The 57,671-nt window shown below is 59.0% G+C and carries 42 protein-coding genes and 10 pseudogenes (2 of these 52 cut by a window edge); 21 read left to right on the forward strand and 31 right to left on the reverse strand.

Annotated features, from left to right (window positions below):
* Positions 1 to 66, forward strand: the end of a protein-coding gene (locus tag QA648_RS35740; protein WP_283055050.1) for a hypothetical protein. 150 nt of this gene lie to the left of the window's left edge; the window shows 66 of its 216 coding nt (coding positions 151-216); its start codon lies beyond the left edge, outside the window; the stop codon is at positions 64 to 66.
* Between the two features lie 3 nt (positions 67 to 69).
* On the opposite strand, the gene xopAD is transcribed toward QA648_RS35740, so the two are convergent.
* Positions 70 to 7,788 (reverse strand): XopAD/skwp family type III secretion system effector, encoded by a 7,719-nt coding sequence (gene xopAD, locus QA648_RS35745; RefSeq protein WP_283055051.1) that lies wholly within the window; start codon positions 7,786 to 7,788, stop codon positions 70 to 72.
* 186 nt (positions 7,789 to 7,974) lie between these two features.
* Positions 7,975 to 8,139: pseudogene (locus QA648_RS35750) on the reverse strand (IS5/IS1182 family transposase); the annotation flags it as partial.
* A gap of 171 nt (positions 8,140 to 8,310) precedes the next feature.
* Between QA648_RS35750 and QA648_RS35755 the strand changes: the two are divergent.
* The 4 genes and pseudogenes from QA648_RS35755 to QA648_RS35770 all read left to right on the forward strand — a co-directional run.
* A pseudogene (locus QA648_RS35755) lies at positions 8,311 to 8,504 on the forward strand (IS66 family transposase); the annotation flags it as partial.
* Positions 8,505 to 8,853: 349 nt separating this feature from the next.
* Complete coding sequence (locus QA648_RS35760) at positions 8,854 to 9,189, forward strand: hypothetical protein (RefSeq protein WP_283055052.1); 336 nt, start codon at positions 8,854 to 8,856, stop codon at positions 9,187 to 9,189.
* 261 nt (positions 9,190 to 9,450) lie between these two features.
* Complete coding sequence (locus QA648_RS35765; protein ID WP_283055075.1) at positions 9,451 to 10,467, forward strand: IS110 family transposase; 1,017 nt, start codon at positions 9,451 to 9,453, stop codon at positions 10,465 to 10,467.
* 611 nt (positions 10,468 to 11,078) lie between these two features.
* Positions 11,079 to 11,525 carry a transposase gene (locus QA648_RS35770; protein WP_283055053.1) on the forward strand — a complete coding sequence of 149 codons (447 nt, stop codon included), beginning with the start codon at positions 11,079 to 11,081 and terminating at the stop codon, positions 11,523 to 11,525.
* A gap of 110 nt (positions 11,526 to 11,635) precedes the next feature.
* Here QA648_RS35770 and istB (QA648_RS35775) read toward each other — a convergent pair whose 3' ends face one another.
* Together istB (QA648_RS35775) and istA (QA648_RS35780) are read right to left on the reverse strand one after the other, a co-directional pair.
* A complete protein-coding gene (gene istB / locus QA648_RS35775; protein WP_104825865.1) occupies positions 11,636 to 12,373 on the reverse strand; it encodes an IS21-like element helper ATPase IstB in 738 nt (245 codons plus the stop codon).
* Between the two features lie 12 nt (positions 12,374 to 12,385).
* Complete coding sequence (gene istA / locus QA648_RS35780) at positions 12,386 to 13,915, reverse strand: IS21 family transposase (protein WP_283047244.1); 1,530 nt, start codon at positions 13,913 to 13,915, stop codon at positions 12,386 to 12,388.
* Between the two features lie 187 nt (positions 13,916 to 14,102).
* Between istA (QA648_RS35780) and QA648_RS35785 the strand changes: the two genes are divergently transcribed.
* Positions 14,103 to 14,312, forward strand: coding sequence for a transposase (locus QA648_RS35785; protein WP_283055076.1), 210 nt, complete (start codon positions 14,103 to 14,105; stop codon positions 14,310 to 14,312).
* A 133-nt stretch (positions 14,313 to 14,445) separates the two neighbouring features.
* On the opposite strand, the gene QA648_RS35790 is transcribed toward QA648_RS35785, so the two are convergent.
* The 8 genes and pseudogenes from QA648_RS35790 to QA648_RS35830 form a co-directional block, all read right to left on the reverse strand.
* Positions 14,446 to 15,828 carry a shikimate kinase gene (locus QA648_RS35790; protein ID WP_283055054.1) on the reverse strand — a complete coding sequence of 461 codons (1,383 nt, stop codon included), beginning with the start codon at positions 15,826 to 15,828 and terminating at the stop codon, positions 14,446 to 14,448.
* Complete coding sequence (locus QA648_RS35795; RefSeq protein ID WP_283055055.1) at positions 15,783 to 16,175, reverse strand: hypothetical protein; 393 nt, start codon at positions 16,173 to 16,175, stop codon at positions 15,783 to 15,785. Before QA648_RS35795 ends, QA648_RS35790 begins: the two co-directional genes overlap by 46 nt.
* On the reverse strand, positions 16,129 to 16,845 hold the full coding sequence (locus QA648_RS35800) for a hypothetical protein (RefSeq protein ID WP_283055056.1): 717 nt from the start codon (positions 16,843 to 16,845) through the stop codon (positions 16,129 to 16,131). The genes QA648_RS35795 and QA648_RS35800 overlap by 47 nt, the downstream gene beginning before the upstream one ends.
* Entirely contained in the window at positions 16,811 to 17,170 is a 360-nt protein-coding gene (locus QA648_RS35805) for a hypothetical protein (protein WP_283055057.1), read from the reverse strand. Before QA648_RS35805 ends, QA648_RS35800 begins: the two co-directional genes overlap by 35 nt.
* A gap of 198 nt (positions 17,171 to 17,368) precedes the next feature.
* Positions 17,369 to 19,417 (reverse strand): hypothetical protein, encoded by a 2,049-nt coding sequence (locus QA648_RS35810; protein WP_283055058.1) that lies wholly within the window; start codon positions 19,415 to 19,417, stop codon positions 17,369 to 17,371.
* 373 nt (positions 19,418 to 19,790) lie between these two features.
* On the reverse strand, positions 19,791 to 20,132 hold the full coding sequence (gene trxA / locus QA648_RS35815) for a thioredoxin (protein ID WP_283054965.1): 342 nt from the start codon (positions 20,130 to 20,132) through the stop codon (positions 19,791 to 19,793).
* Between the two features lie 456 nt (positions 20,133 to 20,588).
* Positions 20,589 to 21,628, reverse strand: a pseudogene (locus QA648_RS37135) (IS110 family transposase); the annotation flags it as partial.
* A gap of 258 nt (positions 21,629 to 21,886) precedes the next feature.
* A complete protein-coding gene (locus QA648_RS35830; protein WP_283055061.1) occupies positions 21,887 to 23,104 on the reverse strand; it encodes an IS3 family transposase in 1,218 nt (405 codons plus the stop codon).
* Between the two features lie 141 nt (positions 23,105 to 23,245).
* Between QA648_RS35830 and QA648_RS35835 the strand changes: the two genes are divergently transcribed.
* The gene (locus QA648_RS35835) at positions 23,246 to 24,037 is read left to right on the forward strand and encodes an ATP-binding protein (RefSeq protein ID WP_283055062.1); all 792 of its coding nucleotides are present in this window, start codon (positions 23,246 to 23,248) and stop codon (positions 24,035 to 24,037) included.
* 241 nt (positions 24,038 to 24,278) lie between these two features.
* The gene (locus QA648_RS35840; RefSeq protein WP_283055063.1) at positions 24,279 to 25,001 is read left to right on the forward strand and encodes a response regulator; all 723 of its coding nucleotides are present in this window, start codon (positions 24,279 to 24,281) and stop codon (positions 24,999 to 25,001) included.
* A gap of 67 nt (positions 25,002 to 25,068) precedes the next feature.
* Here the strand turns inward: QA648_RS35840 and QA648_RS35845 are convergent.
* The 3 genes and pseudogenes from QA648_RS35845 to QA648_RS35855 form a co-directional block, all read right to left on the reverse strand.
* Positions 25,069 to 25,374, reverse strand: a pseudogene (locus QA648_RS35845) (DDE-type integrase/transposase/recombinase); the annotation flags it as partial.
* Between the two features lie 428 nt (positions 25,375 to 25,802).
* Positions 25,803 to 26,843, reverse strand: coding sequence for an IS110 family transposase (locus QA648_RS35850; RefSeq protein WP_283055064.1), 1,041 nt, complete (start codon positions 26,841 to 26,843; stop codon positions 25,803 to 25,805).
* Between the two features lie 475 nt (positions 26,844 to 27,318).
* The gene (locus QA648_RS35855) at positions 27,319 to 28,353 is read right to left on the reverse strand and encodes an IS110 family transposase (RefSeq protein ID WP_283054969.1); all 1,035 of its coding nucleotides are present in this window, start codon (positions 28,351 to 28,353) and stop codon (positions 27,319 to 27,321) included.
* A gap of 203 nt (positions 28,354 to 28,556) precedes the next feature.
* Here QA648_RS35855 and QA648_RS35860 point away from each other — a divergent pair.
* Positions 28,557 to 29,574: pseudogene (locus QA648_RS35860) on the forward strand (IS110 family transposase).
* 375 nt (positions 29,575 to 29,949) lie between these two features.
* On the opposite strand, the gene istB (QA648_RS35865) reads toward QA648_RS35860, so the two are convergent.
* The 5 genes and pseudogenes from istB (QA648_RS35865) to QA648_RS35885 form a co-directional block, all read right to left on the reverse strand.
* Positions 29,950 to 30,846 carry an IS21-like element helper ATPase IstB gene (istB, locus tag QA648_RS35865; protein ID WP_283055065.1) on the reverse strand — a complete coding sequence of 299 codons (897 nt, stop codon included), beginning with the start codon at positions 30,844 to 30,846 and terminating at the stop codon, positions 29,950 to 29,952.
* On the reverse strand, positions 30,843 to 32,315 hold the full coding sequence (istA, locus tag QA648_RS35870) for an IS21 family transposase (RefSeq protein ID WP_283055067.1): 1,473 nt from the start codon (positions 32,313 to 32,315) through the stop codon (positions 30,843 to 30,845). The genes istB (QA648_RS35865) and istA (QA648_RS35870) overlap by 4 nt, the downstream gene beginning before the upstream one ends.
* A gap of 444 nt (positions 32,316 to 32,759) precedes the next feature.
* A pseudogene (locus QA648_RS35875) lies at positions 32,760 to 33,813 on the reverse strand (IS630 family transposase).
* A gap of 366 nt (positions 33,814 to 34,179) precedes the next feature.
* Positions 34,180 to 34,419: pseudogene (locus QA648_RS35880) on the reverse strand (IS110 family transposase); the annotation flags it as partial.
* A gap of 2 nt (positions 34,420 to 34,421) precedes the next feature.
* Positions 34,422 to 34,619 carry a hypothetical protein gene (locus tag QA648_RS35885; protein ID WP_283055068.1) on the reverse strand — a complete coding sequence of 66 codons (198 nt, stop codon included), beginning with the start codon at positions 34,617 to 34,619 and terminating at the stop codon, positions 34,422 to 34,424.
* 523 nt (positions 34,620 to 35,142) lie between these two features.
* On the opposite strand from QA648_RS35885, the gene QA648_RS35890 reads away from it, so the two are divergent.
* From QA648_RS35890 to virB11, 10 genes are all read left to right on the forward strand, one after another.
* The gene (locus QA648_RS35890) at positions 35,143 to 36,129 is read left to right on the forward strand and encodes a lytic transglycosylase domain-containing protein (protein WP_283055070.1); all 987 of its coding nucleotides are present in this window, start codon (positions 35,143 to 35,145) and stop codon (positions 36,127 to 36,129) included.
* 9 nt (positions 36,130 to 36,138) lie between these two features.
* Entirely contained in the window at positions 36,139 to 36,450 is a 312-nt protein-coding gene (locus QA648_RS35895; protein WP_283054941.1) for a TrbC/VirB2 family protein, read from the forward strand.
* A gap of 84 nt (positions 36,451 to 36,534) precedes the next feature.
* Positions 36,535 to 36,813 carry a VirB3 family type IV secretion system protein gene (locus tag QA648_RS35900; RefSeq protein WP_283054942.1) on the forward strand — a complete coding sequence of 93 codons (279 nt, stop codon included), beginning with the start codon at positions 36,535 to 36,537 and terminating at the stop codon, positions 36,811 to 36,813.
* Positions 36,806 to 39,166, forward strand: coding sequence for a DUF87 domain-containing protein (locus QA648_RS35905; RefSeq protein ID WP_283054943.1), 2,361 nt, complete (start codon positions 36,806 to 36,808; stop codon positions 39,164 to 39,166). Before QA648_RS35900 ends, QA648_RS35905 begins: the two co-directional genes overlap by 8 nt.
* Positions 39,167 to 39,296: 130 nt before the next feature.
* Positions 39,297 to 40,100: a type IV secretion system protein gene (locus QA648_RS35910; RefSeq protein WP_283054944.1), complete on the forward strand. Its 804-nt coding sequence runs from the start codon at positions 39,297 to 39,299 to the stop codon at positions 40,098 to 40,100.
* A 4-nt stretch (positions 40,101 to 40,104) separates the two neighbouring features.
* A complete protein-coding gene (locus QA648_RS35915) occupies positions 40,105 to 41,241 on the forward strand; it encodes a type IV secretion system protein (protein ID WP_283054945.1) in 1,137 nt (378 codons plus the stop codon).
* Positions 41,242 to 41,452: 211 nt separating this feature from the next.
* Positions 41,453 to 42,127, forward strand: a complete 675-nt coding sequence (locus tag QA648_RS35920) for a type IV secretion system protein (protein ID WP_283054947.1) — start codon at positions 41,453 to 41,455, stop codon at positions 42,125 to 42,127.
* 138 nt (positions 42,128 to 42,265) lie between these two features.
* Positions 42,266 to 42,937 carry a TrbG/VirB9 family P-type conjugative transfer protein gene (locus QA648_RS35925; protein ID WP_283054948.1) on the forward strand — a complete coding sequence of 224 codons (672 nt, stop codon included), beginning with the start codon at positions 42,266 to 42,268 and terminating at the stop codon, positions 42,935 to 42,937.
* Between the two features lie 193 nt (positions 42,938 to 43,130).
* Complete coding sequence (locus QA648_RS35930) at positions 43,131 to 44,327, forward strand: TrbI/VirB10 family protein (protein WP_283054949.1); 1,197 nt, start codon at positions 43,131 to 43,133, stop codon at positions 44,325 to 44,327.
* Positions 44,324 to 45,325, forward strand: a complete 1,002-nt coding sequence (gene virB11 / locus QA648_RS35935; protein WP_283054950.1) for a P-type DNA transfer ATPase VirB11 — start codon at positions 44,324 to 44,326, stop codon at positions 45,323 to 45,325. The genes QA648_RS35930 and virB11 overlap by 4 nt, the downstream gene beginning before the upstream one ends.
* Before the next feature lie 306 nt (positions 45,326 to 45,631).
* Here virB11 and QA648_RS35940 read toward each other — a convergent pair whose 3' ends face one another.
* The 4 genes and pseudogenes from QA648_RS35940 to QA648_RS35955 form a co-directional block, all read right to left on the reverse strand.
* Positions 45,632 to 45,838 (reverse strand): hypothetical protein, encoded by a 207-nt coding sequence (locus tag QA648_RS35940; protein ID WP_283054951.1) that lies wholly within the window; start codon positions 45,836 to 45,838, stop codon positions 45,632 to 45,634.
* A complete protein-coding gene (locus QA648_RS35945; RefSeq protein WP_283055077.1) occupies positions 45,808 to 46,863 on the reverse strand; it encodes a recombinase family protein in 1,056 nt (351 codons plus the stop codon). The genes QA648_RS35940 and QA648_RS35945 overlap by 31 nt, the downstream gene beginning before the upstream one ends.
* Positions 46,846 to 47,238, reverse strand: a pseudogene (locus QA648_RS35950) (recombinase family protein); the annotation flags it as partial. The pseudogene QA648_RS35950 and the gene QA648_RS35945, both read right to left, overlap by 18 nt.
* Before the next feature lie 143 nt (positions 47,239 to 47,381).
* Positions 47,382 to 47,711 (reverse strand): ribbon-helix-helix protein, CopG family, encoded by a 330-nt coding sequence (locus QA648_RS35955; protein WP_283054952.1) that lies wholly within the window; start codon positions 47,709 to 47,711, stop codon positions 47,382 to 47,384.
* A 104-nt stretch (positions 47,712 to 47,815) separates the two neighbouring features.
* Between QA648_RS35955 and QA648_RS35960 the strand changes: the two genes are divergently transcribed.
* Complete coding sequence (locus QA648_RS35960) at positions 47,816 to 48,484, forward strand: group II intron maturase-specific domain-containing protein (protein WP_349254345.1); 669 nt, start codon at positions 47,816 to 47,818, stop codon at positions 48,482 to 48,484.
* Between the two features lie 95 nt (positions 48,485 to 48,579).
* On the opposite strand, the gene virD4 is transcribed toward QA648_RS35960, so the two are convergent.
* Together virD4 and QA648_RS35970 are read right to left on the reverse strand one after the other, a co-directional pair.
* Positions 48,580 to 50,283: a type IV secretion system ATPase VirD4 gene (gene virD4, locus QA648_RS35965; protein ID WP_283054953.1), complete on the reverse strand. Its 1,704-nt coding sequence runs from the start codon at positions 50,281 to 50,283 to the stop codon at positions 48,580 to 48,582.
* A gap of 164 nt (positions 50,284 to 50,447) precedes the next feature.
* Positions 50,448 to 51,164 (reverse strand): hypothetical protein, encoded by a 717-nt coding sequence (locus QA648_RS35970; protein ID WP_283054954.1) that lies wholly within the window; start codon positions 51,162 to 51,164, stop codon positions 50,448 to 50,450.
* A gap of 322 nt (positions 51,165 to 51,486) precedes the next feature.
* Here QA648_RS35970 and QA648_RS35975 point away from each other — a divergent pair, with 322 nt between their 5' ends.
* Positions 51,487 to 52,185: a zinc ribbon domain-containing protein gene (locus QA648_RS35975; protein ID WP_283054955.1), complete on the forward strand. Its 699-nt coding sequence runs from the start codon at positions 51,487 to 51,489 to the stop codon at positions 52,183 to 52,185.
* On the opposite strand, the pseudogene QA648_RS35980 reads toward QA648_RS35975, so the two are convergent.
* The 5 genes and pseudogenes from QA648_RS35980 to istA (QA648_RS36000) all read right to left on the reverse strand — a co-directional run.
* Positions 52,112 to 52,561 (reverse strand): annotated as a pseudogene (locus QA648_RS35980) (transposase); the annotation flags it as partial. The gene QA648_RS35975 and the pseudogene QA648_RS35980 overlap by 74 nt on opposite strands.
* A pseudogene (locus QA648_RS35985) lies at positions 52,541 to 53,394 on the reverse strand (IS110 family transposase); the annotation flags it as partial. The pseudogenes QA648_RS35980 and QA648_RS35985, both read right to left, overlap by 21 nt.
* Before the next feature lie 282 nt (positions 53,395 to 53,676).
* Positions 53,677 to 54,693 (reverse strand): IS110 family transposase, encoded by a 1,017-nt coding sequence (locus QA648_RS35990; protein ID WP_283055075.1) that lies wholly within the window; start codon positions 54,691 to 54,693, stop codon positions 53,677 to 53,679.
* 1,054 nt (positions 54,694 to 55,747) lie between these two features.
* Positions 55,748 to 56,503: an IS21-like element helper ATPase IstB gene (gene istB, locus QA648_RS35995; RefSeq protein ID WP_283054956.1), complete on the reverse strand. Its 756-nt coding sequence runs from the start codon at positions 56,501 to 56,503 to the stop codon at positions 55,748 to 55,750.
* 12 nt (positions 56,504 to 56,515) lie between these two features.
* A protein-coding gene (gene istA, locus QA648_RS36000; protein WP_283054957.1) for an IS21 family transposase crosses the window boundary here: on the reverse strand, positions 56,516 to 57,671 show its 3' portion. The gene runs 380 nt beyond the window's last position; 1,156 of the gene's 1,536 nt are visible here — the last part of the coding sequence; its start codon lies beyond the right edge, outside the window; its stop codon occupies positions 56,516 to 56,518.

Raw genomic sequence — 57,671 nt, forward strand, 5'->3', positions numbered from 1 at the left:
TATGCAGCCCAGAAACCTGCTCCCGATGAGGTGGCCACATTTAAACAACGGGACAACGCCGCCTAGAGTTTATCGACCTCGACTTGAGCGTTCTCTGCTTCTCGTGGAAGACGCTAAATCCGCTCGTGCGTTACTGCCGGCTAGCAAAGGCTGCGGGGCGGCGGTGAGGGAGTCGGGGGGCGGCGGCCGTTCCGCTTCACTCAATGGTGCCGCCGGCGCCTGGATGGTTTCAACGACGCCGCCCCCGCAATCGTAGCCGTTGTGATGATCATTGTGCATGCGGCGCGCGGTGGGTGGCATGCTGATGGCGGTGCCGGAAGCACCGGAGACATCCGATATCTCGGCAGCGGGCAGGGCGGCTTCTCTGTCGCGGCACAGGAAAGCGTAGAGTTTCTCCACGCAAGCGCGAGCTTTTTTCTTGTCTTTTTGAAAGGGCGGGGCCAAGGCCAACCTGATATCGGCTTTTTGGTAGAGCGGACTGCGCTCTTCGTACAGCTGTTCAACCTTCTGCTCGACGTCGGGGCCTTGCAGCAGCGGCCGGGTGGTGTCGCTCTTGAGGCGCCTGCAGAGCTCTTTCAGGTCGGTGTCGAGCCAGATCGACGTCGCCTTATTAAGGATCAGGGCTCGATTGGACTCCTTGCCAAAGCCGCCGCCGCCGGTTGCGATGACGATGGGCCCTCTCTCCAGCTGCTTGGCGAGCTCTTTGGTCTCCAGGTCCCTGAAGTAGGCCTCGCCGCGGCCAGGGTCGGCGAACATCTCCATCAGATTGCCGTGCTCGGCGACGATACGCTCATCGGTGTCGACAAACTCCACCCCTAACTCCTTGGCAAGCTGGGTGCCGATGGTCGACTTGCCGCTCGCCGGCATGCCGACGAGCACGACCGGCCGCGTGCCCAGGGCCGCGAGGATTTCGCCGGCTTGCGGCGAGCGAGCGACCGCAGCCTGTTTTCTTGCGACGGTGCGCGACCTGGAGGTCCCTGCCACCCTCGAACCGCTTTCTCCTGACGAGCTAAAGTGTAATATCTCGAGGGCCCAATCGTCGATCTCCTCACACGCCGGCGGCAAAGCCACGCGACTGAAGGCCTCCTGCGCCGCCTGCAGTTCCCACTGATCAGCCAGTGGAGCGCCTTTCATCTGCAGCGCATGGTTGCGCTTGTATAGATCATGGAATTGCTCCTTAAGCGCGAAGGTCTGCGGTGTATGGAACTGGATTTCCCAGAGCGCGCCTTTGGGACTGCGCAACGTGACGTTGACTGCCTTGAATGCCTGCCTCTGCTTCGTAAACGTGTTGGTCAACTTGACGCGCACATGCCCCTGATCGTCCAGCGAGGCCAGCACGCCACGCAGGCCGACGGTGAAGTCCTGCGGATTCAGTGCCACGCTGTAGCGCAGCGCGTCGTTTACGCCGGCCGTCGCTTCTTCCAGGGTCTGCTTTTTCAAAGCCATCTGCTGCTTGAGCTTTTCCATCAGCGAGCCGTGCGACTTCAGTTGATGCTGTGTTCCCACCAGTCGCCCACCATAGGGCTCCGCCGCACGATTCAGCATGTCGGTGACCACGGGCTCCATATCGCGGGCGCGTGTCAGCAGGGATTTGGCGTTAAGCGTGATGTCCTCGGTCCTTACGTCGCGCAGGCGCTCGGCCGGTGGCGGTGGCGGATCGATCAGGCGCGCCTGCTGCAGCGCGTGCAGCGCATCCTGCATCACACCCGCGGCCATTGTGGGCATGTGCTGCAGGAACCCCTTGGTCTGCTCAGCATCAAATCTCCCATCGTGCATGGCCCGGGCTGTCGCCTTGCTGTACGGCACCACGCGCACCCGCTCGGCGAACCCCCGCTCGGATCGTTCGCACGCCTCCACGATCTTGGCAAACAGCGCCGTGCCGGTGTCGGATTTCAGCGCATCGGTGCCTACCTTGATCGCAATGGTGAAAAGGTTGCGCATGGTCAGTTCCGGCTCGTCGGGGATGAACCCCGGTTGTCCGGCAGGGAATTGCGCATGTGAGAGCCTGCACACAGGGTAGTTGTCGAGGATGGCGTGGATACGTGCCTCAGCAGAAGGCGCAGCAACGTACGCCTTGGCGAGGTTCGGGAAGGCCTCCGCCAGCGCATCGGGCAGCTGCGGCACGTCAGCGGAGGACACCTGGTGGTCAAGGTGAAGCAGTTGCGCGTGCAGGAGTTGGGCGGCTTCACGTGCCTCAGGCATGTGGGCGCGTTCAATCGCATCGCGCGCATCGGCGCGTAGTTTCGCCAACACTTGTGGATCGCGGGCGTCACCTTCGAGTACCTCACGCAAGCCGGTGCGCAGATCGCGCTCAATGCCATCGTAGGTGCCGAACATCATGTTGCGCGCCATCGCCTCGCGTAATTGGTCGGGTTGCGCCATGAAGCGCGCCGCCAGGGTGCTGGCAGCGCCCATGATCTGACCGCCAAGCTGCAGCGACATGATCTCGGACAGCCGCCCGGCCTTGTAATGACCGGTCTCACGATCAATGGCCGGCGTGGCCGTCTTCGGTGGCTTGAAGGACTGCGGCTGGCCGCGCCTGTCCTCGCGATCGGCCATCTCGCGCGCGATCAGCGCCGCCAGCCTGGGGTAGCCCGCGTACACGAACGCGTCGTCGCCGTCGGTATCCATGTTGCGCTTGCGCAGCTCCGCAATCGGCAGTGCGCTCATGCGCCCGGGCTCCACAATGTCCTTTAGCCGCAAGCTGCCGGTGCTGAGCATGTCACGCGGCACGGCGCTGCGGTCGCGCCCGGCCGTCCAGCACGACAGCGTCTTGAGGTCCTCCTTGGAGCAGACCAGGTCCGTGTTCACAAAATCGGCCGGCCAGTTCTTCTCCGGCACCACGATAAGCATGCCCTTGCTGTGCAGCATCTGGGCATCGTCGCCCGATCGGTCGTCGAATCCGGTGTAGCTGTACTGAATGCCGAAGGATTGCGAGAGGAACTCGGCGGTGGCGTCGCCCTTCGCCACGGTCGCCACGCGTTCCTCTGGCACCGGTAGCAGATTCTCTTTGTCGTAGGGTGGCTTGCCAATCAGCAAGGGGCCGCCTGCGGCGTCGAAGGCCTGGCTGCGCTCGCGCGGCAGATGCACCTTGTCGTCGGCGGAGGGCACCGCCCGGACTCGCTGGCCCTGGTAGCCGCCACTGGTGGCCAGCTCGAATAGCGTGAGTTGGCTGAGCTCTGGCGGCAGCGCCTCAAGCCGGTGCCGCATCGCCTCATGCGCCTCCTGCAGCGCCGCCTCGTCGCGCGAGAAGTGCTGTAGCGCCTGCGGTGCCAGCCGTGTGGGACCCTTGTCGTTTGCCAGAAGGTCACGCTGCTCTTGGCTGGCCTGGCCAGCCTGCACTGCTTGCCAAGCATCATAGTGCTTGCGGAAGGCGGGGATGCACAAGGCTACCTCTAATTTCAAAAAGCCGCAGCCATCGTTGGGGCACAGCGCCAGGGGGCGTCCGTCCACTGCCAAGGGTTTGAACGGGTGTGCAGGACCGCTGACGTCTTCAAAGAATCCCAGACGCAGTGTGCCCTCAATAACGTGATCGCTCGGCACCATCTCCAGTAGTGAACGCTGCATGCGCGACCAGTCTTCGCGCTGCGGGGCAAGCTTGGCGACGAGCGTCATCAAGCTACTGCCCGGCGCGGTGTCGGCATAGCGGATTGCCGGCAGCAGCGACGGCGCCGCGGATGTGCCGGACAACAGCTGGGCGGGGCGGCTCATGTTGCCGCGCGTGGCGCGGCTGCCGCCGAACAAGTCGAAGCGCCAGGGCTCACCCTGATAGTTGAACGTACGCGCGAGCATGAACGTCGAAATCGCCCCGGGCAGCTGGACCTCCACCAGCGGCAGACCCGTCAGCCGTGCAAACAGCGAGTACTGCTGGTTTGTCTCAGTCGCATTGTTCGATACCTCCTTGCCCCGCAAGTCGACCACAACATGGGTCGTGCTGCCGTTGGCCGGCACACCAGGCTGGCCGGGAGCCGAGCGCATGCTCAAGCGCCCAACGTCCAGGTCGAAGCTGGTCGGTGGGTGGGCCTGCGTAATCGTCGGCGCCTCCTTCGCCATGCGCAGATCCAGGGCGTCAAACGTCTGGTCATCGGCCTCGATCTGCGCGATCAGGTTCCAGCTCATCTCGCCGAGGTCCGCCTCGATGGCCTCGCGCGTACGCTCCAGCGTCCGGTCCACCCATGTCGCCAGTTGGTCGCGGCGCTGGCGCAGTTCCTGGCGAGTGCCTTCGACGTGGCGCGGCTTCCATTGCCGGGACACCATGCTGTAGGCCTTGAGTACCTGGAAAAAGGTCAGTGCCGGGCATCGCGTTGCGTGCTGATCAATGTCGGTCGAAGACTGCGAATCGCCGCCGGTCAGGTACAAGTCGATCTTGCGCTCGACGATAGGCTGCAACGTGTTGAACACCCGTAATGCGTGGCCCCGATGGCGAGAGTTCAGCTCCGGACTGCGAATTAACGGCAACAGTCCCATGCATAGGCTGCCGATACCCTCGAGGTTGGTCTCACGTAATCTGTCGTCCCCCATAAGCACCGAAACCCGCTCCAGCGCGGGCCGTGCCAGCGGACGCATCTGGCGATGAAGCCGCGCCGCTGCAAGGGCCTTGAAGAGCATCCCAATCTCCAGGACCGAGGCGGACTCAAAACGCTCGCGGTGCAACTCCAGGTGCCCGGCTATCGCCTGCAGCTTGGCGCCACCCAAGGTCTGGAGCTGTTCCTCGTCAAGGTGCAGCAGGCGGGACATCGCGTTGGCCACCATGGCGATCCCACGCATCTCGAACTGCTGCCATGGAAGTTCGGCCAAGCCTGCGCGCTCTGCGAGCAACAGCCCTGCTGTTTGGCACGCCGGCCTTCCGAGACATCTGCTAAGCGCATTGAGCGACATGCCCACGTGTTGCGCATCCATGGCTTGTCGCAGATCGTGATCTTTAGCCAGCCGCCCGGCCAGCGCATCGACGGCCTCCGCACAGACCGCCGTGTCGGGCCATTTGCTCAGGGCGTTGAGCGCGTTGGCGACGCCTTGCGGGTCCAGGGCCTTGCGCAACCCGGGCTCGTCGGCCAGCCGCCCGGCCAGCGCACCGGCGGCCTCCGCACAGACCGCCGTGTCGGGCCATTTGCTCAGGGCGTTGAGCGCGTTGGCGACGCCTTGCGGGTTGAGGGCCTTGCGCAACCCGGGCTCGTCGGCCAGCCGCCCGGCCAGCGCACCGGCGGCCTCCGCACAGACCGCCGTGTCGGGCCATTTGCTCAGGGCGTTGAGCGCGTTGGCGACGCCTTGCGGGTTGAGGGCCTTGCGCAACCCGGGCTCGTCGGCCAGCCGCCCGGCCAGCGCACCGGCGGCCTCCGCACAGACCGCCGTGTCGGGCCATTTGCTCAGGGCGTTGAGCGCGTTGGTGACTTGTTGCGGGTCCAGGGCCTTGCGCAACCCGGGCTCGTCGGCCAGCCGCCCGGCCAGCGCACCGGCGGCCTCCGCACAGACCGCCGTGTCGGGCCATTTGCTCAGGGCGTTGAGCGCGTTGGCCACGCCTTGCGGGTCCAGGGCCTTGCGCAACCCGGGCTCGTCGGCCAGCCGCCCGGCCAGCGCATCGACGGCCTCCGTACAGACCGCCGTGTCGGGCCATTTGCTCAGGGCGTTGAGCGCGGTGGCGACTTGTTGCGGGTCCAGGGCCTTGCGCAACCCGGGCTCGTCGGCCAGCCGCCCGGCCAGCGCACCGGCGGCCTCCGCACAGACCGCCGTGTCGGGCCATTTGCTCAGGGCGTTGAGCGCGTTGGCGACGCCTTGCGGGTCCAGGGCCTTGCGCAACCCGGGCTCGTCGGCCAGCCGCCCGGCCAGCGCACCGGCGGCCTCCGCACAGACCGCCGTGTCGGGCCATTTGCTCAGGGCGTTGAGCGCGTTGGCGACGCCTTGCGGGTCCAGGGCCTTGCGCAACCCGGGCTCGTCGGCCAGCCGCCCGGCCAGCGCACCGGCGGCCTCCGCACAGACCGCCGTGTCGGGCCATTTGCTCAGGGCGTTGAGCGCGTTGGCGACTTGTTGCGGGTCCAGGGCCTTGCGCAACCCGGGCTCGTCGGCCAGCCGCCCGGCCAGCGCACCGGCGGCCTCCGCACAGACCGCCGTGTCGGGCCATTTGCTCAGGGCGTTGAGCGCGTTGGTGACTTGTTGCGGGTCCAGGGCCTTGCGCAACCCGGGCTCGTCGGCCAGCCGCCCGGCCAGCGCACCGGCGGCCTTCTCGCAGTTCGCACGTCCGGGCCATTTGCTCAGGGCGTTGAGCGCATTGGCCACGCCTTGCGCGTTGAGGGCGTTGCGCAACCCGGGCTCGTCGGCCAGCCGCCCGGCCAGCGCACCGGCGGCCTCCGCACAGACCGCCGTGTCGGGCCATTTGCTCAGGGCGTTGAGCGCATTGGCCACGCCTTGCGCGTTGAGGGTGTTGCGCAACCCGGGCTCGTCGGCCAGCCGCCCGGCCAGCGCACCGGCGGCCTCCGCACAGACCGCCGTGTCGGGCCATTTGCTCAGGGCGTTGAGCGCCGTGGCGACGCTCTGCGCATCCATCGCATGACGCAGGCGGCTGTCGCTGGCGAGAAACGCGGCGAGCGAGTGCGCCATGGACTGGCAGTCCGGGTTATCGAACCACTTGCTGAAGGCATTGAGTGCCAGGCCGATGTCCCGCGCGTTCAGAGACTGCCGGGCCTGGTCGTCACGTTGCAGGTAACGTGCCAAACGAGCCACCGCGCGTTTACACCTACCACTGTTGATGTTCTTGGCGAAGGCGTTCAGGAGTAGGGCTGACGGGGTGCCACTCAGCCCCGATAGATCATCGGCCTGCTCGAGCTGTCTGGCGATCCACGCGATTGCATCCATGCACGCTTGCTGGTTCGGGTGCTTGCTCAGCTTGTTGCCCACATGAGCCAGCTGCTTCAGCGATGCACCTTCGAACCACCCGGTCTCGCAGAGATACTGCGCCGCGAGCTCGGTGCAACGATCGAGATCGCGGTGCGTTATGCCTGCCCCCTTGGCCCGCCTTGCATTGGCAATCATCTGAAGGTACTTGTCGAGCCGCTGTGCGTTGGTTTGCGCGTTGACGCTCCCTTCCAGGAAGGGCAACGCCAGCCCGCCAGTGATGCGACGCGCCAGCTCGTTGTCCCGTGCCATGGACACGCACAGGCCGGCGTTATGGTTCTGAGCTATTTGGCTGGACGCACTCAATTGTTGCTGATACAGTTCTCGCTCTGCCTGCAGCCGCTTTTTTGCCGCCGAGTCGAGCTGATGTTCGGTCGGGCGCAGATCCGCCACCGTCAACTCCAAGCGATGCATCGGCCGCTTTCGCTGCCTGTACGGCTCTTCCCGCGGTCGTTTTCCTGCGGTCCGGTCGGACTGTTGTTCGGTCAGGCGACCTGCCGTCGCCTCCAGACCATGCGTTGGTCGTTGTGGCCCACGATGCGACGACGATACGCTGCCGTCAGCGGGCATTCTGTCCGGGCGCCGCTCGGGCGCGGTACCGCGTCGTTCGGTGGGATCATCGCGCCGGTGCGAGTGGGTGACCGCGTGTTGCCGAACGTGACTGTCCCATGCGCCTTCGCTGGCTACGGTTCGCGCATTCACAGACAAGGGTTGGCCGCGTCGTGTCGACGTCCCAGGTTCATCCGGCTCTATCCGCCGCCGTTTGGCCGGCGGCCGTCCAAGTGATTGATGGTTGCCCCTGGTGCTGGCTGCTGCCTGATCCTCTGTTGGCCTGGGCTGTTCCTCTTGAGAGTGAGGCAAGTTTGTAAGCAACGAGTTTGGATTGTCGTTAGAGGTTTTCATGCCTGAACTTTAGTCAATCCGCCTGCCAGCGGCCGGCTCGATACGAAGCCTTGAATCGCCCAGCTTTTGGCCCGTGCGCACCAAATTCACGATCTCCTGCTCTTGGGCGCCTTGAGCTTGGGGCGGCGCCCACCAATGCGGCCATCCTTTCGTGCGGCGCCCAGACCATATTTTGTGCGTTCACGCAAGGGCATTCACCACCTCTCGCAAATCCGTGGTCCGCGGGCGGCCCAAGCGGCGCGGCATTGGCAGGAAAGGCTGAACCAGACCCCATTCCCGATCCGTCATATCGCTTGCGTAGCGTGCCGTTCGCCGGGCATATTGCCGACGGGTGATTTTGGTCCAGGCCATCGTGTTCTCCATCGAATCTCGCAAATCCGAAGGAATCATAACCTGTTGAAATCACCCACCTCTTTTTGAGGCAGCCTCTTAGATGTTCACACAGAAGGCTTGCATTGTGAAAATACTATTTGGCGTACGGTACCAGGTAAACCGATATTGCGTTTCGTTTGTCATGGCCGTATGCGCGATTTGGCGCTTCTGACGGCGAATGCTGCCGAGAACGCCGCGCTGCGGGCTGAGAGAGCCCCCTTGAGCAGCGTGTCTTCAAGCTCGAAAAAGAACTGGCGCCTGCACAACTGCATCGTTTTGCGCCACGCAGCGAAAAGCATATGGATCGTGTCTTCAATGAAGCCGAGAACGCCGCTCTCGAGGCAGTTTTAACTTCGCCAAATCCACTTCCGCATAAGCCGCTGCGGGCGCCACAATCCACACTGCGTCAAGGCGCAGCGAAATGAGCGCTTAGTGCGGCTGCAAAGCCGATGAAAGATAGTTGATGAAAGTTCAATACGGAGAAGAAGTGGCGAATCACTCTGACCCGAGTCATGCGGGGCACATCGCGAGGTGTGCGTCGAAGCGTTGACAGCGGAAACCGGCAGGCCGGCCATTGAGCCGCGAAATGATCAATTCGGGATGCCGACGCTGTTAAGCGAAGCGGAAGGCAACACGGTGCATGGCGTCAATCGCAAGCCATGCCCCGATCCCGCGCGGTCGAAGACCCTGTGCATGCCGGGAAGTCTTTCATACGGAAGCAACGAGATCTCATCAGTGTCCAGTACAAATGGACTGGACGGGACTGGGAAGGTCGTTGACCACAATCCAGTCATCGACGCTGATGAGAGGTCGGATACGCCCATAGTACCGGGGAAGTTGCCGAACAAGGGAGATGATCCTGCGGAGGCAATGGAGGGAAGGGGTGTAATCGGAGGGAACGTCGTCGAAACTCCAGCGTGCCGGACGCAGAGCCGGGTCAAACACGCTTCGATGGGTATCGAAGGCGTACGGGAAGCCGCCAAGCGGAACCCGAAGATGCGTTTCACGGCGCTGATGCACATGGGGTAATCGCGGCGCGATCGTCCCAGCTCAATTTATAAGATCATGGCTGGCGTGGGTGGTTGCCCCCGATAAGATGGAAATACGGGCTCTCGATTGGCACCGGGCCCAAACACCAAATGGAGGCAACCATGGACCAATATATAGGGCTCGACGTTTCGTTGAAAGATGGAGTGGTTGCCGCCCTCCCCAGACGGCATCGCAATGTGCCAGGATAGTGGTGTTTACAGCCACTGAGCGGAAAGGACGGCAACCGTGACGAAAGATACAATGATCGGGGTGGATTTGGCAAAGACGGCTTTTCAGCTTCATGGTGCGTCGATGACTGGGGAGCTGAAGTTCCGGAAGAAATTGTCACGGGGGAGTTTTGCCAAATTTATGGCCGAGCAGCCTCCAGCGGTGGTCGTGATGGAAGCCTGTGGCAGCGCGCATTACTGGGCCCGCGAGATGAGCAGGTATGGCCACGAGGTGAAGTTGATCGCCCCGCATTACGTCAAGCCTTTTGTAAAGCGTCAGAAGAACGATGCGGCAGATGCCGAAGCGATCGTAATCGCGGCTCAGAGACCTGAAATGCGCTTCGTAGATCCAAAGTCTGCCGAGCAACAAAGCAGGGCAATTTTGTTTCGCGCTCGAGAGCGCCTTGTGCATCAGCGCACAGAACTGGCCAACGCACTCAGGGGCTGCCTCTATGAATATGGCTATGTTATTGCGCAGGGAATGCATCAGTTGAAACGCGTTGATGAGATCCTCAATGACCCAAATAGCGACTTGCCAAATTTGATGCGCGAGGAGTGTCGCGACCTGATGGACCAGATTGCCGAGAAGACGGTCCGCATCGATGCACGAACAGTGAAGATCAAGGCGCTGGCGGCTGAAGCCGACACAGCGCGGCGACTACAAACAATTCCAGGTGTCGGCCCGTTGACCTCCCTGGCTGTTGAGGCCTTTGCCCCGCCCATGGAGAGCTTTCGGTGCGGGCGCGACTTTGCCGCATGGCTAGGTCTTGTTCCGCGCCAATTCTCCTCCGGTGGAAAAGAGCGGCTCGGACGCATTTCTAAGGCGGGCCAAGCTGATATCCGCCGACTCCTAATCATTGGCGCGATGTCGCGCCTAACCTGGCTGACCCGCAAAGCGATCATTGAAGGCTCATGGCTCGCGCGCATTGCCGCGCGAAAGCCACGAATGCTTGTTGCGATAGCATTGGCCAACAAAATGGCGCGTACGATTTGGGCCGTGCTCACGAAAAATGAGGATTATCGAGTTCCGACACAGGCAGCCGTTGCATGATCGATATGCCACTGCTGCTTGGTTTCGGATAAAGAGGGAGTAAGAAGGCGACGACCCGAATGGGCAAAATGATCGAACAGATCTGGATCAGGAAAACCAGTGTAGTATCTTGAGCATCTGAGCTCGTTTGAAAGAGTTGGGCCTTATCCGCAGATCACCATACCGGCCAGCGGCTTTTGACATGCCGCATTTAAAGGCCTGACAGAAGACCGCACTCGATCACTCGCATATTTGGGTTAGAAACTTCTTGCCCCACGGGCGGCAACCACAGAAGATACTACGGGCGGTCCGCAAGGCGTGATCTCGTCCGGCGTGGTCGTCTACGTTGAACCCCGCACCCTGCCTGCACCAAAATTGCGAAAGAACCCTTGATTGTTGCCGCCTAGATGCCGTAATGGGCCGGCGCTTCGGAGAATGTAGCCAGGATGGTGGCTGTCCCTCAGAATGACGATGTTGAAACGGGGTCCGAACAAGTCGGCCCCAAACATCAAGCGAGGAACAGCCATGGACTACTATGCCGGAATTGATGTTTCTTTGGAAGCAAGCAGCGTGTGTTTGGTGGATTCTGCGGGTTCTCTCGGTCGGAGCTGACGCCGGAGCGGACAGCATTTGTGCGGTTTCGAAAAGCTCTTGTCGCCCATGGCCTGGACAAGACCTTGTTTGACAAGATCACCGATCAGCTCAAGGCCAAGGCGATCCAGGTGAAGACGGGCACGCTGGTCGATGCGACGATCATCGCGTCGGCCAGCGAGGATGATGACGAGGGCCATTGGGTCAAGCACAAGGGCCGCCCGGCGGTTCATGGCTTCAAGGCCCATGTCGGTGCGGATGCCGACACCGCTCTTGTCGAGGAGATCGCCGTGACGCCCGCCAACATCAACGACGGCAAGGCTGGTCCTGATGCGCTGCCGGATAATCCCGGCGATGTCTATGCCGACAGCGCTTATCGCGGCGACCATTTTGGCAAGGCAGTGCTGGCCAAGGGCGGCACGCCCAAGATTGTCGCCACCGGCATGTGGGGACGCGACGAAGCCGAAACACAGTGCCGATTCCGATGAAGCCGCCCCTTTGTTCCGAGATGATTGCGCCCCTTGATTCCGGGATGATCTCGCCCCTTTTTAGTGGGGTCTGCAGGCGATGATTGTTGTCAGTTCATTTAGGCAGGGTGTCAAGCTTTTCGGGGCAGGTTTCGGCGTAGGCTATCGCCGCTCAATTCGATGCGATGAGCGTTGTGAACGAGGCGATCCAGTATGGCATCGGCGTAAGTCGGGTCTCCTATGACGCCATGCCATGCCGATACGGGAAGTTGGCTGGTGATGATGGTTGATCGGCGGCCGTAGCGATCTTCGAGGATTTCGAGGAGGTCGTGCCGGGCTTGTTCGTTGAGCGGTTCGAGGCCCCAGTCATCTAGGATCAGGACTTGAACATGGCCCAAAGTCCGCTGCAGCCGGGCATACCTGCCATCGCCCCGAGCGAGCGCAAGCTGGGCAAATAGCCTTGGGACACGCTGATAGAGAACGGAGCGATCGTCTCGGCAAGCCTTGTGGCCGAGAGCGCAGGCTAACCAGCTTTTTCCGACACCCGAGGGTCCGCAAATGGCCAGATTGTCATGAGCGTTGATCCAGTCGCCGCCGAGCAGCTTCATGAAGAGCGCGCGATCAAGGCCGCGCTCGCTGCGATAGTCGACATCTTCCGGGGTGGCCTGGTGGCGAAGCTTGGCAAACCTGAGGCGTGCGGCAAGCTTACGATCGTAGCGGGAACTCCACTCCCGTTCGAGCAGCAGTCCTAGCCACTCGGCGTGCGAGAGATGTTCGGCTTCGCCGTTGGTGACGAGCTCCCCGAAGGCCTTTGCCATGCCGGCCAGGCCCATGGAATTGAGTTTATCGAGTGTTGGATGCGCAAGCATTCTTCGTTCTCCTTAGTGGTAATAGCGAGGTCCGCGGATGTTTTCGTGATGGATCGGTTCATGCGAAGCCGGTCCATTGGTGGAAGCCGTTCGATCAAGATGATTGTCGAGGATGGAGCGCACCGAACCGTAGGTCCGGGCCCCGATCTCCAGTGCACGGCTGCAAGCAGCGTTCACTCTGTCGCGGCCAAAGCTTTTGTTCAGGCGGATAATTCCCATGCAGGCTCGAAAGCCCTGCTCCGGGTGCGGCCTGTCGGCGAGGATCTTCTCGCACAGCAACGCCACCTCCGGCCCGATGGAAGAGGCCTCGCGTTGAATGCGTTCGATCGTCCAGTCGGCAAAGCGGCGATGGGCTGAGGGCATGTGATCGGGAATCGTCGTGTGTTTGCCATTGCCGCTGGAGCGGCGATGGGCGGCTATTCGCTCGCCTTTGTGGAAGATCTCGATCGTATTGGCGGTGATGCGCGCCTCGACCTGCTCGCGAGCGAAGCGATAGGGAACGGAGTAATAGTGCCGCTCGATCTCGACGTGGTAATCCAGCCCGGCACGCCGGATACGCCATTCCGCAAAGACATAGCGTTCCACAGGCAATGGCCTTAAAGCGGGCCGGTCGAGCTCTTCGAACAATTGGCGGCGCGTGACGCCAACCCGGCGCAGGACACGCCTGTCGTTCAAATCATATAGCAAGTCGGCAATCGCCGCATTGACCTCGGCCAGGCTGTGGAAGGTGCGGTGGCGAAGGCGGCCCAGCAGCCAGCGCTCGACGATACGAACCGCAGCCTCTACTTTCGCCTTGTCGCGAGGACGGCGTGGCCGCGTCGGCAGGACGGCGCTGCCATAGTGGGTTGCCATCGCACAATAGGTCCGATTGACTTGGGGATCGAAGTGGCACGCCTTGATGATCGCCACCTTGGCATTGTCGGGAACCAGCAAGGCTGGCGCACCGCCGAAGAACTCCAGCGCCTGGATATGGCATTCGATCCAGTCGGGAAGCGTCTCGCTCCACCGGGCATGTGCATATGAAAGGCTCGACGCGCCCAGAACCGCCACGAACAGATGGGCTTGTCGGGTCTTGCCGGACAACCGATCGACAATCACCGTGACCGTGTCGCCGGCATAATCGACGAACAGCTTGTCGCCGGCCATATGATCCTGCCGCATCGTCACCGGCAGCTTCAGAGCCCAGCCCCGGTAGAGGTCGCAGTAGCGACTATAGCGATAACCATCCGGATGACGGCTGATGTATTCGTCCCAGAGGATCTGCAGCGTCATATGCTTGCGCTTCAGCTCGCGATGGACCTGTGCCCACTCCGGCTCAGGAGCGCGACGGTGCCCAATCTTCGTCCCGGCCGCCTTGTAAAGCGTTGCCTCCAGGACTGTATCGTTGACGTCGTCGCCGAGAGGCCACGACAGCCCGGCTACCGCCGCACGCCGTAGCGTCTCGCGCACCGTCGAGGGCGCAGTTCCAACCCGCACCGCAATCGACTTGTGCCCAAGTCCTTGCTCAAAACGATATCTCAGTATCTCGCGGACACGCCGCATCTCCAATCTCTCCGCTGGCATCCCGTTCCTTCCTCGTCAACGTCGAAGGAAGAAACTTCACACCTGCAGACCCACCCTTGCCAGACGCCTCCAAGGGGGCGGCATCATCTCGGAACAAGGGGGCGACTATTTCTCGGAATTGGGGGGCGACATCATTTCGGAATCAGGGGGCGGATTGCCTCGGAATTTGCAAACACAGGCGCGCCTTGAGGCCTGGAACCAACCAATCCACCGCATTCGTGGCCGCATCGAAAAGATCTTCGGCACCTGGAAACGAAGCTATGGTCTACGACGAATGCGATGGCGAGGGCTTGCAAAGGCAGGTGCTCAAATTCGCCTGACCGCCATCGCCTATAATATGAAACGCAGTTTGAAGATCATTACCGCAGCCGGATAGACGACAAACAGCACGCTTTGCCAGTGATCGCCGTTCCAAGCCGCGTATGCCAACGCCCGCGATACGCTTCCAATCCGAAGAAAATACAGCAAATTCAACTAGAAAGCCTACCCGCGCACAGGTCTCCTAGAGTTTATCGACCTCGACTTGAGCGTTCTCTGCTTCTCGTGGAAGACGCTAAATCCGCTCGTGCGTTACTGCCGGCTAGCAAAGGCTGCGGGGCGGCGGTGAGGGAGTCGAGGGGCGGCGGCCGTTCCGCTTCACTCAATGGTGCCGCCGGCGCCTGGATGGTTTCAACGACGCCGCCCCCGCAATCGTAGCCGTTGTGATGATCATTGTGCATGCGGCGCGCGGTGGGTGGCATGCTGATGGCGGTGCCGGAAGCACCGGAGACATCCGATATCTCGGCAGCGGGCAGGGCGGCTTCTCTGTCGCGGCACAGGAAAGCGTAGAGTTTCTCCACGCAAGCGCGAGCTTTTTTCTTGTCTTTTTGAAAGGGCGGGGCCAAGGCCAACCTGATATCGGCTTTTTGGTAGAGCGGACTGCGCTCTTCGTACAGCTGTTCAACCTTCTGCTCGACGTCGGGGCCTTGCAGCAGCGGCCGGGTGGTGTCGCTCTTGAGGCGCCTGCAGAGCTCTTTCAGGTCGGTGTCGAGCCAGATCGACGTCGCCTTATCAAGGATCAGGGCTCGATCGGACTCCTTGCCAAAGCCGCCGCCGCCGGTTGCGATGACGATGGGCCCTCTCTCCAGCTGCTTGGCGAGCTCTTTGGTCTCCAGGTCCCTGAAGTAGGCCTCGCCGCGGCCAGGGTCGGCGAACATCTCCATCAGATTGCCGTGCTCGGCGACGATACGCTCATCGGTGTCGACAAACTCCACCCCTAACTCCTTGGCAAGCTGGGTGCCGATGGTCGACTTGCCGCTCGCCGGCATGCCGACGAGCACGACCGGCCGCGTGCCCAGGGCCGCGAGGATTTCGCCGGCTTGCGGCGAGCGAGCGACCGCAATCTGTTTTCTTGCGACGGTGCGCGACCTGGAGGTCCCTGCCACCCTCGACCTGCTATCTCCTGACGAGCCCCAGTTTAATATGTCCCAGGCGCCACAGGGAATGGGGACCGGCTCGCATTCGCTCTGCTCGCGTTGCGCGCGCTCGGCCCGGTAGCTGGCCGGCGTATGGAACTCGACCTCGAAGCGATAGTTCTGCGCGGTTCTGAATGCCGTGTGAACGCCGCGTAACCGCGGCATGCCCATCCTGATGAACCAGTTGGTGGTCTCGACCTCGCTGCAGTCCCGCTCCTCGAAGGCCAGTGCCGCCTTCCTGAAGGCGCGCGTAAAAGCCTCGTCCGGGATCTCGAAAACATGGCGCACGGCGTTGGTGGCCAGTTGAGCCTTTGGAGCCGCGCTCACGCTCTGGCCAGTCAACTCGTCGGCTATCCAGAGCCCGCGCGACCGTTGGTCAAGATGAGACACCTTCACCTCGATGCCGTCCCACAGCAAAAGCTCGGCAACCTCGCGCACAGTTTCGGTAATCGCGCTTTCTTGCGCTTCGGCGGGGCGGCTTCGAGCCTGGCGCGCTCCAGGGCCTGTTCGCTGCTCAGCGCTATCATGCTGGCGTGGTCGTCGTCTGCCGAGATCGCTGAGGCGCTGGGCAGGATGCGCTGTTCGATGGCGAGTCCGATCGAGGCCTCCATGACGGAGGCCGCCAGGGTAGGATTGTCCTTCAGATCCGCCAGACTGCCATCGACGTCGAACCGGCCCTGGTGTAGCTTTGCCGCCTGCGCCTTGACATAGGACGCCGCCTTGAAGCCCGGCCTCCGCTCAAAAGCCGCTGCAATTCGGTGGCTTTTGCTTGAACGTCCGCGCACCGGTATCGGACTTGTAGGCGTCCGTGCCGACCTTGATGCCGACGATTAGCAGATTCATGGCGCTTTCATGCAGATCGTCCGGGTTGTACCCCTCGGGCCGCGGATCGATGCGCGGCCTGTAGTGGGTGAGCAGGAACTCGATGCGCTTCCTGGCGTCAGCGGTTGCCGGATAGGAATCGCGGAGTTCCGGAAAGAGCACACCGGCGTCGGCGCTGACGGCAAGCTTCGCGCCGGTTGAGGCCACGGATCCCGCCAACTGCTGCTTGACGTCCGGCTGCTCATGAGCCGGCTCGCTATTGAGCTGCAGGTTCCAGTCCTGGAGCTCGGCCACCAACAAGGCGGCCAGTTCGCAGGCTACTGGATGCCTTGCGGCCTTGCTGTCTTGCTCCGCCCTGGCGATAAGCTCGTGGAGGGTATGGCCATCCGGCCGATCTTCATGCAACAGGGCGCGGACGTCGGTCATGAGCTGATGATGGATGCCCTCGTAAGTGCCGAAGACGGCACGCTCGGCAAACCGGCGTTGCGCCTCCAACGGCTGCGCCAGCGCGTTGCGCTGCAGGCAGCTGTAGGTCTCGAGCACCAGCCCGGTGGCCGACAGGATCTGCTTGGACCGGCTGAACTGGTAGCCGCCTTTCTCAATGGCCGGCGTGTGCGACTTCGGCGGCTTCATCGAGGCGACGCCGCGCGCCTGCAACCCCCGCGTCGAACTGGCGTACGTGCTCGTAAAGGCGAGGCCGGTCGCCGATAATGACGACGCTGTCGCCGTCAAAATCGCCGTCGAGCTTTTTTTGTTCGGCGGTCGGAACCGCAACCAAAGAGCCGGGCGCGAACACCTCCGTCGCCTGCAAGATGCCGACGCACTCGAGCGCGGTGTCGGCCTTGACCCGGTCCTTTTCCTCCAGCCAGCTCGAATGGCACTTGACGTCCTCGGCAGACATCACCACCCCGCGCTCGGCGAAGTCCGCAGGCCACATTTCGTCGGGCACAACGATCAAGATTCCTTTGGCAAAAGGGTCGGATCGTCGGCGGCAAGCTCAGCCCCCGATCTGTGTGCGACGTTGAAGCTGTATTGGAAGGCCACGCACCGATCCAGGAATGCCGCAGTCGGGTGGCGCCCCGACCTGACCCGGTCGGCGGAAAACGGGCGCAGGTTGGGCTTGTCATAGGGGGAGCGCCCAACAAGCACGCCAGCGTCACGGGTCAAGGTCTTGCTCTTGCCCGCCGGCACGGCAGGCATTCGTCGCTGGACGGCACGGCGATAGCGCTCGAACCCTCGATATGCCCGCCGTGACCGTCCGGAACAGCTCCTCGGCGGTGAGGCTTTGTTGGGTTTCGAGCCAAGCCAGAGCCTTCTCGCGGGTCTCCTGTGCCACCTCGACGCTACGCGGATAATGTTGCGCGCCGTGTACCGCCGATTGCCTTTTATCGGCATAGGCAGGTATCCGCTCGGGAGCGTCGTGGCGAGCCCGGGCAATGGCGGGCATGCGCTCGGCCAGTGAGGCCCTGATGAAGCCGCAGCCGTCATGCGGCCGCAAGGCGATCTCGCCGTCTCGCCCTTCGAACCGGAAGGGATGCACTGCGCCTGCGGGGCGGTCGGGCAGAAGGGACAGTTTGAAGCACCCTTCCAGCGCATAATCATGCGGGCCAACGTCGGGGATGCCCGGCGGCGCGGCAAATCCGCGGCGCTGGGTATAGTAATAAGCTTCCTTGAACGGCGCCCAGGCCCGCGACAGCTGCTCAAAGGCAGTACCCGGAGCCGTCTCGGCATAGGGGATCGCCAACAGCTTGCTGCTTGGGGCCTCTTCGGCCGCGAAGGGCAGCTGAGAGGCAAGCTTGGTCAGGCTCTGTTGCGGCGGCTTCAATTTGCTGCCGCCGAACAGGTCCATGCGGTAGGGCACGCCCTCGACCGCGAACGTGCGTGCCAGCATGGCGGCAGTCGGAGTTCCCTTTAGCTGCACCGCCACCACCTTCACCGCGCCCGAGGTCAAGCGGTTGAAAATGGAATAGCGGAACTCGGCTTCGTTTGCCAGCGGCCGGCCTTGCATGTCGACCACCGGCAGCCGCATCAGTCCGGCATCGCCTTGCGGCGGTCTCGGCTCGTCGTCCATGGCCTGAAGGACCCGATGGACATCGAAGCTGGCGGGTTCATGCTGGGCCTGGATGATCGATGCGTTCTGCGCCATGAAGGTGTCGAGCGCTTCGAGCGGCTCCTTCGCCTCGATCTCGGCGATCACGTTCCAGGCCATATAGGAAAGGTCGGCGTCGATGAGGGGACGGGCACCGTCCAGGATCTGCCTGGTCTTGCCATGCAGCTCTTCCCGCCTGGCCTGCAAGGCGAGCTGGTCGCCGTCGACATAAGGCCGCCGGTAGAGCGTCTTCAGCACCGCCCGGGTCTTGAGCACCTGATAGATCGAAAGCGCCGGGGAGCGGCTTGCATTGGCGCCGCTGGTGCGCTCGGCCTGGCCTGCCTTGAGATGCGCCTCGATCTTATGTTCCACCACCGGCTGGATGGCGTTGAGCAGGTTCAGCGCCGACTTGCGATACCAGCGCAATACCGGCTTCGGACTGCGCGCCAATGGCAGCAGGGAGGCGCAAAGATTGCCCATCGCCTCGAGGTTGTTGTCGAGCTTAAACCTGGGAGCGGGACACAACACCTCGAGCCTGTCCAGCCCCGGCTGTGCCAGCGCACCGAAATCGTCCAACAACTGCGCCTTGCCCAACGCCTTGAATATACTCGCGACGGCATGGACATCGGCCTGTTGCAGCCGATCTTCGGCATATTGGAGGTAGTGCGCCAGCTTATGCAGCCGGTCCTTCAGCAAGGCGGGTTCGTCGACCTCGCCGGCGGTCTCTCCCTCGATACCCCGCGAGAGACCATTGGCGATCCTGACTAGCGCAGGCGTGCTGAAAGTGCTGAAGCGACGGCCCTTGGAACCGAGCTCGCGCGCGATGGCAACCATCGCCTTGCGTGCTTTTTCTTCTTCCGGCCACTTGCCGAAACCGTTCACCAGATTGGCCAATTCTTCATCCGAGAATCCGTCGAGATTGCCGGCGCGAGCAACCACCGCGCCGGCGATGGCAACCGTCGCTTCACGCGTCTTCTGCTGGTCCGGCCATCTGCTGAAGCCGTTCACCAGATCGGCCAACTCTGGATCCGAGAACCCGTCGAGATTGCCGGCGCGAGCAACCACCGCGCTGGCGATGGCAACCGTCGCTTCCCGCGTCTTCTGCTTGTCCGACATTGCGTCCGAGATGGGGTCCGGGCCTCCTTCGTGATTAGGTCGCCCTGCTTGTCCGAGCAAATCTCCGGTACTGCCCATATTCCCTCTCCGCTCCAGCCAAAACGCATCGGCTAAAGTGTGTCAACAACAGGGCGTCGCGGTGGTTTGATTGCGGTCACGCGAGCCTGCAACGGCATGCTTGAAAGCCGCATTCACGCAACGGAAACTGCCTCGACAACGCCGCAATGAAAAGCTTCTTCGCCGCTCAATCGCTCCGATAGCCAAACCAACGACCGCATCAGGCTGAAGCTCAAAGGGCCGAGCCTGTAAAAACGCCGTTAAATCAGCCTATAAACCCTACCATTTTACGGGGTTAGTCGACGGTTTTATTGCGTTACAAATTTAGCAATATCAATGAGGCAGCGTTCGAAATCCAGTTTAAAAGAGCTGTCTTCGGTTTGGCGCCGACCGAGAAATCGGCCACTTCGCCGCCCTTGAAGATCGCGAGCGCCGGAATGGAGCGTACGCCCAATTGGGCGGCGAGTTCCAGGTTTTCATCGATGTTGAGCTTGGCGACCTTAATCTCGCCTTCCATCTCGACGGAGATTTCCTCGAGGCTCGGAGCAATCATCTTGCAGGGATTGCACCATTCAGCCCAGAACTCGACGACAACGGGCGCTGCGGATTCCAGAACTTCCAACTGGAAATTATTGATATCGACTTTCACGGTAGCCATAGGCCGATCCTTTGACCGAAGAAGATATTGAATCACATGCGATGGTGCGGTGCATAATTTTCAATTATCGCGCCGACGCTCTTTGGGACAAAGGGGCGTTTCCCCTGCGATGCCGGAGCCTACCTCCTGGACCACAGCCCCCGACGTTCCTCCCTGCGGCAGCCCTCCCCTTTTGGATAGTTCAGCATTGTCTACCTCCAATGAAAGAACGCAAGGGGCAAAACACCTTCAGTTGGCGGCTTTTCCTTGGGTTCGGTTGTGTTTTGACCGATCGGGTAATCTCTTCCTTCCGCTGGACAGGTTTGTTCTGCCCTTCGGTCTTGAACCATTCTCAATTCGTAACCTGATGCCTTCGTGGCTTCGGTCACAGAGTGGCGTTCGGCTCCCGGTTTCCCATTCTCCTTTAAGAGCGCAGCCCAGTTCTACCGGGCTCGCTAGCCGGCCATTAGGACAACCGGATATCGTCGACGTGTCTTCCATGTTGCTTTGGCCGCGCGGCTCGTAAGCGCGCTGATCGCGCAGGATCTGGAAGGCGATCGTCAAAAGCTTACGCGCGATGGCCACACGCGCCTTGTTGGTTCCTCTGATGTTCAGATGCTCGTATTGGGCGCGCAGCTGTGGATCGCTGGCGATGGCGGGAGCGACCGCTTCCACGAAAGCCCAGCGCAGCCACTTGTTGCCCTGCCTGATGATCTTGCCGTGAAAGGTCTTGCCGCCGGAGGAATAGGTCGAGGGCACCAGGCCGGCATGGGCGGCAAGCTTCTTGGCGTTGCGGAACCGCGATATGTCGTCGATCTCGGCGTCGATCAGCCGGGCGAAGAACTCGCCGATGCCGGGGATGGTCTTCAACAGCTTCACATTGGCATTGGCCTTGGTCATTGCCCGGATCGTTTTTCCGACTGCTTGATCCGCCCGTCGATGTCGCCGATGAACGCGAGGCCGCGATCGATCTCCGAGACGTTGACCTGCGCCAGCTGGGCACGGCCGGCCTTGCCGAACAGGTCGCCGAGCTTCTTCAACTGCGCCGTCTGTTCGGGATAACGATCAAACACCGTGACGATGCGGTTCTTCGTCATCGTCCGCAGCCGCACGTAAAACATCCGCTCGCGCAGCGCGACGCGAAGCTCTCGCGATCTCTCGCTTGGCGCCCAGGCCTCCGGCACCAGGTCGGCTCTGAGCAGATGCGCCAGCACCGTCGCATCAATCTTGTCGGTCTTGATCTTGGCGTCGGCGATCGCCTTCACCTTCAACGGATGGGCGAGGACGACATCATCACAAATGTCGTCGAGCCAGTCGTAGATCACCATCCAGTTGCGCGTCGCCTCGACAACAGCATGCGAGTTCTCGCGGTAGCGTTCGAGAAACCCGCCCAGCGACTGGCGGTCGTTCTTCACCCGGCCGGATCTCAGCGTCTTGCCGCCCGAATCCTGGACCACCAGGTGGCTGTAGGATTTGTGGTAGTCGACCCCGATATGGTATTCATAAGAGGCAGTCATGCTTCCAACTCCCTTGTTGAGATCTGCAAAACCCCAATAAGGTAAGCCGAAAGGCTGGAAGTGTGACTGTCCTCGATCATCACCTGCATCTCAGTGATCCGTTCTCTCAGCCGGCGCGGCCTCTTTCATGCCATCTCCTTTGACCGAATTGGGTGTTGAACCACAGGTGATGGTGCGGTGCAGAATTTTCAGTTATCCACCCGACGCTCTTTGGGAAATAGGGGGCGTTTGGAGTTGCCCCCAAAAGACCGGACATGCTCAGGTTTGAGATTGCGAGCTGATGAACTCGCGCGGCGATTGATATCCTAAAGCACTGTGCGGGTGAAGATTGTTGTAATGCTCGAACCAGAACGGCAGTTGAGCGATGACGGTTTCAGCGTCGGGGGTTGGATTCACCGAGACGTAGTCGCGCTTGAAGGTTTTGACGAACGCCTCGGCCATGCCGTTCGATTGCGGGCTTCGCACCGGTGTCGTGCAAGGTTCCATGCCGATGTCGCGGAGCAAGGATGCCGTGTCCCTGGCGATGAAGCAGGAGCCGTTGTCGGTGAGCCATTCGATGGGCTCGGATAGCATGTTGATGCGGCCGAAGCGGTTCTCGACAGCGGTGATCACGAGGTCCTGCACGTCTTCGCTCTTGATGCCCTCGGTGGTGGCGACATGGGCGATTGCCTCGCGGTCGCAGCAGTCGAGGGCGAAGGCGACGCGCACCTTCTCCTTGTTGTCGCAGCCGATCTCGAAGCCGTCGGAGCACCATCTGATGTTTGAACGCTCGACGGCGACCCGGCCGTCGTGAAGGCGATCATTGACCGCTCCGGTATGACGCACCAGCAGCAGATTGTGCAGCTTCATCACCCGGTAGACACGCTTGGCATTGGGCCACGAACGCCCCAGTTTCCGGGCATTCCGACGCAGGATGGCATGGACACGCCGATAGCCGTAGGTAGGCGTATCGGCGATGACGGCCTTGATGTCCTCCAGCAGCTCACGATCAGGTAGTGGCGGGCGTCCTCTGGCTTTGGAAGGGGAGCCTGCGGCGCGCGCGGCGATATTCGAGCGGGCGACACCCAAAGTTTCGCAGACGGTCTTCATTCCAAAATCCCCTCGGAAGAGAGAGCGAGCGCAACAGATGTTTTTTGGGCCACCGGCGATTTCGAGGGCTTCCTTCAGGATTTCGCTCTCCATCGTCTTCTTGCCCAACAGGCGTTGCAACTCCTTCACCTGGGCCTGAAGCGCCCGGTATTCGGAAGCCGGAACGACCTCCTCCTCGGCGGCCGTCGCCGTCAGTGCCCCTTGGGACGCCAGCTTGCGCCACGCAAACAACTGGTTCGGCTGGATACCGTGTCGACGCGCGACGATGCTCACCGTCGCGTCCGCCTCATAGGTTTCGTGGATGATCGCGAGCTTCTCTGCCGTGCTCCAACGCCGCCGACGTTCCGGCCCGGAGAGGACTTCCATCTTAAAATTGCTGCTAGTCATATTACCAACATTACTCCTACCCACTTAGCTAAGTGGTGGAGCATGTCCGGGCCTTTCGGGGGCTAATTCAGCGTTGCCCCCTGCGATGCCGGAACCTATCTCTGGCAGGTCACCGGATCAATGATGGCGGAGAGGCGAAACATGAAGAACATCTCATCCATACCAAACTTCTCTTCAAAGCAAGCGCAAGCGGACATCACGGCGGCGGCAGACGCATTCGCGGACGGGGATGTACTTGCCAAGCTTCTGGTCCACGAGTTTAACAATCTTCTAACGCCGATTATCGGCTATGCAGAGATGGCCGTAGACGCGTTGACATCGGAATCATCCTCGCGCATGTACGTAGAGCGAATTCGTGACGCTGGTGATCGAGCAAAACGCGTCGTTGAACGGATCCTCATGTCAGACGTGAGGGATGAGGGGTTCGGTAGCTTCGACGCCACAGCGGCTATCAGAGAGATCCTACCAGACTTGAAATTATGCATTCCCTCTTCTGGTCGGATTCAAATCAAACTTCCCAATCGCGGCGTCTGGCTAGACGGCAGAGCAATTATCCTACAGAAGGTTGTGATTAATCTCTGCAGGAACGCTGGCGAAGCTATGAAGACAGACGGGACAGTTACAGTTAACCTTGACAATTTTGAACAGATCTCTCCGCGCAACTTGTCTAGTGGGCGGCTAGAGCGCGGCGAATATGCTCGGTTGATTGTGTCTGACACAGGTCCTGGCATCTCCCCTTCGTTCTTAGAGCGTATATTCGATCCGTTTTTTACGACCAGATCGAGGGAAGGCGGCTTAGGATTAGGATTGGCCTTGGTGCAGCGTGCCGTGGAGTCCTGGGGTGGTGCCATCGACGTTCACAGCAGTTTGGGCAAAGGCACCACTTTTGAATTGTTCTTACCTTGCGCCAACCGCTCGGCTGCGGAAGTTTGAAGAGAGCGCTCGGCAGAGGCCGACACTCGACGCAACAATTCGAAAGAGACTTGCGGTGCCGAGGCTTGCATCAGGGAACGGGAACAACCGGATGGCACATCGTGAACGGCACGAAGATCCAGCTGTCTAGCTATGGTGACGCCGCGACAGCCACTCGGACTGCAGACGCCGCTCCAGTTCTGCCAATTCACCTATCCATCAGGTGATATCCCGAGAGTTGACATCAGAAGGAATTGCTACAATGCCCATTCAGGCTGCCCCTACAATTATGATTGTGGATGATGACACCGACGTAATTGCTATGGTGTCTGACTATCTTCGGGAGAAGGGTATGAAAGTCCGTTCTTCGGCAACCGGACGAGGACTGCTCCGGTATGTCGAGGCGAGAATACCTGATCTGATTCTCCTGGATATTATGCTCGGTTCTGAAGACGGGCTTGAAGTACTACGTGAACTTCGCGAACGATCTGACGTGCCGATAATTATTGCTAGCGGGCAGCGCAAGGAGGAGATCGATCGCATCAAAGGGCTCGATCTGGGCGCTGATGACTACGTTACAAAGCCATTGGGGCTTCGAGAACTCCTAGCTCGGATTAACGCTGTGCTTAGGCGCCAGGAAAGCGATTATAGGCGTCGGAAGCGAGTTGGGGTTACCTACCGGTTTGGTGGCTGGAAACTTCGCTCCAAGACTCGCGAGCTCCATAATTCGAGAGGCGAGGCTGTTCGGCTGACTAAAGTCGAACACGCGTTGCTTGTTGCCTTCTTGGATAAACCTCAGCTTACGTTGGCTCGCGAGCATCTGCTCCAATTAACGCGGATTCATGAAGACATTCTCGACCGGAGTATTGATGTTCAGATCTTGAGACTCCGAAAAAAACTCGAATTAGACGCGAGCTCGCCACGCATGATATTAACTCAGCGGGGACGCGGCTATATATTCGCACTTCCGGTCGAGCGAGATTAGCTCGTTTTAGAGGAGGTTGTCGCAAACCTTGCAGTTGGTTGAAACTATCCGGTGAGCTTGTGCATTCTCATGCCTTGTTAACTTTTTCGAGCCCGAAGAGGCGCTTCTGCTCGTTGACGGTCCAATCGCCGAAAGAGCCGAAGCCCTTCCTCAGCCAGAGCATGGCTCCGAAGCCGGCGATTGTCCGCCGCGCCGTTTAGAAGGACTGGAAGCCGCCGATCTTAGGCATGTTCTTTTTGACCCAGAGATGGTCGCTTTCGATGCCCTGCTGTAGGTGCTCGGTGAAATGCTCGGCATCGGGATGCAGGAGTCTGTCATCGACTGACGTTTCGATCGCTGCCGGGAATGGGTTAGCGCCATCGGTGCCAATCTTTCTTTGGCGAAAGTGTGTTGCAGAGGCAGGGAAGGAGATCAGTATGAATGACACTGTTTCGTAAAGCTGCGTGAATGATGGAGGATGGCCCTCCTGGATCGGCTTTCAGGAGCGGGTCTCAAACCGGCCGTGGTAGCGATGGGGTCGTCTTCTCTATTCGGCGTGGTGAGGTCAAGCACCTTCTGACTATCCGCAGCTGCGGTGATTGATGTCTTCGCAGTATCGCACTTCTCTCCGGGATCGACCTGTGTGGCCCTCCCACTATGGGACCAGAAGAATGAGGCGGAACAATCTAATCGGCGACCTGATCGCAATAAACGACCGTACCAAGACAACACGCGAACTCACCTCATCCGTCGTCCTGCGAAGGACATCTTTCCACCACCGGCGGAATCTTCTTGTCTCCTTTTTTTTCGTTACCCTGGTTGCTAACTATGCAGCAACAGGCAAGCTCTCCGTGTCCAGCAGAATTCGGTTCCGTCACTCCACATGCGATGCATGATCACCGCAAGCCGTCGTGCCAACGCTACAACCGCCTTTTGCCTCCCGCGGCGTCTGGCGATATTCATCGCCCACGCTTTCAGCCACGACCATTTCTTGACGTTTACAAGCAGGACTTGTGCTGCTTCGTAAAGCAGGGATCGCATCATCGCGTCACCGCAACAGGATACGCGCCCGACCCGCTTGCTTTCACCAGACTCGTTCAGTTTCGGCGTCAGCCCGAGCACAGAACCGACCGCCTTTGAATGTGCAAACCGCGCAGGAATATCGATGGTTGCCGTATAGGTGAGAGCGACCACGGGGCCGACACCAGGGATCGTCGTCAATCGGCGACAGACTTCATCCTCGCGGACCAAATCCAAAACCTTCTTGTGCAGCTTGGTGAACTCGTTGCGCAACAGTTTGCGTGCAGCCAACAATGGCTGCATGATTTCGTGTAGATCAGGCCTGTCTTCGACGAGCTCATTGATCCGCTCCTCGAATTTGATCTTGCCGACCAATCCGACTTTCAGACCGAAGTTGCGCAACAATCCGCGAATGTCATTCGCGATGGCGATGGCTTTCTCCTGCAAAAGTTTGCGCGCGGTCAGCAATGCTCGGTGCTTCTGGCTCGTCAATGTCTTCACATGCACAGGCCGATAGAGATTGACGCGCATCATCTGGGCCATGCCACGCGCATCGTTGCGGTCCGTCTTATTCGGTTGGGCTTTCAAAAATGCCTTGGCATGCCTGGTCTCGATGCAGATCACCGGCAATCCTGCCTTGGCAAGTCCGTCATAAAGCCATTGCGACAGTGGTCCGGCTTCAAGACCGATCCGCTCAATCTGCCACTTCGGATCCTTGATCACCGAGATCAAATCCTCAGGGTGAGTGGCTACTTTCGTCTCCCGGCAAATCTTGCCTGTCTCATCAACAATGCAGACCGCGGTCTCTTTCACCGACACATCCAGTGCACAATAGTGTTTCATGCTGCGCTTCTCCCTTTGATGTTTGAGGCTGTTGAAAGACATGACCTCGTTTTACCATCAGCCAGAAGCGCAGCACCCCAATCCACAATGGTCAACGCTGAGACGCAAAGCCGAATATCCCATCTAATCGCACGCATTTTGCAAGCGTTTTTTTCAAAGATGGGCCGGCCGGCACTGTGGTTAGTGCTGGAGAGCGAGCGATGTGGGCGCCAAGTATATGATTTCGCGGCGTCTAGTGAGCGTTTGCCGGAAGCAGGGTCGTCTTCGCGGTCGACACACGGTCGCCGCATGATGGGGCTTCGCAGGTCGAGTGTTCCAATGTGGACGACGCAATTCGTCATTTACATGCGATTGCACCCCAACACGCGGAATCACGCTGCCTACGTCCCGGCAGGGACGTTCTGTCGCCGGTCCATCAGGCATATTTGGACGCTGGCAAAAGTAGTCGGATTAGCTTGGAAGGCGTTCGAGACACTTATCCAGCGGCGGCATCCATTCCAACTTCCCGATCAAAAAGCTGACCAGTCTTGAGCATCGCGTGCATAATCACAGACAATCTGCGCGCAACGGCGACCGCGGCACGTTTGAATCCCAGTCTTTCCCTTAGCTTTAAACCCCAAGAGCGCAGGCCGCTATCGGCACTGCTGCGCGTGAGAATAACAGTTGCAGCTTCGAACAGGAGACCGCGCAAATGGGCGTCGCCGCGGCGCGAGATATGACCGTCATAGTCGACCTCGCCTGATTGATAGCGGCGTGTCGTTAGTCCCAGCCAGGCTCCTACGGACCGTGACTTCTTGAAGTTCTCCGGATCTTCAATGGCGGTGACGAACGAAGTTGCCGTGACAACCCCAACACCGGGAACCGACATGAGTAGCCGGCACGATTGGCTCGCCCGCGCGATCGCTATCAACTGCCTACCAAGTTCGGCCGCCTGTTCGCGCGTGCCATACCAGGCCTTCAAGAGTGGGAGAATGATCCGCGAAAGAGACTGGTGGCCGTCTAGGAGCATACGGACGTTGTTTCCGAAGGTTGCACCCTTGCCACTCGGAATGACCAAGCCAAACGTCTTCATCAGGCCTCGGATCTGATTTGACAGCTCCGTGCAGATCGTCACCAACCGCGTTCGTGCCGCCACAAGCGTCCGGGCGAGCATGCTGTCGTACCCTTTGACCCGGACTTCGCGGTAGAAGCCGACCTCAGCAAGATGCGCAAGACCATCGGCGTCGTTCGCATCCGTTTTGTTCGCAGCCATGTCGAGCGCCGCCTTGGCATGCCGCGCGTCGATGCAAATCGCCGGAACCCCTGCATCGGTCAGCGCATGATAAAACCATATCGAAAGGGGACCAGTCTCAAAGACGACGCGCCTGGCGTCGGGGGCATGCTTGTGGAGCAAAGTTACGATGCTGTCCGGGTCGGATTTGCATTTACCCCGCCAGATCCTTTTGCCGCCGCGACGAATGGAAATGGCTGTCTCTTTCAACGACACATCAAGGCCGATATATTCTTCCATGGCTGTTCTCCGTTAGATGTCTGGGCCTGACTGCCAGTCTTGAGCCCGCACTTTCATCTTATCGGGGAACAGCCACCAGCTTCCATTGTCAGGACTGCATCAGGGGCAACTCGCTCCCGCGATTACCCCATGTGGACGCTCCCACTCAACGGCATCTTTGTGCCAGAATGGTTGTGTTGGAACCATTAGAAGGGAGAGCGTCCATGGAAAAGGTTAGCATAATCGGCCTGGATTTGGCCAAGAACATAATTCAAGTTCACGCGGCCAGCGTAGATGGCTCGGTGCTTTTTCGGCGGAAGATTTCGAGCAAGAAGTTGCTTGCTTTCCTATCGGGGTTCGATCCTTGCATTGTAGCAATGGAGGCATGTGGTGGGAGCCACCATTGGGGCCGCGAGATTGCCAAGCTGGGTCATCAAGTGAAGTTGATCGCGCCAATTTACGTCAAGCCGTTCGTCAAGCGTCAGAAGAATGATGCGGCCGATGCTGAAGCCATCTGCGAGGCGGCAATGCGCCCAACTATGCGTTTTGTCGCAGTCAAAAGCGAGGAGAAGCAGGCTGCGGCGACAGTATTCAAAGTACGTGACCTTCTCGTGCGGCAAAAGACCCAAATCATCAATGCTCTGCGTGGCAGAGTTCGGAATTACCGTTCCACAAGGCCCTTCGCATGTCGGTATTCTGATCAGTCACGTTGAAGACGATAGCTCAAGCTTGACGGAGGCAGCACGCGCACCCTGCTTGGCATTGGTTTTAGCATTGCGGGCGCTCATTGATAAGGTTAGGGAACTTGATTTGGAGATTGGTCGGAGGGCTCGGCACGATGATGTTGCCAAGCGGCTCATGAGCATTCCCGGAATTGGGCCTGTCATCGCAACGGCGCTCGAAGCCTTAGCGCCGCCAGCTGAGACATTTACACGAGGTCGAGATTTCTCCGCGTGGATGGGTTTGACACCGCGGCAGCATTTGTCTGGGGGCAAAGCCCGGCTCGGCAAGACCTCGAAGATGGGGCAGCGAGATCTTCGACGACTGTTGATCATTGGGGCATCAGCCGTTGTTCGCTGGGCGTCAAGGCGCGGAGCAGTTGAAGGGTCCTGGTTGTCGCGTATGATCGGCAAAAAGCCGCCGATGCTGATCACCGTTGCACTCGCCAACCGTATGGGGCGGATTGCTTGGGCGCTTATGACAAACGGAGGTCGCTACGAGGAAGAGAGGCTAGCAGCATAGATCAGCTCTGGCGGAGAGGATTTCTAATCCGCCATTGCGAGTGTAGGCAGGTCAAACGAAGGATATGGACAAACGGTCAAGAGACGGGGTTAGGAAAACCAGTTCTGCTGGACGGCACCTCGAGTGCGCGTGAGCGTGTTGGACCTGATCTGCGAACTCCCATATGGGCCCGCGACGTATTAAGGTCGCAACGAGAGGCCGGACACACGTCAGCACCCGACCACAGTTCAAGACTGAGTGAAGATTTTGCTTGCATTCGAGGGAGCGTCCACACACGTCGCCCGCCAGGCGCCCGATGACTGGTGGGCGGCGTAGAGGGGGCGTGTATAGCGCGACGATCAGGATGAGACGGCGGCGACAATCTGGATGAGACTCTTATGTCGCGGTCGGGGTGAGGGTATCATGTTGATTGTCGCTGGCAAGACTCGGATCGGTTTCTGATTGTCGCTCCGCGACAAACGGGGAAGAGCTTTTGATTGTCGCGAAGGCGGCAGGTCTGCCGCGCTGGCGTTTGGCTTCCATGGCGGACCGTCGCCGATAGCTTTCGACGTTCATTTCGAAGATCGTTGCGTGATGAACAAGTCGGTCCACGGCGGCAAGCGTCATGGCCGGGTCCGGAAAGACGCGGTTCCATTCTCCAAAGGGCTGGTTAGCGGTGATCATAATGGAACGCCGCTCATATCTTGCGGAGATGAGTTCGAAGAGCACGCTGGTCTCGGCCTGGTCCTTGGTGACGTAGGCCAGATCGTCGAGGATGAGCAGATCGAACTTGTCGAGCTTTGCGATGGCGGATTCAAGCTGGAGTTCACGCCGTGCGACCTGCAGTTTCTGGACGAGGTCGGTCGTGCGCGTGAACAGCACCCGCCAACCGTTCTCGATTAGCGCGAGACCGATGGCGGCGGCGAGATGGCTCTTTCCGCCGCCCGGCGGACCGAACATGAGGATATTGGCACCTTTGGCGAGCCAGCTATCGCCGGCGGCAATGGCCATGACCTGGGCCTTGGAGACCATGGGCACGGCGTCGAAAGCGAAGCTGTCGAGCGTCTTTCCGGGCGGCAGATGCGCCTCGGCGAGGTGACGTTCGATCCGGCGATGCGCCCGTTCAGCCAATTCATGCTCGGCGATGGTCGAGAGGAAGCGAGCCGCAGGCCACCCTTCACGATCGGCCTGTTCGGCAAATTGCGGCCACAGCGTTTTGATGGTCGGCAACCGGAGCTCATTCAGCATGATGCCGAGGCGGGCTTCGTCGATGGTGTTGTGGACGTTCTTCATGCGGCCTCTCCCGCGTAGGCAGCCCCCATCAGGGCTTCATAGCTATTGAGCGATGCGAGCTGGACATGAACGGTCGGCAACTGATCGGGGTCCGGGCCGAAGGCCGCTCTCAAGGCCATCAGGTCAGGCAGCTTGTGGGCGTCGAGCGTTCTGGCAAGCTCCTCGGCCAATTCACGCTCGCAGCCGCGATCGTGCGCCAGCGCCAGTAGTTCGACGGTGATCTTGCAAGCCTGCCGGTCAGGCAGTTGCTCGATGAGAGTGTCGAAAGTCCTTCGATATTCCGGCCGGGGGAAGAGCTTGTCGCGATAGACCAGGTTGAGAAGCGCCATGGGCTTTTTGCGCAGAGAGTGGATGACGTGGTGATAGTTGACGACCTGATCGTGCTTGCCACTCGCGTGGGCGCGACCTCGCGGCAACGTCAGTAGATGCGTGCCGCCGATGAAGACGTCGAGGCGATCGTCAAACAAACGCACACGCAGCCGGTGGCCGATCAAACGGGAGGGGACGGTGTAGAAGACCTTGCGCAAGGCGAAGCCGCCGGTGCGCGACACGGTGACGACCACCTCTTCGAAGTCGGTGGTGCGGCGATCGGGAAGCGCCTGCAGATGCGGACGCTCGGTATCGATGCGCTTGCCATGCGCGGCATTGCGACGGCTGACGATCTCATCGATGAAGGCGCGGTAGGAGCGAAGATCGTCGAAGTCTCGGGTGCCGCGCATCAGGAGTGCATCGCGGACCGCGTTCTTGAGATGGCCGTGAGAACTTTCGATCGAGCCGTTCTCGTGGGCGACACCCTTGTTGTTGCGGGTTGGCGTCATTCGGTAATGAGCACACAGGTCCTCATAGCGGTTTGTGAGATCGACCTTGGCATCGGCATCGAGGTTGCGGAAGGCGGCCGACAGGCTGTCGCTGCGGTGATAGAGCGGGGAGCCGCCAATGGACCAAAGGGCGTTCTGAAGTCCCTCCGCCAAGGCGACGAAGCTTTCGCCGCCAAGAATGACATGGGCGTGCTCAAAGCCCGACCAGACCAGCCGGAAGTGATAGAGCAGATGGTCGAGTGGCTGACCGGCAATCGTCACGCCGAAGCTGCCCATGTCGGTAAAATCCGACAGCCCTAGCCGGCCAGGTTCATGCGTTTGGCGGAAGATCACCTCCTGTGCCTCACCGTGAATGGCCCGCCACGACCGGATGCGCCGCTCAAGTGTGCGGCGAATGCCTTCGGGCAATTCGGGATGACGCCGCAGCATCTCGTCGTAAACGGCGACCGCACGAATGCCGGGAGCAGCCTTGAGGAGCGGAACGACCTCTGCATCAAAGATATGCTCAAGCGGATCGGGGCGACGCCGATCACGCGGCGGCTTGTTCTGCGACGGAAGGCGCTGCTCTTTCTCGATACGGAATGCCGTCGCCCGGCTGATCGACGCCTTCGCGGCGGCGACCTCAACAGAATGCGTTTGTCGATACTTCATGAATAATCTCGTCTGATGATCGGTTACATGGCGACCCGGCACAAAGGTGATTCTCCATTCCAGAAAACCACCACCGTAGCGGGCCGACCGCGATCATGAGACGCCTGAAAAATTGCGCCGCGGCGGGGGTGTAACTCCGGTCGGGCTACGCCCTCCCTTCGTCACACCCCCGCCGCAGAGTCTCATCCTGATTGACGCTGAGTCTCACCTTGTTTGTCGCCGCGCAGGCGTGAGTCGGACACAGGCTTTCACGCGGAAACAGGATGACTTCGGCTTTCCGTTTTTGTCGTTAGCCCGCTACGGCATCGTAAATTTAACGGGCACAAGGCAGTGGTAGCCGGCCTGCCCCACGGCGTTCATGGTAGTCAGCAGCGCCTTACGAATACCGCTTAGACAGTTCCGTCTGCAGGTTTCGGAGTGCCAACTCATACCAACGTGCGTTAATCAAAACCGGTGCGCCCAGTCACGCATTCCAATCGACATGATCTTCCACGGCTGAGCGACCAGCTTGTTCCATGCGTCGCAGCAATGGGCGACGATGTCCTCGTAATCTTTGAAGATCCGGTTGGACAACCAGTTGTCACGCAGAAATTGCCACACGTTCTCGACGGGATTTAATTCGGGCGAGCGTGGCGGCAGGAAGAGCAGTGTGATGTTGTCGGGTACGTCGAGCTTCGGTGTGACGTGCCATCCGGCCTGATCAACGATCAGCACGGCGTGAGCGCCGTCGTCGACGGCCTGGCTGATTTCGAGCAAATGCTGGTTCATGGCGCTGGTGTCGCAGTAGGGAAGAACGAGACCTGCTCCTTTGCCCTTCTTGGGGCAGATAGCGCCGAAGATATAGGTCCACATCGTGCGTTGATCGTGTGGTGCCAAAGGCCTTGTTCCCTTGCGTGCCCATCGCCGGGTGATCTTGTTCTTTTGGCCTATCCGAGCTTCGTCGGCCCACCAGAGCTCGATCTCGACGTTCTTTGGGAGCCTGCTTTTGATGGCTGCCAGTGTGGCGGGGAATTTTTTTTAAAACTCTCCAGGTCGCCTTCGTTCTGAGCGTAGTGGCGCGGACGAGCGGAAAGTTTTGCAAAGCCGAGCGCCTTCAACTCGCGGCCAATGGTCGTTTCATCGACGGATATCCGATATTCCTGGAACAGCCATTGAACAAGATCCTTGCGCCGCCAGCGAACAACGCCATGCACTGCCGGTATCGGGCCACTTTCTTTGCCAAAGCCTGGCGATGCACGTCGGAAAGCTTTCCTTGATTGCCGGGGGCTTTGCCATTGATGAGCCCTGACGGGCCACGCGCATTGAAGCGAATAACCCAGTCGCGGACAATTTGCAGGGTTACGCCTCCAATCCTGGCTGCATCGCTGCGGGAATGGCCATCATAGATCTCGGCAAGGGCAAGAAGCCGCCGGGCCTGTGCCGCATCCTTCGTGCCTTTGGCCAACGCCCGAAGCGCAAAGCCGTCGAAGTCATTGCGCAGTGGAATTCCTGATCTCATCCGCAAACCTCCGTTTGCGATATTGATTCAGAACTCAACTGATTTGGAAACCTCAAAAAGAGTCAGAGATCGCTCACGCTGGTTCTCTACATTTGGCTGCTGCGTCAAGAATTTTGTTCGCTTTGTCTTTATCCAATTCGGCTGAAGCATAACAAGCGTCCCATGGTTCTCTTCGGTGTACGGTCTGTCCTTGTCCGTCGCCACTATCCGGGGCTTTTCGCTTCACATCCAGGGGGCCGATGCAGTGTATTAAACGCGGTCTCTGATCCGCATCCAACTGTCTCGCATTCGTCCGTCCCGGTCCGGTCGCTTCACCTCATGGACATTGAGGACTTCGTTTGCGAACGAACTTCGTGATCTCGGTTTCTAAAAAGCCTTGCCGCTCGGCGCGGCGCGGAAATGATCCTCCCTCTTCCAAAGCCCTAAAAGCAAAACCGCCAATTTACGTGCAACTGCCGTGCGCGCGCGCTTGGGACCCAGCCGTTTGGCCAGCTTCAAGCCCCAGCTTCGCAGGGCGGACGGCGCGGTCACCGTCGTCAGCAGGCAGCCCGCCGCCTCATAGAGATAGTGCCGCAACATGTCGTCGCCTTGCTTGGAGATCGAGCCTGTCACATCCCGGTCAGGGCATCCGCAGCACGCCGCGCATCCATGCAGACGACCGGAAAACCCAGATCCTTCAGCTCGTGATAGAGCCAAGGCGTCATCGAACCCGTCTCAAGGCCGACTTTCGCAAGATGACCTTTCCATCTCTTCAGCCGCTCCGCGATCATTGACGGCTGCGTGTCCGCGCTCCCGCGCCACACCACCTGTCGATCCGGGTCCATAATGCAGATGTGCGTGCTCTTGAGACTGACGTCCAATCCGACGTATAATATTCCATCGCTGCTCTCCTTAGGTCTTCGACAAACCAGGGCAGATGGTCTCATCCGCCGAGGGGAGCAGCAACCTCATGTATGGGATGTATCATTGCATTTGTAGCCATGGGCCGAAGGTGCCGCCGTAGATGCGTCGTCGCAGCCATTTCCTTTTTCCGAATCAAGTTCACAACCCCGTCGGCAAGCGAGGAAGTAATCTTCTGTGATTTAAAGGATTTTTCCCCGGACGGTCGCTACTCGTGCCCCGCAATATTAGGAGGTCTGCTGCCCTACATGAAGAGGTGCGAGCTCGACGTGTGAACGGACCGCAGTAGCTATATTACAACTGCAACGCGCGCATGCGTTGACACTTAATCGCAGACATCGCGTTATATAATCACGTTATTCACAGGAATGACTTTGCGGTGAGACAATAGATTCCATCGCAAGGCATATTATTTGGGAACTTGTTGATATGCCCTTTGAAAATAGAGGGGGATACACTGTAGAAAAAATGCATATTAAGCGGATGGCGGCGCTTGCGCTACTGTCGTTGCTAGTTGTGCAGCCAGTTCCCACCCTCGCAGCAGTATTTGAACAACTTGGTAATGACATGATCGTACCGGACGGCGTGCCTGCGGACGCACCGCGAAAGGCAAGTAGCGCCGACAATCCGACGATCTTTGACAAAAATTCCTCCAATGCTTCTTTCACAGCAGTGACTAACTATCACGCCGCCACTTCAGTGATCTTGGACGCGCCTTCCAACACGTATAGAGGCAGTGGGCCCAACAAAATAGCGGCTTTCAAAGCGGAAAGGCTCATCAAACACCGCTTACGCTTACCCAAGCCTCGTATGTTGTCGACGAAACTATCGGCGCGAAAAACCCGCATGCGATGGCTGACACTCGAGGTCGGTCGCAGGTATGCAGGTGCCGCCGGGGTAGCACGCGCAGGGCTGGAGCGGGAATCGTTTGTGTCGCTTTTCACTACGATGATTCACCGGGAAAGCAACTTCGACCCCGAAGCCATATCGCCTGCAGGCGCCAAAGGACTGGGGCAGTTAATGCCCGACACCGCCCGAGGACTCGGCGTCTGTGACGTCTTTTCGGCCCGGGACAATCTTGAGGGTGCCGCGCGATACCTGACCGCGATGCTCCATCAGTTCGGTTCACCCGAGCTTGCTCTCGCAGCCTATAACGCCGGTCCTGATGCCGTGCGAAAATACGGCGCTATTCCGCCCTACAAGGAAACGCTACAATACGTGTCCGACATTTTCAACGAGATGGACTCTGCGCCGAGCGCTGTTGCGCACGAACCGGAGCCCTTCGACCCAGTCCCACAGGAGGCGTCGCTCGTCACGCCAGCGACGCCTTGCGGGGACACAACTGCCAGGAGATGGGTGGCACATTCTCGAGAGCCTGAATTCAGCAATTCAAATCGACCAACTATCCAACTATGAAGAGGAAAGATGAGACATCTCAAGAACTATCTCCCTAAGAAGGACGCTCTCAAGTTCGTTGCGATGATCGTCGCAATGGTTCTTCTCTCTAGCAGTCCCAGCACCGCGCAGGAATTTTCTGGCGTCACGAACTTCCTGGACGGAGTCGTCGAAGGAATCACCGGACCCTTCGGGGTCGCCATATCGGCCATTGCGGTGATCGCCATCGGCTTCTCCTTCATGACTGGCCACATGAACTGGACATTTGCGGTGTCAATCATAATCGGCATCGCCATCGTTTTTGGCGGCGCAACCTTTGTAAAGGGCATCGCCCCCAGTTAACGCCGCCCTGATGCGCTGGGCCTGCCCCTCCGCCTCCTCATGTCGTGGGCCCGGCGATCGCATTTGTCATTTGGAGTGACGGTAATGGAACGTACCCCGCTATTCATCGGCCTGACCCGCGAGGTCAGTTTCGCCGGGCTGCCGATCATGTATCTGGTCGTGCTAATTGCCACGGTCATGCTTGGCTTCATCATTACGCGCTCATTCGTGTATGTCGTGATCACGGGCGGAGTAGGCTATGCCGCCCTGCGCGGTCTTGCGGCTTACGATCCCAAGATCATCAGTGTCTTCATCGCTACCGTGCAGCGGACGCGGATGAGTCCAGCACTGCTGTGGGGCGAAGGGGTGGTGTACCGTGCTTGAAACCTCCGCAACGCGAGCGACCCGCAGCCTTGCAATCAAACGCTTGGAAAAGAGCGAACTGCTGGTCAGCGGCTTGCCCTATTTGAGTGTGGTTGATGACGTCACCCTGATGTTGCGAGACGGCGACCTGATGGGTTCGTTTCTTGTCGAAGGCATCAATCCGGACACTGTCGATAGCTTCCATACCGTCGAATTGTGCAACGCGTTCTCGCGCTTCATCGCACAGCATCGCAGCGATGTCGCTTATTATGTCCATCGAATTTCGATTGAGACCCGGCCGATGATGTCGCCGGTTGACGGCCATCCTTTCAATCAGGAAATCGATCGCCGCTGGCAAGGATACCTGCAAACGGTCGGCCTTCGAGATCGAGTGACGGTAGTCACGCTGGTAATCCGGCCACCCCGGAAGATCACCAAATTCCTGTCGCTATTCGGTGGCAGGGACGTCCATAGCCGCCATGAGGTCGCAGCGCGGGCGCTGCGCCTCGACCAGATGATCAATACCTGCATGGTTGCTATCGGTGAAGCTAGGCCCAGCCGCCTGACGGTTTCCGACGGCCGTTGGCTCGGCCTGATGCGTACTCTGATAGACGGTTCTGGCGGAAGTCTCATTCCTGGCACCAAATTCCTGCCAGTAGCCGACCTCCTGGCCAGCTCGCAGATAGCCTTCCGCTGTCGCGTTTTTGAATGCGAAGGAACGGATCCAAAACGACGCCGGTTCGGAACGATCATTTCCGTCAAGGACTACCCGGCTGAGACATATCCCGGAATCCTCGACCGGCTGAACCTGCCCTATGACACCGTAGTCACCCAGAGCTTTACTCCTATCGATCCAATATCGGCGCAGGGCAAGATTGCCCGGGTGAGAAAGCAGATGCGCGCGGCGGAAGATGCGGCCATATCGCTCATGGCACAACTCGAAGAGGCGGAAGACGATGTCGCCTCTGGTCGGGTGATCTTCGGAGACCATCACTGCAGTGTTGCTGTGTTCTGTGACAGTCTCAAAGAGCTGGATGGCGCCATGGCCTATGTGACGCGCGCCATGCAGGATGCGGGATCGGCAATTGTTCGCGAAAATTTCTCCTCCCGCGTCGTATATTTCGCGCAGCATCCCGGGAATTTCGCCTACCGGACTAGACCCGCGATGATCTCCTCGCAGAACTTCGCGCAGCTCTGTGCCATGCACGGCCAGTCAAAAGGCAGCCCACCCGAAAAGTGCCCTTGGGGCGACGCCGTCACCATATTTCCGACTGCGCGTGGCGAGACCTTCCGCTTCAATTTCCACCTGCCCGGAAAGCCAGGCCAGCGCACTGTCGGCCACACGCTCATTCTGGGGCAGACCGGCTCGGGCAAGACACTTGGTGCGGCGTTCCTGATAAGCCAAGCCCAGAGGCTCGGCGCTCGAACCATTCTATTCGACAAGGACAACGGTTTCGAAATGGCGGTGCGTGCCATGGGCGGGCGCTATTCGGCAGTAAGCATCGGTGACGAAACGGGTTTTAACCCGATGCGGGCAGAGGCCGACAGTCGCGGCGCGGCATGGCTCACGGACTGGCTGGCGGCGCTGGCGGAAAACGACGGAGGAAAGCTCAATCCGGTACAGATCCAAGCCCTCAGCGACGCGGTGCAGGCCAATACCACGGCCGACCCGCGGTTGCAGAACCTCGAGCAATTCCGCAGTCAGCTTCGCGCTACCGACGACGACGGAGATTTGTACAACCGACTCGGGCGGTGGGATGAGACCGGTCAATTCGGTTGGCTATTCGGCGGAAAGGGGTTGGACCCTCTCGCCTTCGACAACCGTCTGACGGCATTTGACCTGACGGAGATCTTCGACAATGACCTCGTGCGCACCGCCTGGCTAAGCTACGTCTTTCGCCGTGTGGAGCGGCTCGTCGAGGATGAGCATCCGACGTTGCTCGTCCTTGACGAGGCCTGGAAGCTCCTCGATGATCCCTATTTCGAGGCGCGGTTGAAGGACTGGATGCTGACGATGCGCAAGAAGAACGTCGCTGTCGTCCTGCTCACCCAGCGGGTTTCCCATATCAAGAATAGCGCTGCCGGCGATGCCATTTTGGAAAGCGCCGTCACGCGTCTCCTTTATCCAAGTTCTTTCAATACGGAGGGGGAACTCGCCCCCCTGCACCTGACGCCCACCGAAAGCGCATTCCTTCAGATGAGCAATGTCGACAACCATCTCGTGCTGCTCAAATCTGGCGGTGACAGCGTTGTGCTCGACTTCGATCTCGTCGCGATCGGCAAAGGTGTTGACGTGCTTGGCGGCGGGCGCGGCGAAAAAGTGATCGCAGGCTGGCGCGACAGACCGGATTTTCAGATGGAGATGTTGCGATGAAAGAGCTTTTAGTTGTGATCGTATTGCTGGTCTGCGGCCTGAGCTCCTGCCAATCCGTGCCGGCGGAACGCAAAAACCACTGCGCCTGTCAGTGGGATGGCGCAAGCGGACTTCCAAGAGGAGCATGGGTATGAAATGGCATCTTCGAACCAGATTACTGGCTATTTCGATCCTTCTTTTTCAACCGGATGGGTCTGCTGTGGTCGCCCATGCCCAGGACGCCGTCACTCCGCTGCCGGAACCTGCCGTCGGGGGTGCGCCGGACGGCCCCTCGGGTGTCCAGGAGACTCATGACCAGGTTTCAATCGAGCAAGTCATGAAGCTCGTCCGGTTGTCTCGCATCATGGGCGGGGGCATTACTCAGATGTCCATGGCAGTCCAGAACCAGAAGACGGCGCTTGATGCTATTCGTAACGGGCAGACTGGACCAAAGACCATTCCGCTTTTGAATGGGCCGGACGAAGTCGCTGCCCGCCACGGCGGCGAAGGCCTCAAGGAAATGGCAGACAGCGCCTTGAATGGCGCCGTCGATGGGCCACCGGATCTCATGGCAGCATTCGCTCATTTCCGCAGCACCTTCTCTCTCGACAAAGCATTCGCGCTCAAGGATGACGAGCTAGCCAGCAAAAAGGTGCTCGCTCAACTCGCCGCCAAGGGCGCGATCGCCGGCTCCGTGGCGGAAAGCTCCTACAAGCGTGCCAACGAGGGCATGGAGCGGGTAAACGACTACATCACAGCCCTTCAGGCGAGCAAGGATCTCAAGACGAGCATCGACATCAACACGCGCGCGGTGATCGAGCTCACGCAGCAAATTAATGAAAGCCTAAGAACGCAGTCGGCCGTGACCTCCATCGTCAGCAGCTATTTCATGATGATGGCAAGCGAAGCGAGCAACGAAGATTGGGTTGACGGCCTTAAGGACTTCAACAGGTGACGCCATGGGAATGATTCAAGAGATAGCAACGCAGATCGACGGGGCGACCGTCCACTATCTGCAGGCCGTGTACACGGCCGTGGCAAATCCCGTCAGGAAACTGACGGCGTCGATCGGGCTCGTGGCTCTGCTTTTCATAGCATTAAATCATGTATTGCAAATACAGAACATAAGCTACTCGAAGTACCTTAATTGGGCGGTGACATACATACTAGTCGTAAGTTTCGCCACCCTTTGGAGCAATTTCAGCCCGGTCTACAACGCCCTGACAGGTATTACACAAGGGTACTCGAACCTCGTCGTCGAGGCGGTGGCGAAGGATATCGAAACACCAGGGGCGAATATCCTCGATCCTGCGAAGATCAGCGGGGCCGGCGAGGCCAAAACCTATGCTGCGATGGACGAATTCGGTCATGCCATCATCTGGATCTCCCGCGACTTTTTTCATGACTTCTCAATTTTCCACCTTGGAAGGGCCCTTCGCAATGTCGTCTCGGGGGTCTTCGTGTTCATCGTAGGCGGCATATTCATTGCATCATGTGCTGCGCTTGTGCTGACCGCTAAAGCGGGCTTTATCGTGGCTCTGAGCATGGCTCCACTCGGCATCATGATGTTCATGTGGGAGAGAACGAGGCCGTATTTTCAAGGCTGGCTAAACTTTCTGATCGGTTTTGCCATCATGCCTCTCCTTGTCGGCTGCCTCATGGCAATTGTTCTCTATTTCGCCGGCCATTTACTTGCGATGTCCGGGGCAGAAAGTGGGGACAATAGCAAGTTCATCGCCTTCGTCTTCTTTATGATAGCCGTGCTAGTCCTGCTGTTCCACATCCCGTCAATGGCGCAGACACTGGCGTCCGCGTGCGTTACGGTCGGAGGCGCAAGCGTTGCCAGGAACCTCACTAGCGCGTCAGCCCGCACCACTGGCGCGAGTGCGCTACAAAACGCCGCTTTGAACCTTCCTTCCAGGGCGTTAGGCGCGATGCGTCATCCACGAAGGCATCCCCATACAGGCGGCGCGGCAACCGCCACCTCGAAAGCTGGGAGCTCTGCTGCTGACAGCATGAAGTCCGGCTTTGCGGCATTTCGCGAACACTCCAATGATCGCAAGGAACGCTCGCGGCAACGGCGGCATGAGTCATAGCGAGTTTGCGAAAGGATCGCTTCCGGGTCCCATGCCGCGTCGTCCAGCGCCGGCGCGCAATCGTTAGGGGCTATATCTCAGGCGTCTGCTACCAAGCCTTTCGTGTCCCGCTTTACACGCATCTAGTTCCGGCGGGAAGGCCGTCTCAGACATGAGGCAGGAACGATCAATTCCTTCATTACTCAAACATTTAAAGAGTATCGGTGTCGACATGGCCAAGATGAATATTAAAAACGCCTATGAGGAGGAAATATTCTTCACGCTTCGCCAGCAGCGCAACAACTGGGCGAAAGTCGCTGTCGGCTCGATCGGCGCGGCACTCCTCTCGTTGGGATGCCTGCTGGCAATCCTCCCGCTCAAGGAAACCAAACCTTTTGTGGTGATGGTCGACAAGTCCACGGGCCAGGCGGAAAAACTGGTGCATGTTCGCCCGGCCTCCCTCGATCAGCAAGATGCAGTGCTGCAGGCTGAGCTTGTATCCTATGTCGTCGACCGCGAGACCTACGACCAGGCCGACAACAGCACTCGCATTCTGGACGTCATGGCCCGTTCGAAGGATAATGCCGCTGAAACACTGGCCCAGCTGTGGACGTCCAGCTCGCCACAATATCCGCCGACCATCTACGGAACAGGCGTCCGTGTCCGGGTAACCGTAAAATCGATTTCTATCAACCCGGATTCCGGTCGTAGCGCGCCCAATCTCGCGCGGGTGCGGATAACTAAGTTCCGCGAGGAAAAGGGGCGAGAAACAGCCGAGCGCAGCTTTGTGGCGACGGTGGGCTATTCGTTCCATCCAAAGGAGGATGCCAAGCTCGAGGAGGTTTGGAAGAATCCCCTTGGCTTTGCCGTTCTGTCATACCGGATCGATGCCGAAACTAATGGTTAGAATTCCAGCACGAGAGGAACCGCCCCCATATTCAAGCACACCGCAATCCTGCTGCTTCTGAGTGTAGGAGCAGCCCTCGCCGATCAAGCGCCCGTCTACGCGTCCGAATCGGTTTCCGCGCTACGACAAAAACCCGCGGTGGCGGCGCCGGCCGGCGATCCGCGCATTCGGCGTTTCGCCTACAATGAAAACAATGTCTATCGGCTCGACCTTTATCTTAAATCGGTGACCGCGCTGCAGTTTTCGGAGAGCGAGGAAGTCGAGTCTATCCTTATCGGCGACAGTGCATCCTGGGAAGTGGTTAAGCTCAAGGCCGGAAACGTCGTCAGCGTCAAACCGATGCTTCCCTCGGCCACGACCAACATGACCATTTATACCAACAGTCGGGTATATACATTTGAACTTCATTCCATCGGTGAATTCTCAGGCGGAGCTAATGCTGCGCCCCTCTTCCGGTCGATCTTCACCTATGCAGGCGACGAGAAGCCGAAGCAGAATAGCGACGCTTCCTTGAGACGGGACGGCCTTCGCGCGGACTACCTGTTCTCGGGTGACGCCGCATTTCGACCACGCTGGGTCCAAGACGATGGCCGGCAGACGATGTTCTTCCTGCCTCAAGGCGCTCCTCGTCCGGCCATTTTTAAGGTGGGACCGGCCAACAAGGAACAGCTGATTAACTCCCGCACCAATGGAAACGAGATCATTGCTGATGGAACGAGCGATTACTGGATCCTGCGTATAGGAAACGAGTCCGTGTGCATCGGTCGTACCGGTCCCACGCGGCTCAACAGGAACGTCAGCGTTAGGTGAAAGGCGAGCCATGTCAGTAGACAATCACAGCGATGGCCCTATTCGCGATGACGGCACCGAGCCGACGGACCCTGAACACAGGGCAAGGGAACGGGACGTGCTTGTCAACGCTCGCCGCGCACGACAGACACGCGGTACTAGCGGCGCAACTAATGCAAGGCTCATGATGTCGGCGGGCTTGATGGGAGGGGCCGTGGCGCTGTTCTTCGCAGTCGCTGGGCCGACGGCTACCCTAAAGGCCCTGGGGATCGGCCGCGACAACGACCAGGAGGTTTCTAAGGTCGATATGGAAGTTCAGAAAGATCCTCATTTACCAGTTCATCTCGATTTCGCCGTACCCGCGAGCACGGAACCTGAAAAGAAGGAGTTAGATCCTAACGCAGCCTGGGAAGCAAAGATCAAGGCGCTACAGGATCAGATTGCTGAACTCGAGCGCAAAAAACAAGGCAGCGTCTCCTCTGGAGAAATTGAGGCGCTGATTGCCCGCTATAACGAGAATATGAAGCGGCAGTTTGAAGATGAGAGGAAGGCAATGACCGAAGAAAACGTCCGGTTGAGAGCCGCTGCCGAGCGAGCGGAAGAGGAGCGCCAGCGCGCCGAAGAGGCGGGAAAGCTGCAGTCGGGTGAGCTCAAGGAGCGCCAGAAGCTCGACAAGATGCAGCGTGAATCCAGTTCGGTGGTGGTCGATGCGGCTGATGGGCTTGCCGGCGTGACCACTGAGAGCGATAAATCGGCGACTGACCAGAACCAAAACGCGCAGTTCCTAGAGACGGCCGCCAGCAGCACGTTCCAGACGTCTGTTTCGCGGCGGCTGCTTGATCCCTCGCACACAGTGGTGCAAGGAACCATTATCTCAGCCGTGCTCGAAACCGCGATCGATACTGAGTTGCCTGGCAATATTCGTGCACAGGTGATGGAACCTGTTTATTCATTTGATGGAGCACGCGTTCTGATGCCCTCTGGTACCATTTTGATCGGTGAGTTCAACAATGACGTCAACCTCGCTCAGAGGCGCGTCCTGATAGCATGGAACCGAGCGATTACGCCTTCGGGACAATCAATCGCGCTTGGTTCCACCGGCGCAGACATACTTGGGCGGTCGGGCACGGAAGGTAATCTGAACAACCGCTATGGCACAAAATTCGGGGTCGCCATCCTCATCAGCGCCATCACCACCCTTCCTTCGATACTGTCCAACCGCAACAGCCAGTCTGAATCCGGCACGACCTCCAAGGTCGGCGGCGGCCAGGTCGGCGGACAGATGAGCGACACAGCGAACGACCAGGCAAGCGGCGTCCTTGATAAGTATCTTTCGCTACCGCCGACCATTAAAATTCCGCAAGGTGAGGAGATCCGTGTTTTCGTAAATCGGGATCTCGTGTTCAGATGAATTATGTTCCGACGAATCGCGGAATCTCCTACGTAGAGCAATATCTGAGCCCTCTGAGAGACTTTCTGGTTGATGACCGCGTCAACGAGCTTGTGATCAATCCAAATGGCTCAATCTTCATCGAAGCGGCGGGCACCGAATACATGCACGAGATCGACGTGACGATGGCGCCCCATGCCATTAAGCGGCTAGCTGTGCAGCTTGCCGGCGACACCCGCAACACCCTTGGCGCCTTGCATCCGATTGTGTCCGGCCGGGTCATGGTCTGGGGGCATCCACTGCGCGTTCAAATCGTGATCGAACCAGCGATAGAGTTCGGCGTATCGTTGTCGATCCGCAAATATCTAACACGGGGGCTGGCGACGGAGGATATCGGCTTCGCCAACGGGGGACTGATACGCGTCGATACGGAGCGCTGCCTCCGGCACAGGGCGATTGCTAAGATGGCGCACGACGGTGACCTGCAGGGTCTGTTCCGGCAGGCTATCGAGGAGAGATTCAACGTGCTGGTTTCCGGCGGCACATCCTCTGGCAAAACGACGGTAGCGCGCTCGCTGATTTCCATGATGGACCACAACGAGCGCCTGATCACCATTGAGGACGCACAGGAGCTCTTCCCACCCCATCGCAACCAAGTGGGGTTGATATCCGACCGGAAGGACAAGTCAGCACGCATGCCTTCCAAGCTGCTCGAGAGCTGCCTGCGCATGCGGCCGGACCGCATTATCGTTGGAGAAATCCGCGGCGTGGAGGCCTATGACTTTCTCGAAGCGATCAACACCGGCCACCCTGGGGCCATTACTACCATCCATGCTGATAGCCCAGAGCTAGCATTTGACCGCCTTGCGCTAATGGTGCTGCGCACGGGGGTCAGGCTTACCCACGGCGAGGTTATTGCGTATGCTAAGCGCACAATCGACCTGGTAGTTCAGGTCGGACGGCGCAATGGCTCCCGCGGGGTGCTTGAGATTTACCTACCTTCACAAGAGGAGGAATGATCATCATCGCAGATAGGGCACATCCGATGCTTGGCGGTACAGAGTGAAAACTCAATCAGCTGGTCGGATTATGTCATAATTTGATTCAATGTGCCCGTTTGAAGGAGAATGGATAATCGGATGAGAATTCTGGCTCGATAATCAATGGCGCGCGATCGCACCGCTATCACCGACGAACCAGCCCGGAAAAATTGGACAGCGGGTATAAGTGGAATTGCTGCCTGACTTTGGCTTAGATGCCGGAAACAGGAGAGAGCATGACGAGACGACCGCGCCGGAACCACAGCCCGGCTTTCAAGGCAATCGTCACCACCCGGTCGGGTTCCTAGACGCGTCGTGCGCATATTCAACACGAGCGTGTTCTCCGCCAGCATCCGAATCGTTGTCGACCAACACTTCCTTGACCAGCAGTCGGACGACCTTCTGTCGCTCAATGATGTCCAGCGAATCCGCCGACGCGCGCAGCCGCTGAAGGAAAGCGGTCAAGGTTTCGACCAGACGCAGGAACGACATCCGGTCGGCGGCCTGGCGACGATCGCCTGCAGTTCGGCGCGCATCGACTGTTCGCGGCCGCGCAGTTCCGGCATCCGGCGCCGTAGTTCTTCGAGGGACACGAGATCCTCTTGATAGGCGGTAAGCAGGCGCTCCATGCTTTTCCCGATCCGCGTCAACTCGCGTTCGAGAGCGTCTTGCCGCCGCTTCATCGGTTCGGCAGCACGGGCAGCATCCAGGCGTCGGTCGAGTTCGGCCTGGATGAGTGTCGGATCTTCGATCAGGTGGATAACCTCCTGCCAGACGATCTGGTCGAGCAGGTCCTGGCGGATAGGCCGGCTATCACACACGGCCCCGCCAAGATGGCGCCATGCATCGGAGCCAAGGCAGCGGTAGTAATGGATTTTGCGCGCCGAGCTGCGGGTCGATGTTCGCGACAGCGCATAGCCGCATTTGCGGCAGGAGACCAGCCCTTGAACGATGCTGGGTTCGATGGTCCGGCGGGGCGCGAAGCGCTTGTTGTCGGCCAAGCGCTCTGCTGCAAGCGCAAATGTCTCGTCGCTGACGATCGCCGGGACCGGTATTTCGATCCATTCATCGCGCGGCCGTTCGTGACCGCTGCTCTTTTCCCCATGGATCGTCCGCCCTGTCAGGCGGAACGGTCTCGTCACCTTCTGCCGTGCTCCGACCTGCGTCTTGTTGAAGCAGGCTGTGCCCTTGTAAGCGGGGTTCCGTAGGATCGCCCAGACCACCGATCGTTCCCAGCGCGTCACCCGCCGGCGCGTGGGCAGTCCCATCTCGCGTAACAGCTGGGCGATCGCACCGATGCTCAGACCATCCACGGCATATTTGTCGTACACCAGTCGCACGACCTCCGCTTCAGCGGTGTCGATCTCGTAGCGTGCCGGCACATCGCTGGTCTTGCGAATGTAGCGATAGCCATAGGGTGCGCCGCAAAGGACCGAGACTTCCCCGGCCTTGGCGCGGTGGCGCTTGCCGCGACGGGATCGTTCGAGAATCTGCGCCCGCTCATACTCGGCGATCATGCCCTGGAATTGCAGCATCAACTGATCTTCCGGCGTGCCGGAATGTGGTGCCTTCAGGAATATCGTCTCGACACCATGGCGGACGAACTCCTCGGTCAGCAGGACTTGATAAGCATATTTGCGGCTCAGCCGATCCGGCGAGTGGATCAGGATAGCCTAAAGGTGGCCCTCGGCGGCGAGATCACGCAGCCGCTCCAGACCTGGCCGCGCCAGGCTGGCGCCGCTGAAGCCTTCGTCCTCGATCACCCATTCATCGGGTACGCTGTATCCTTGCTCCTGCGCGAACTCGATCAGCGCCGCTGTCTGGCTGGCGATCGTGTTCTCCTCCTTCTGCTGTTCGGAGGATACCCTGGCGTAGATCGCGGCGGCCTTCATCGCTCTTCCCTCTCACGCGCGGCTCGGTGCTGACCGCACGGAATTGCTCTGGGACCAATATCCCAAAGACTTGCTCCAGTTTGACGGCGAGGAGACGATCGAAGGCATGCTCGAACTGGATGCTGCGATCATGGCCGCGCCGTTCAACCATGGCCGCCAGCTTCGCCGAGGAACGCCCGCAGCGCCCGGCTGACCATCTCGCTGATCGTCGTTCCTTCCGCCGCTGCCCGCGCCCGGACGGCATCGACCAGGTTCGGCGGAAGCTTGAACGTCACTGCTGCGGCTGGCTCGACAACCGGCACGGGGCGACCGATCAACTGCGCCTCCTCGATGTAACGATAGGCCTGACGTCGGGACATTGCGAATTCGCGCGACAACGACAAGGCAGCCTCCGTCACACTCAGCCCGCGCGCGAGTAACCCATGGGCCGTATTGAGACGTTCCGCTTTTTGCGCATCGGTCGATCGCGACATGTGACATATACATATTACCTTTTGAGACGAAGATCAAGCACAGAACGAGAACGTTCGAGTGGAATCGTCCGCTCGAACGTAAAATTACCTTTTGCGTTCAGGGAGTGCTTTCACCCCTCCTAAGCAATCTCGTGCTCGACGATCTCGACAAGGAACTGGCCCGACGGGGTCTCCGTTTTTGCCGCTATGCGGACGACTGCAACATCTATGTTCGCAGCCGCCGCGCCGGCGAACGCGTTATGGCTTCCATAGGCCGGTTCCTGGCCAAGAAGCTGCGGCTGAAGGTCAACGAGACGAAGAGCGCGGTGGCGCAACCTCAGGAGCGGAAGTTCCTTGGATTCAGCATCTCGAATGACGGGAGCGAGCGGCGCATTGCGCCGAAAGCTCTCGACAAGTTCAAGGCGCGGATCCGGGACCTGACAAGCCGGACGCGGGGAATCAGCCTGCCGCAGTTGATCAAAGAGCTGAAGCCATACCTCATCGGATGGCGCGGCTACTTCGGCTTCTGCCAGACCCCGCGGGTGCTTACGAACTTGGAAGCGTGGATCCGCCGAAGACTACGTATGTATCTTTGGCGGCAATGGGGAAACGGTCACAACCGCTTCAAGGAACTGCGCCGTTGTGGCGTTCCAAAGTTCCGTGCTGCGATTGCCGCCGGTTCGCCGACGGGATTCTGGCGCATGTCAGGACACCCCGCGGTGCAACAGGCCCTACGCACCCATTACTTCGAGTCACTCGGTCTTCCCCGACTCCATCTCTCTGCCCAAGCTTAATCTGGTCGAACCGCCGTGGTACGTGACCCGTATGCCCGGTGGTGTGGGAGGGGTGGCGCCGTGAGGCGTCCCCCTATCCCGATCAATCCCGTGAGTCAACCTCTTTGAGCCTTGGTATAAGTGGTCGCAAGGTCGAGGGGTTCTGGCTCCGGCAAGGCACCAGACTGGCTATCGAAAATCCGCTTAAGCACGCGGTCGGAATAATATTTCACCTTTTTTAGCCGAAGCGGCGGTTGCCCTTTGATCAGCACGATTTCCATGTCGTCGTCGATGAGGCGCACTTGCTCCGGCCGCAACAGCGGCGCGCCTTGGTCAGAAAGCTGAATATTTGTATCGAAAATGTTGCGCTGGCTGAAGGAGGTGGAGCGGGCGCGAAACGTATAGTCGCCGATGGCTTTCGAAATATAGTTTGGAGTCTCGTCGTCGGCGGTGGCCATAAAGATCTGTATGCCAGTATTGCTAAGGAAATTCTCCTTACCAGACTCTTCATATGCCCCAGTCAAAGCCGAGAGGCTTTGGATGATGAACATGAAACGCCCCTTGTAGCCGGCAATCGTAGTGACCGCGGTTTCTATGGCTTCGAGTTTACCGAGATGCTTAAATTCATCCAGCAAGAACAGCACCTCGAAGATTTCGTCCTTCTTCGGCAGTGTCCGCTGTAGAATGGAGACCACCTGCTGGAAGAACAGCCGAATGAGGGGAGCGATTACCTCAAGATCGTTTGGATTAACGCAGAGAAAAATTGACGTGGGATCGCGGCGGAGATCATAAATTGAAAAATCCGACGTCGTTGTAGTTGCCTTGATTAAGGGGTCCGCCCAGAGATTCAGGCCGCCGTCACCAAGGACAGAGGTATAGGAAGTCAGAATCTTAGTATCGTTACCGGCCATGTTATCGAAAATTCGCTCTGCCTCTTTATTTTGCGTTTCCTCAGCGAGCTGGGCGAAAAGCTTGTATTTCTCACCGGGCTGGGCGAATAGGTCGTAGACGGCACCGATCGTGGGCGTACCGCGTTCGATGCATGCGAGTATGCCAGCGACAAAAAGGTCTCGCGCGCCATCGATAAAGCCTTCCGATCCCTTCCCCTTTGCAACGATCAAGTTAACGGCCAGCCGCCGCGTCTCGCTGAAACGGCGTTCCGGCGGCATGTTAACGAGGTCAAGCACAGGGTTGTAACTGTGGGTCCGTCCCGCACTGTCGAGTGGCGCGAACTTGAAAACCCGATCGCCCCGCGTCATGCGGGTGCGCGAAGTGAACTCGAATAGCTCCCCCTTCACGTCGAGCGCCAGAATTGAACCGTTGAAGGTCAGGAGGGTCGGGATGACCACGCCAACGCCTTTGCCGGCACGCGTCGGGGCCACGACCAGACTATGCGGCTGTTCGCCGTTAGTTAGATATCGACCCGGCCAACGCGGCCCAACCGTTTTGCCAAAGATCGGTCCAGTTATGTTGCGAAAAGGCCTGATATAGCCCGCTCGTTGTAGTTCCTGCCGCGCGGCCCAGCGCGCCGTTCCGTGATGTTGCGACTTTCGTAGGATTACAACGGCGACTGCCATTGTGGCGAGTACGGCGGTACTGACGGCGATTGTCAAGCCACGGAGGAAGACCGGTGTGGCGTAGCCAAGATATAAGGGCGTTTCGTACCAGAAGGAGAAGATGTCGAAGCGACTGATGGTTTCACGGCTGATGCCGTGGCGATAGAAGCTTGCATAAATGCTCGCGAACAACAGCCCCATCGTCAGCGAAAGAAGGAAGGCAAACAGCAGCGTGTTCAGCTTCCGAGTCGTGTTCCCGTCCATTTCCTCATGACCTCCGCGGCGCTTCTATGCTCACCCCTGCTTCGCTGCGGTTCCTCGAGTGTTCTGACATTTGCCGCGGCATCCGCGCCCCGGGAGCTGACGCAGAACGTCCGCGAGCTACGTCCGAGTGGCTATCTTTGAAATTAGTTCGAACGGCCGTTTTATCATCGCGCATGCCGTTGCGCTCTTGACTTGAACTGTCTGCTTATGGATCCTGATGCCTGGATTGGACTCGTTCTCGCCCCAAATACGATCACGTTCGTTGGGTCACCATATTCGTTGCCCTGCTCGGCTTCCCAGTCCGCTGACATCACCATCATTTCGTCTTCTCTTGGCCGTTGGTGTGTGGCAGCCTCTCTGGAAACCGACGGCTTCTGAGCGTCGTTCTTCACCTCCGCCTGTCCAAGCGTTAGTCCTTTTTTAAAGGCTGCGTCTTTTCCGGAGGGGTCTCCTGAAGGCTCGGCTGAAATAATGGCCGGACGGTTGTTCTGATGTAACCCGTCACGCCCCGAATGCGGTTGATTACCTGGCCTGCTATAGGATTTGCTGCCTAAATTTTTGATATCGGTGACCCTCCGCCCGGATTGGATCCAGCCAAGTAGTGCTTCTAGCGAACAGCTTGCCACTCTTGCTGCGATGGTTCGTGATCGCTTGGCCATATTCGCTTTTTCGGATCTCCATTCGACACCAGACCAGCGCGGCGCTCTACTGACCTCGCCTTCTTCCGCCTCGAGGCCTTTATTCGCGATTTCGGATTGATCGCTCACGCCGTAGGTTCTGATGATCAGGCCTCCAAGACGCTTGATCATTACGTGGTTTCCCCCATCGGCTGTTTTGATGAGGTTTTTGGATTCGAGCAGCGTCTTATTGCCGGTCAGCATCTTCGTTCCATCTCCGGCATCCCAATAGCGCCGGTTACAAATCCCTCAAACGTAATTATCCGGGAATAGGCGCCGGTCTTGGGGTCGACAACGGCGGCTTTGCCCTTGTAGCCTTTGGGATCCACTCGCCGACCGCGCCCTGCGACGGAGCATCGAAGAGCTCAGATAAGACCGGTTTTTCATCATAGGTCATAGTAGAAGTCTCATAGCGGACCGACGGTTACGAGGAACATCTTACTGCATTGGAATGCTCATCTTTCGTGACGAGTGCTTATCAATATAAGCAAGCGGCCCCCCGACTCCCAAGAATGTACGGTTACGGTTGCAATATGATACCAACTTTGCCGGTTGTATTCGCAATTACAGCAGTCATGTCGTATTCATACGGCGAGGTACGGCGAGGTACGGCGAGGACCGCGGACTTTGCTCGCGCGCATGGGCCGTTGCTGACTGTGGTCATTGCGGACGACGGTTACGCACCCACTATCGCGGTCGCAACGCGGCACCCGGCTATCATTGCGCTGGCAAGATCATCGTTGAAGGACGGGGCGTCTATTGTCTCAATATCGGCGGCGTGCAGATCGATGAGGCCGTGGCTGCAGCTTTCCTGGAGGCACTTGAACCAGCGCGCCTAACCGCCACGATTGAAGCCGCCGAACGTCTGGAAAGCGATCGGGAAGCAACCCTCAAGCAGTGGCGGCTCGACGTGGAACGGGCGCAGTTCGCCGTCAACCGCGCCGAGCGCCGCTATCGCGCTGTAGATCCTGACAATCGCCTGGTCGCCCGCTCCCTGGAACGGGAGTGGGAAGAAGCCCTGCGCGCGCTGGAGGTGGCCAAGACGGAATTGGCACGCCGAGAGGAGGCGACACCACGGCTGTTGTCGTCCCAGGAGCGGGCAAATCTGCTCACCGTTGGCGTCGATCTGGTGAGCGATGGGGTCGTCCTATCCGGATCTGTTGCAGAAGGGCAGTTGCGCCGACCACCAACACACTACGCAACATTTCGTCGCCGGCGCGGGTGATTATACCGAGCCTGACTTTGCCACCGGTTGAATGATCTTTCGGCGTCAGCCCAATCCAGGCGGCAAAATCACGCCCCGATTTGAACATCGCTGGGTCGGGTGTTTTCATCATCAGAAGCGAGGCGCCGATCGGTCCCACACCGGGGATTGCCGCCAGGCGCTTGCTGCATTCATCAGCACGATGCAAGGCCATCAATTTTTCATCGATGATTTTGATCTCGCCAAGTAGCTCGCGATATTCCTCACCATGTATGGCGAAGAGCTCACGTGCCAGTTCCGGCAGAGACTGATCTGCAGCAATCCGCTCCAACAACGGTTCGATCCTGCACATGCCTTTGGCAGCGACAATGCCGAACTCGATCGCAAAACCGCGGATAACGCCGGTTCTCGTGAGGAGCACCGTCGCCGCTTCATAAAGCAAACCCCGCAGATGGTTGTCGCCTCTTTTAGAGATGTGGCCGTCATAATCGACCTCGCCCGACTGGTAGCGCCGTGTTGTCAATCCGAGCCAAGCGCCAACTGAGCGCGACGTTCTGAAGTTTCCTGGATCTTCAATCGCTGCGACGTACGAGACGGCTGTGACGGCTCCGATGCCCGGTATGGTATCGTCATTAAAAGCTTCGTCGCCTGGCTCTGTCGCGCCGCTGCGAGCAGTTGGCGATCAAGATCAGCCGCGTGTTTGCGTATGTCGCGCCACGCATCGAGCAGAGGCAAAATGATCCGTGCAAGGTTGTCGTTCCCAGCGAGAAGCTCTCTGACATTGCCATCGAATATCCGACCTTTTCCTTCGGGGACAATGAGACCGAACGTCTTCATTAGGCCACGGACCTGGTTGCTCAGCTGGGTTGAGACACTCAGGAGTTGATTTCGAGCCCCAACTAAGGTGCGTATAAGCATGCTGTCGAACGCTTTTACCCGGACCGCCTTGTAGAAGCCGGCTTCGGCCAACTGGGCCAAGCCATCCGCATCATTGGCATCAGTCTTGTTGAGCGTCTCGTTCAATACTTTTTGCGCATGCCGCGCTTCAATGCAGATCGCCGGAACACCCTCGGCCACCAGCGCGTGATAGAACCACGTCGACAGCGGCCCCGTCTCAAATACAACGCGCTTGGCGTGCGGGGCATGCTTGCGGATCATCTGCGCCAGAAGCTTTGGATCAGATGGGCACTTCCCCCGCCATATCCGTTGCCCGTCTTGTCGGATCGAGATCGCCGTATCTTCTGTGGTTGCCGCCCGTGGGGCAAGAAGTTTCTAACCCAAATATGCGAGTGATCGAGTGCGGTCTTCTGTCAGGCCTTTAAATGCGGCATGTCAAAAGCCGCTGGCCGGTATGGTGATCTGCGGATAAGGCCCAACTCTTTCAAACGAGCTCAGATGCTCAAGATACTACACTGGTTTTCCTGATCCAGATCTGTTCGATCATTTTGCCCATTCGGGTCGTCGCCTTCTTACTCCCTCTTTATCCGAAACCAAGCAGCAGTGGCATATCGATCATGCAACGGCTGCCTGTGTCGGAACTCGATAATCCTCATTTTTCGTGAGCACGGCCCAAATCGTACGCGCCATTTTGTTGGCCAATGCTATCGCAACAAGCATTCGTGGCTTTCGCGCGGCAATGCGCGCGAGCCATGAGCCTTCAATGATCGCTTTGCGGGTCAGCCAGGTTAGGCGCGACATCGCGCCAATGATTAGGAGTCGGCGGATATCAGCTTGGCCCGCCTTAGAAATGCGTCCGAGCCGCTCTTTTCCACCGGAGGAGAATTGGCGCGGAACAAGACCTAGCCATGCGGCAAAGTCGCGCCCGCACCGAAAGCTCTCCATGGGCGGGGCAAAGGCCTCAACAGCCAGGGAGGTCAACGGGCCGACACCTGGAATTGTTTGTAGTCGCCGCGCTGTGTCGGCTTCAGCCGCCAGCGCCTTGATCTTCACTGTTCGTGCATCGATGCGGACCGTCTTCTCGGCAATCTGGTCCATCAGGTCGCGACACTCCTCGCGCATCAAATTTGGCAAGTCGCTATTTGGGTCATTGAGGATCTCATCAACGCGTTTCAACTGATGCATTCCCTGCGCAATAACATAGCCATATTCATAGAGGCAGCCCCTGAGTGCGTTGGCCAGTTCTGTGCGCTGATGCACAAGGCGCTCTCGAGCGCGAAACAAAATTGCCCTGCTTTGTTGCTCGGCAGACTTTGGATCTACGAAGCGCATTTCAGGTCTCTGAGCCGCGATTACGATCGCTTCGGCATCTGCCGCATCGTTCTTCTGACGCTTTACAAAAGGCTTGACGTAATGCGGGGCGATCAACTTCACCTCGTGGCCATACCTGCTCATCTCGCGGGCCCAGTAATGCGCGCTGCCACAGGCTTCCATCACGACCACCGCTGGAGGCTGCTCGGCCATAAATTTGGCAAAACTCCCCCGTGACAATTTCTTCCGGAACTTCAGCTCCCCAGTCATCGACGCACCATGAAGCTGAAAAGCCGTCTTTGCCAAATCCACCCCGATCATTGTATCTTTCGTCACGGTTGCCGTCCTTTCCGCTCAGTGGCTGTAAACACCACTATCCTGGCACATTGCGATGCCGTCTGGGGAGGGCGGCAACCACTCCATCTTGCCAGGTGAGCCGGCTCGATTTCGCCGGGGACGCGCACCAGGACATCACCGATGACGATTTCCACCGTAGAACTTGCCACCGGCTCAACGCGGGCGAACTTCACTTCCTCCTTCACGGCTCCCGGCAGGTGTGCAACCAACCCCGATGACAGTGCCTTGCGACGCCACCCGTAAAGCTGCGAGGGATCCAATCCCTCAGAACGCGCATCGCCGAGACATCGGCCTCAGGCAACAACGTCTCGGCAATCAGCCGCTCCTTCTCCTCATCCGGCCAGTCACGCGGTTTGCGTCGCGCCCGCACCGGCGCCGCCGTCAAAACCTCGAGTGTTCGTGGCTGATTCACGCCGATTGGTACCACATTTCCGACTGCGCGTCCGGGTCTGTTCCAATCTTACTGCGGGCGTCGGTCATTGCCGGCCACAAAGCGCGTGACGGATATTACCCTGCCGTTGTCCCGCCTCCGCCCATGCGCGAGGCGCAATTGGCTATAGCGATCTACTACGATCTGATGACCTGCGCCCCCTCGCGACGGCCCACATGGAGCCGGCTAGTTCACGGGCAATGGCCGTGCAAATCACCGTGGTCCGCTTGCCTCTCCAGCCAGCATACGATAGCGAGCCGAGAGTGGGAAAAACGTGGGGGTAAGGGTATTCAGGTAATCGAGTGCTTTTGGAAAGGGTACTCGTTGACCGCACAATTGAAGATGATCATCTCCGTCGAGCTTGTTGGGGTCGTCTTCTCTATTCGGCGTGGTGAGGTCAAGCACCTTCTGACTATCCGCAGCTGCGGTGATTGATGTCTGCGTATTCCGATGAAGCCGGCCATCGATTCCGATTTGAAGCCGGCCAGTCATTCCGATTTCATTCCGGCCAGCATTCCGATTTGAAGCCGGCCATTTCTCGGACTGATCCTGGGTCTTGTTGATGTTTGGATTGGGTTTTGTTTCAGGTCAAGCGTGCGGTATTTCAGATGCTAATGGCGAACGCTGTTTGCGCATGCTTTCACCGGTGAGATCGATGCGATAGGCGTTGTGAACGAGGCGATCCAGGATCGCATCGGCGAGCGTTGGGTTTCCAATGATTTCCCACCAGCGATCCAGGGGCACCTGGCTTGTGACGATCGTCGAGCGACGCTCGTAGCGGTCTTCGATGATCTCGAGAAGATCGCGGCGCTGATCATCGTTGAGTTTTTCCGGTCCCCAGTCGTCAAGGACCAGCAGGTCGGTCTTGGCGAGGGATTTGAGTATCCTGCCGTATCGTCCGTCACCCCTTGCAAGTGCGAGCGTGGCGAACAGTCGAGGAACCCGGTGGTATGCGACGGAGAAATCCTCGCGGCAGGCTTTGTGGCCGAGTGCGCAGGCAAGCCAACTTTTGCCGACCCCGGCTGGCCCGGTGACGAGCAGACTATGATGCTTGCGGATCCAGTCGCAGCGAGCAAGCGTCATAAACAGATTGCGGTCGAGACCACGAGACGCACGAAAGTCGGCATTCTCGATCTGTGCATCATGGCGAAGCTTGGCAGCCCTGGCGCGGGCTTCGAAACGCTTCTGGCGGCGCATGGTAGCCTCTCGCTCAAGCAGTATGGCAAGCCACTCTCCATGCTCGAGGCCGCGCGCTTCGGATTGTGCGTCGAGTTCCTGGAAGGCTGTGGCCATGCCGTAAAGGCCGAGTTCGCGCAGCATATCGATGGTCGGATTGATCAGCATTGGTGCATCTCCTCATTGAAAGTAATCAGGACCACGCAGATTGGCGTGATCGACGATGGTGGTCGGTTCGGTGGAATGGCGGGCGGTCTTGTGGTTGGCCAGAAGCGAAGCAATGCTTTTGCAGTTCAGCCCACCGATCTCGACGGCGCGGGCAGACACGGCCTCGGCCCGATTGCGATCGATGTCGCGAAACAAGCGTAAAACGCCCAGGCATGTTCGAAAGCCCTGTTCGGGATGCGGGCGGCTGGCAAGGATTGCGATGACCAGACCTTCTGTCTGTGGCCCGATGGATGCAGCCCAGCGACGGAAACGATCCGGTGTCCACTCAGCATATCGCCGGTGGGAACTGGGCATGTGATCCGGATCGGTTCCATGACGAGGGCCGCCATAGCGGCGCTGATGGACAGCAATGCGCTTGCCGCGGTGAAAGATCTCGATGGTGCGCGCCGTTGCCCTCAGATCGACCTGCTGGCGAATGAGACTGTGCGGCACGGAATAGAAGAAGGCCTTGAACTCAACGTGGTAATCCGTCGAGACGCGGGCCAAACGCCATTCGGCGAATTCGTAGTCTTCACCCGGAAGGCTGGCGAGCGCGGCACGTTCGACACTCTCAAATAATTGCCGCCGGGTAACACCCAATCGACGCATGAGGTGGTCATTGATGCGATCGAGCGCTTGGCGAATAGCGGCATTGGCCTCAGCAAGCGAGAAGAACGTCTGCTTGCGCAACCGCCCCAGAATGCAGGTCTGGGCGAAACGGACTCCGTTCTCGACCTTGGCTTTGTCTCGCGGCTTTTTTGGCCGTGCCGGAAGAACGCCGACTCCATAATGGGATGCCATCATGCCGTAACTGCGGTTAATCTCGGGATCGTAAAAGCTGGCGTGGTTGACGCCCGACTTCAGATTGTCGGGAACGATCAGCCGCGGAACGCCGTCGAAGAAGCGAAACATTCGAACATGCGAGCAAATCCAGTCGGGGAGCGTTTGCGTCCAGGTCGCCTCAGCATAGGTGAAGCTCGATGCACCGAGCACCGCCACGAAGATCTCTGCCTCGCGGATCTCACCGGTCTTGCGATCAACGATCGGGATCTTCTTGCCGGAATAGTCGACGAAGACCTTGTCGCCGGCTGCATGCTCTTGGCGCATCGTCGGCGAAAGCCGCTGCTCG

Origin of the sequence: Rhizobium sp. CB3171 (assembly GCF_029714265.1) — a bacterium.
GTDB lineage: Bacteria > Pseudomonadota > Alphaproteobacteria > Rhizobiales > Rhizobiaceae > Rhizobium.

Bases quoted from the DNA above. Each gene is read 5' to 3' on its own strand.
- QA648_RS35955 (WP_283054952.1), bottom strand. From the start codon at position 47,711: ATGTCGCGATCGACCGATGCGCAAAAAGCGGAACGTCTCAATACGGCC.
- QA648_RS35890 (WP_283055070.1), top strand. From the start codon at position 35,143: ATGCCCTTTGAAAATAGAGGGGGATACACTGTAGAAAAAATGCATATT.
- istA (WP_283055067.1), bottom strand. From the start codon at position 32,315: ATGAAGTATCGACAAACGCATTCTGTTGAGGTCGCCGCCGCGAAGGCG.
- QA648_RS35910 (WP_283054944.1), top strand. From the start codon at position 39,297: ATGAAATGGCATCTTCGAACCAGATTACTGGCTATTTCGATCCTTCTT.
- virB11 (WP_283054950.1), top strand. From the start codon at position 44,324: ATGAATTATGTTCCGACGAATCGCGGAATCTCCTACGTAGAGCAATAT.
- QA648_RS35810 (WP_283055058.1), bottom strand. From the start codon at position 19,417: ATGTCGGACAAGCAGAAGACGCGGGAAGCGACGGTTGCCATCGCCAGC.
- QA648_RS35940 (WP_283054951.1), bottom strand. From the start codon at position 45,838: ATGTCGTTCCTGCGTCTGGTCGAAACCTTGACCGCTTTCCTTCAGCGG.
- virD4 (WP_283054953.1), bottom strand. From the start codon at position 50,283: ATGGACGGGAACACGACTCGGAAGCTGAACACGCTGCTGTTTGCCTTC.
- QA648_RS35900 (WP_283054942.1), top strand. From the start codon at position 36,535: ATGGAACGTACCCCGCTATTCATCGGCCTGACCCGCGAGGTCAGTTTC.
- QA648_RS35970 (WP_283054954.1), bottom strand. From the start codon at position 51,164: ATGCTGACCGGCAATAAGACGCTGCTCGAATCCAAAAACCTCATCAAA.
- QA648_RS35915 (WP_283054945.1), top strand. From the start codon at position 40,105: ATGGGAATGATTCAAGAGATAGCAACGCAGATCGACGGGGCGACCGTC.
- istB (WP_283055065.1), bottom strand. From the start codon at position 30,846: ATGAAGAACGTCCACAACACCATCGACGAAGCCCGCCTCGGCATCATG.
- istA (WP_283047244.1), bottom strand. From the start codon at position 13,915: ATGCGGCGTGTCCGCGAGATACTGAGATATCGTTTTGAGCAAGGACTT.
- QA648_RS35765 (WP_283055075.1), top strand. From the start codon at position 9,451: ATGATCGGGGTGGATTTGGCAAAGACGGCTTTTCAGCTTCATGGTGCG.
- QA648_RS35760 (WP_283055052.1), top strand. From the start codon at position 8,854: ATGCCGGGAAGTCTTTCATACGGAAGCAACGAGATCTCATCAGTGTCC.
- xopAD (WP_283055051.1), bottom strand. From the start codon at position 7,788: ATGAAAACCTCTAACGACAATCCAAACTCGTTGCTTACAAACTTGCCT.
- QA648_RS35920 (WP_283054947.1), top strand. From the start codon at position 41,453: ATGGCCAAGATGAATATTAAAAACGCCTATGAGGAGGAAATATTCTTC.
- istB (WP_283054956.1), bottom strand. From the start codon at position 56,503: ATGCTGATCAATCCGACCATCGATATGCTGCGCGAACTCGGCCTTTAC.
- QA648_RS35830 (WP_283055061.1), bottom strand. From the start codon at position 23,104: ATGACTAGCAGCAATTTTAAGATGGAAGTCCTCTCCGGGCCGGAACGT.
- trxA (WP_283054965.1), bottom strand. From the start codon at position 20,132: ATGGCTACCGTGAAAGTCGATATCAATAATTTCCAGTTGGAAGTTCTG.
- QA648_RS35835 (WP_283055062.1), top strand. From the start codon at position 23,246: ATGAAGAACATCTCATCCATACCAAACTTCTCTTCAAAGCAAGCGCAA.
- QA648_RS35850 (WP_283055064.1), bottom strand. From the start codon at position 26,843: ATGAAACACTATTGTGCACTGGATGTGTCGGTGAAAGAGACCGCGGTC.
- QA648_RS35855 (WP_283054969.1), bottom strand. From the start codon at position 28,353: ATGGAAGAATATATCGGCCTTGATGTGTCGTTGAAAGAGACAGCCATT.
- QA648_RS35945 (WP_283055077.1), bottom strand. From the start codon at position 46,863: ATGATCGCCGAGTATGAGCGGGCGCAGATTCTCGAACGATCCCGTCGC.
- QA648_RS35840 (WP_283055063.1), top strand. From the start codon at position 24,279: ATGCCCATTCAGGCTGCCCCTACAATTATGATTGTGGATGATGACACC.
- QA648_RS35990 (WP_283055075.1), bottom strand. From the start codon at position 54,693: ATGATCGGGGTGGATTTGGCAAAGACGGCTTTTCAGCTTCATGGTGCG.
- QA648_RS35800 (WP_283055056.1), bottom strand. From the start codon at position 16,845: ATGAAGCCGCCGAAGTCGCACACGCCGGCCATTGAGAAAGGCGGCTAC.
- istB (WP_104825865.1), bottom strand. From the start codon at position 12,373: ATGCTTGCGCATCCAACACTCGATAAACTCAATTCCATGGGCCTGGCC.
- QA648_RS35895 (WP_283054941.1), top strand. From the start codon at position 36,139: ATGAGACATCTCAAGAACTATCTCCCTAAGAAGGACGCTCTCAAGTTC.